Source organism: Pseudomonas sp. P7758 (assembly GCF_013386485.1).
Classification (GTDB): domain Bacteria; phylum Pseudomonadota; class Gammaproteobacteria; order Pseudomonadales; family Pseudomonadaceae; genus Aquipseudomonas.
This window is the reverse complement of record NZ_JACARS010000160.1, coordinates 1-49,890: the sequence shown is the minus strand read 5'-3', so window position 1 is coordinate 49,890 and position 49,890 is coordinate 1. Positions and strand designations below refer to the sequence as shown.

Below are 49,890 nucleotides of genomic sequence, written 5' to 3'. Positions count from 1 at the left end.
CCCCCCCGCAACTCCCTGGTGAAATAACGGCTCGGTACCTCACCCAACACACGCTTGAACACCGTGGCAAACGCACTCGGGCTGCTATACCCCAGATCCAGCGCCACCCTGGTCACCGGTTCCCCATTGCCCAGCCGCACAATCGCCGCCAGCAAACAGGCTTGCTGGCGCCATTGCAGGTAACTGATCCCCGTGGCCTGGCGGAACTGGCGGGTAAAAGTCCGGCGGCTCATACCCGCGCCGAGGGCCATGGCATCAATGCCGATTTCCAACGAAGGCCCGGCCAGGAACTCTTCGCAGGCCTTCGCCAATCGAGGCTCGGCCGGCAACGGCGCACACAGCGGCAGCACCGGCATCCGGGCGATCTCGTGCAGCAGCAAGCCCATCAAATAGCTGTCGCGGCCACCCATCGCGTAACGCGCAGGTACCTCGACGGCCTTCTCCAGCAACTGCCCAAGCAGCGGCGACACATCCAGCACCTGGCACTGTTGCGGCAACTCCAGCCGCCGCGCCGCCTGCGGGCGAATGTAGGTGTTGAGCATCGTCACCGGCCCGCGCATCAGCATGGCGTGGGACACATGCGGCGGCACCCAGATCGCGCGGCGAGGCGGCACCACCCAGTTACCGGTGGCGCTGTAGACGGTAATGACACCCTGGCTGGTATAGGCCAACTGGCCTCGCGGGTGCGCGTGGGCGGGGAACAGCTCGCCGTCGGCATAGTCGATGGCGGTCACGACCACGTCGCGCGGGGTGTTTTCGTAGGGATGAATATCGGGCATGGCCTGATTCTAGCCTTTATTGACCCACAATCGCAGGCGGGCCATCGCGGTTTACGAAAAAATCTATCGGATGCACGGCCTCCTGTCGTGCCACCGAGTCAATGGACCCGTCACGATGAAGCAAAAACACCTGTTACTGGCCGTCCTGGTGACGGCTGTGTGGGGACTCAATTTCCCCATTACCAAACTCGGCCTGGCCGAGATCAACCCGCTGTTGCTGACGGCCCTGCGGTTCACCCTGGCGGCGTTGCCCTGGGTGTTTCTGGTGCGCCGGCCCCAGGTCGCGGTGAAGTGGCTGGCGGCCTATGGCTTGATATTCGGGGTGGCGATGTGGGCCTTGATCAACCTCGGGATCGCCATGGGCGTGCCGCCCGGCAGCGCGTCGTTGCTGATCCAGTTCAGCGCATTTTTCACCATGGGCTGGGGCGTGCTGCTGTTTCGTGAAAGCCTGTCCGTGCCGCAATTGATCAGCGTGGCGCTGGCGGCCATGGGCCTGGTGGGCATGCTGTTGAGTGTGCAGGGCGCGGCCACGATGCTGGGGTTTGCCTTGGTGCTGTTCAGCGCGTTGGCCTGGAGCATCGGCAATATCATCATCAAGGTCTCCGGGGTGCGGGAGATCTTTGCCTTCGTAGTCTGGGCCAGCCTGTTTGCGCCGTTGCCGCTGGTGCTGTTGACGTGGCTGCTGGATGGCTCGCAAGCCTTTATCGCTTTGCCTGCTCAACTGAACGGCGTGGCGTTGTTCTCGCTGGCGTTCCAGGTGTATGGCGCGACGCACTTCTGTTACTGGGGCTGGAACCTGCTGTTGCGCGAGTACCCGGTTTCCCGGGTGGCGCCCCTGTCACTGCTGATCCCGGTGTTCGGCATCGTCAGCTCAATGCTGATCCTGGGTGAGCGCCCCGGGGTTTCGCAGTGGCAGGCCATGGGCTTGATCCTCTTGGCCCTGATCGTCGGCCTGAAGAAGGGGCGCCCGTTGTGGGTCAGGCAGGACGGTCACGCTTGAGCAGGCCATACAGCGCGCTGTCCGAGATCTCGTCGCCGACCACCCAGCGCTCGCGCAGCAAGCCTTCGCGGACGAAACCCAGGCGCTCAAGCAGCTTCGCGGAGCCCAGGTTGCGTGGGTCAATGTCGGCTTCAAGGCGGCGCAGCCCGGCGGTGTTGAACCCATGGTCGATCACGGCGCGGGCGGCTTCGCTCATGTAGCCCTTGCCCCAATACTGGCGGCCCAGGGTAAAGCCGATTTCAGCGCGGCGGCATTGCTCGTCGACATTGAACAGGTCGCAACTGCCGATCACCTCGCCGGTGGCCAGCAACTCCACCATGCACACCAGGTCTTCACCGGCAATCGATGCCTCCATCAATTGGCCGAAGCGTTCAACGGCTTGCTCGGCGCGGGTCATGGTGGGAAAGGAAAAGTAGCGCATGGCCTCGGGGTCGGACCAAATGGCAAACAGCGCGCGCCAGTCATCCTGATGGGGAGGGCGCAGGCCCAGGCGTTCGGTGGTGAGAAGTACGGGGGCGAAAAAGGGCAGGGTCATCATGTGCTCGTCCGTGAAGATCACGGGCGCAATCCTGCCGGGATTACGGGCGTTATACAAGCATCAGGAACAGGCCGTATCGTCCAGCGCCTGGGCCGGCAGCGCGCCGGTGGTCTTGATGGTTTTGGTGACGATATAGGTGAAGTAGCGCTCGATGGCCAGGTCTTCCATCAGCAGTTGATCGATGAAACGCTGGTACTGGTCGATGTCGGCTGCGCGGATCATTGCGATGTAGTCCACGCCGCCGCCGGTGGCGTAGCAGAACTCCACGTCGGGGGCGTCGCTCATGCGTTGTTCGAAGCGGCGCATGTCCTGGGCGGTGTGCCGGGCGAGGGTGATTTCCACCAGCAGTTGCTGACTCTTGAACACCTGATTCCAGTCGATCACCGCGCGGTAGCCCTTGACCAGGCCGGCACTTTCCAGCTTGCGCACGCGCTCCCAGGCGGGCGTTACCGAAAGGTTGATGGCCTCGGCCAGGCTCGATTTGGTGATGCGCCCGTCCTCGGAGAGGATACGCAGGATTTTCAGGTCGTAGCGGTCAAGCTTGTGCATCGGCAACGAACTCCAAAGGCGCACGGACCCTGTAGGAGCGAGCTTGCTCGCGATGAGCCTGAGGACGACGCGTTAATTCAGGATTAGCACGTTATCGTTCACGACCATCGCGAGCAAGCTTGCTCCTAAGGGAAACTCATCAGCCCAACACTTCCCCGGCCACCTGGTCGATCGCGCCTTTGGTGATGTCGACGATCAGGTCTGCCTCCGCCCTGGTCAAAATCAGCGGCGGCGCAAAGCCGAGGATGTCGCCGTGTGGCATGGCCCGGGCGATCATCCCGCGTTCCAGGCAGGCCGCCGAGACTTTGGGGCCGACCTTGAGCGCAGGATCAAACGGCGTGCGTTGCTCACGGTCGGCCATGAATTCCACGGCGGCGAGCAGGCCGTCGCCGCGTACTTCGCCCACCAGCGGGTGACCTTCGAGGGTTTCCCGCAGGCGACGGTTCAGGTACCCACCGACTTCGTCGGCGTTCGCCGTGAGGTTCTCCCGTTCCAGGATATCCAGGTTTGCCAGCGCCGCCGCGGCGCAGATCGGGTGCCCGGAGTAGGTCCAGCCGTGGCCCATGGCGCCTTCGTGGGTCGAGGCCTTTTCAATCACGTCCCACACCTTCTCACCGATGATCACCGCTGACAGCGGGGCATAGGCGCTGGTCAGCCCCTTGGCCGTGGTGATCAGGTCCGGGCGCATGCCGTAGCGCTGGCTGCCCATTTTCGAGCCCAGCCGGCCGAACGCGCAGACCACTTCGTCAGCGATCAACAACACATCGTACTTGTTCAGTACCGCCTGGATCGCCGCCCAGTAACCGGCCGGGGGCACCACGATGCCACCGGTGCCCATCACCGGTTCGCCAATGAACGCCGCGACCGTGTCCGGGCCTTCGGCGAGGATCATTTTTTCCAGCTCATCGGCGCAGTAACGCACGAACGCAGCCTCGTCCATGCCCGCCGGTGCCTTGCGGTACCAGTGCGGGCAAATGGTGTGCTGGATGCCTTTTTCCGGCAGGTCGAAATGCTGATGGAAGGCGGCGAGGCCCGTGAGGCTGCCGGTCATGATGCCTGAGCCGTGATAGCCGCGATCGCGGGAGATGATTTTCTTCTTCTGCGGACGGCCCAGTACGTTGTTGTAGTAACGCACCAGCTTGATCTGGGTTTCGTTGGCGTCTGAGCCGGACAGGCCGTAGTAGACCTTTTTCATGCCTTCGGGCGCCCAGTCCATGATGCGGCTCGACAGCTCGATGATTGCCTCGGTCGAGTGACCGACATAGGTGTGGTAGTAGGCCAGCTCCTTGGCTTGCTTGTAGATGGCGTCGGCAACTTCGGTGCGGCCATAGCCGATGTTCACACAGTACAGGCCGGCAAACGCATCGATGAATTCGCGGCCTTCGTGGTCGCGAATGCGGATGCCCGAGGCGCTCTTGATGATGCGGCCCTTGAGTGCGCCGCTGGCGTGATCATGGGCGTGGGTGGACGGGTGCATGAAGTGCGCGCGGTCTTGTTCGAACAGGCTGTTGAATGCTTGGCTCATGGTTGCTCTCCTTGGAATTGGCCTTGGTGATGCAGGCAAAAGTATTTGGTTTCGACAAAGGCTTCGAAGCCCTCGGCGGCGCCTTCACGGCCCAGGCCCGAGGCTTTCATGCCGCCGAAGGGAATCGGGTGACCGGTGAATTTCACCCCGTTGACCGCGATCATGGCGTGGTCGAGGCGGCGGATCAGCGGGTAGATCAGGTCCAGGCGGTTGGAACAAATGTAGGCGGCCAGGCCGTACTCGGTGTCGTTAGCCATTTCGATGGCCTGGTCAATCGAGTCGAACGGCAGCACCCCGGCAATCGGCGCGAAGTTTTCTTCGCGGTAGATGCGCATTTGTGGGGTCACGTCGGCGAGTACCGTTGGCTGGTAAAACAGCCCGCCCAGGGCGTGGCCTTCGCAGCCCACCAGGCGTTGCGCGCCCAGCTCCAGGGCGTCGGCCACGCGTTCGGCGGTGACGTCGAAGGCGGCCTGGTGCATCAACGGGCCGATGTCGACGCTTTGCTCTTGCCCGTCGACCAATGCCGGGCCGACCCGCAACTCACGCACGGCGGCAGCGAAGCGGCTGAGGAATTCGGCGTAGATCGAACGGTCGACCATGATCCGGTTGGCCGCGCAGCAGTCCTGGCCGGAGGTCTGGAACTTGGCCTCGACCGCGACTCTCACTGCCAGCTCAAGGTTGGCGTCGGCGCAGACAATAAATGGCGCATTGCCGCCCAGTTCCAGCGAGACCTTCTTCACGTCCTGGGCCGCCGCCTGCAGTACCAGCTTGCCGACCCGGGTCGAGCCGGTGAAGCTTACCGAGCGCACGCGGGTGTCCTGCACCAGGGTTTGCATGGCCATCTGTGGCTCGCCCAGCACCACGTTGAACACGCCCGGCGGGAAGCCGGCTTCTTCGGCCAGTTGCGCGAGGGCCAACGCCGAGTAGGGCGTTTCATGGGCCGGCTTGACCACCACCGTGCAACCGGCGGCGAGGGCGGCGGCGGCCTTGCGGGTGATCATGGCCGAGGGGAAGTTCCATGGGGTCAGCAGGGCGCAGACGCCTACGGGTTCCTTGACTGTGCCCAGGTGCGCACCGGGGATATGGCTGGGGATATTCTGGCCGTACAGGCGGCGGGCTTCTTCGGCGAACCACGGGATGAAGCTTGCGGCATAGGCGATTTCGCCGCGGGCTTCGGCCAGCGGTTTGCCTTGTTCCTGGCTGAGGATGCGGGCGAGGTCCTCCTGGTGTTCGAGGATCAGTGCCGCCCAGCGCCGCAGGATCGTGGCGCGGGCATCGAGGTTCTGTTCACGCCAGGCGGAAAACGCGCGGTGGGCGGCGTCGATTGCGGCGACAATTTGCGGTTTTTCCAGCATCGGCACGTGGCCGATCAACTGTTGGTTCGCCGGGTCATGTACGGCGATGGTGCTGGCACTGGCGCTGTGGACCCAATGGCCGTCGACGTAGCACAGGGCTTTGAACAGCAGCGGGTGTTTGTAGGTCATCGGGGTCACTCCGGATGGGCTGAGTGGGTGCAATGCTAGGGCAGGGGCAGGCGCGGGATTGGTGGTTTGGTGGGGGTGGGGCAGTGGGTTTTTTCTGATTGCGCCCGCCAAAATAGTTATTTTTGCGGCGGGTGAAAATCGACTGTGGGAGCTGGCTTGCCTGCGATGGCGACGGTGAATTCAACATCGCTATCGCAGGCAAGCCAGCTCCCACATTGAATCGGTGCTACTTGGCGGTTTTTGCGGTGGCCACCCAGCCGTCAAACGTCGCTTTGTTTTCCTTCATCCAGTCCTCCGCCAGCTTGCGAATGTTGCGTTCGCTGGAGCCGTCGGCGCTGATGGTTTTTTCCCAATAACTCCAGGTTGCCTGGGAAAACGTCATCTGCTCCACCAACTTCTTGATCGCCGGATTCGCCGCGATGAATTGCTTGTTGCCAATCGCATACCAGTTCCACGCCGCCATCGCCATGCGGCATGGATCAGCCCCGCCGGCGCACCCGGCAACCCCGGGCGTCAGTGCCGAAGTGGTGCTCGGCACATTGCCCGGCAACGCATCAAACGGCGTCGGCAGCCACACCACGTCCTTGCCCGGCACCATGGTGTTGGTCATCCACGACGGTGCCCACGCATAGAAAAACACCGGCTCGCCACGTTTCAGCCGGGCGACGTTTTCGAACATCAGTGCTTCGTATTTGCCGCGTACCGGGTTAACCGTGTCCTTGAGACCGAACTTGTCGAGCTGGTAATCCACCACATCGCCACAGCCCCAGCCCGGATCACAACTGATCAGGTTGGCCTTGCCGTCCTTGCCGAACAGCCCGGCGATTTTCGGGTCCTTCATTTGTTCCAGGCTGGTGATGCCGTACGCGTCGGCGGTTTTCTTGTCGATCATGTAGCCGTTATAGCCCGCGCCCGTAATGAAGCCCGAGCCCACCACTTCGGTACGGTCCTTCACCTTGTCAAAGCTCGGTTGCAGCATCGGCAAGGTCACGTCCATCGACAGGTCCAGGTCGCCCTGGGCCGCGGCGGGGAAGAACAGGGTGGTGTTGACGGTGCTCAACTTGCTCGCGTAGCCCAGGCGCTTGGTGGCCTCGATCGCGATTTTGGTCAGTACGTAGTTGCCGCCGGTGCTTTCCGATTGCACGAAGCGGATGGTCTTGCCGGTGCCCGGCAAATCCTCGGCCCACACCTGCGTACTTGCCAGGTACAACACTGCTGCAAATCCAAGCAAGGCTTTGAATGGATGCATCATGATTTCCTCTTTTTTTTCTCGTTATGGTTAGGGTTGGCAGTCAACAACGGGCATTCATGAGGTTCTTTTTGTTATGCGTTTACCGGGTTCGGATTGAGCAGTCGCTTGAACAGCGACTTGCGCTTGCGCATGGTCGGTTGCGCCAGGTTCTGGGTGATCCGGTCGAGCATCATCGCCAGCAGCACAATGGCAATCCCGCCCACCGCCGCGCGGCCCACGTCCATCCGGCCCAGGCCTTGCAGCACCACCAGGCCGAGGCCTTCGGCGCCGATCATCGCCACCACCACCGACATCACCATGGCCGTGAGCACGGTCTGGTTGAGGCCGCCGAGGATCGTCGGGATCGCCAGGGGCAGCTGGATTTCCCAGAGCAATTGGCGCTTGTCCGCACCAAAGGCGTGGCCGGCTTCCACCAGTTCGGTGTCGACCATGCGGATGCCCAGGTAGGTAAAGCGAATCAGCGGCGGGCAGGCGGAGATCACCACCGCCACTTCACCCGACACCGTGCCGACGCCAAACAGCATCACCACCGGCACCAGGTACACGAAGGTCGGGGTGGTTTGCATGATGTCGAGGATCGGCCGCATCACGCCCCACACCCGCTCGCTGCGGGCGCACCAGATGCCCACCGGAATGCCCACTACCATGCAGATCACAATCGCCGTGGTGATCAGAGACAAGGTGGTCATGGCCTCGTCCCACACCCCCAACGCGGCGATCACCACCAGGGCCACGGCGCTGAACACCGCCACCCCCAGGCTCGCCGCACGGTAGGCGATCAGGAACATCAGCAACACCATGACCGGGAACGGGATCGCGTGGATCACCGTGTCACTCAGCCCCAGCAAATGCTCCACCGGCCAGCGAATCGCCTGGAACATTGGCCGCAGGTGAATCCCCAGCCACTCCACACCCTGGCTGATCCACTGGTCTACGGGTAAAACCGCGAGGTCTTCTGAACTAAGCATGCTGTGCAACCTCCGCAGCGGCAGGGCGCGGGGCCGGGACGCTGGCTATGCAATCAAGAATGTGCGCGCTGTTGAGGGTGCCGACGAACTGCCCGTCGCCATCCACCACCGCCACCGGCAAACCCGGTTTGAGCAGGCGCGCGGCTTCCACCAGCTTGGCGCTGGCCGGCACGCAAACGAACTGGCTCGACAGCCGTTGCAGTGCGTCGGCGCCGCCGCCCACGGCCAGCAGCGCTGCCGAGTCCAGCACGCCGACCGCCTTGCCGCTGGTGTTCAGTACGAATGCAGCCGTGCCGTCATTGCCCACCACCCGGGTGTCACCCTGCACCAGCAGCGTGTGGGCTTTTTCCATGATCGAGCGCGCATCGAACAGCCGCGAACGGTCCACCTCCCGGGTGAACGCCGCGACGTAATCGCTGCCCGGGTCCATCACGATTTCCTGGGGCGTGCCCTCGCGCACCACTTGGCCGTCGGCCATGATCGCGATGCGTGTGCCCAGCTTCAGGGCTTCCTGGAAGTCGTGGGTGATGAACAGGATGGTTTTTTTCAGGGTGCGTTGCAGGCGCAGCAACTCGTCCTGCATCTCGGTGCGGATCAATGGGTCGAGGGCACTGAAGGCCTCGTCCATGATCAGCACGTCGGCGTCGGTGGCCAGTGCGCGGGCCAGGCCGACGCGCTGGCGCATGCCGCCGGACAGCTCGTGGGGATGGTGGTCGGCCCACTTGGCCAGGCCGACAATCGCCAGTACTTCCAGGGCCCGCTTGCGCCGCTCGGCCGCCGAGACACCGCGCAGCTTGAGGCCGAACTCGGTGTTCTCGATCACGGTTTTATTCGGCAGCAGCGCGAAGTGCTGGAACACCATGGAGATACGCGTGCGGCGCACTTCCCGCAGTTGGTTTTCGTCGAGGCTCACCAGGTCTTCGCCGTCCAGCAGGATCTTGCCCGCGGTCGGTTCATTCAGGCGGTTGATACAGCGCGCCAGGGTGGATTTGCCCGAGCCCGAGAGGCCCATGATCATGTAGATCGCCCCGCTGGGGATCGACAGCGATACGTTGTTGAGGCCGACCACGGTGGCGGTCTCGGCCAGGATCCGGTCTTTGCTGGCCCCGGCGGTCAAGAGCTGCATGGCCCTGTCCGGGGTTGAGGAAAAGACCTTGTAGAGGTTCTCAATCTTTAGTCGTTCGCTCACCAATTGCCTCCAATTGTTGTTTTGCAATCTGCGGAAAACTTCATCAATAGAAATTTTTGGGCTACTGGCAGTTAAAAATCTTCGAGCTAAGGCGACGCAAGGCGCAGGCGCAAAAATTTCTTGTTGTGGTGCCAAGGCACTTACAGCATGAGCGGTGTGGCGAGTGCAAGGGTTGGGCGTCAACCGGTCGTTGAATCCGATGGAGCCATGCTTTCCCGGGCTTTGCGGGCCACGCGAAACGCCTCGACACCCGCCGGCACGCCGCAGTACACCGCGATCTGCACGAGGGCGGCGCGCAGTTCGTCGTCGCTCAGTCCGTTGCGCAGGGCGCCGCAGAAATGCGTACCGAATTCGTCCATGCGCCCCAGCGCCGCGAGCATTCCCAGGTTGAGCAGACTGCGTTGCTTGAGGTCCAGGCTGTCGTCGGTCCAGACCATGCCCCAGCAGTACTCGTTGAGCACCTCCTGGAAGGGCCGGGAAAAGTCGTCGGCGCGGCCCAGGGCCTGGTCGACGTAGCTATCCCCGAGGACTTGGCGGCGAACGCTTTCGCCTTGGGCCTGCAATGATTTATCCATGGTGAGTCTCCGAAGGGGTTAGAAAATCGCGTATCAGGGCGGCCACCTGTTGCGGCGCCTCGATCAGGATGCAATGGCGCAGCCCAGGCAGAATCCGCAGTTGCGAACCCTCGATGCGATCGTGCATGAACGTCGCCATCCGTGGGTTGGAGCCGGCGTCTTCGGCACCGGTGGCAATCAGCGTGGGGCAGCGGATCCGTGACAGCTGTTCGCCGAAATCCGACTCGGCCAGGATGCGATACGCCGCGGCATAACAGCCCGGGTCGTTGTCGGCATTCAGTTGGCGCAGACGGGTAACGGCCTCGGGATTGCGCGCCTGAAAATCCTCGGTCAGCCAACGCGACAGCGATGCCTCGTAGTGAGCCTCCGGCTCCCCGGCCTGCAAGGCGGCGAGGCGCGCGTGTACCCGCTCGCGCTCCTCGGCGTTCCGCCCGGCGACGGTCGACAGCAGCACCAACCGGTGAACCCGCGACGGATGAGTCAGGGCCATGCGCTGGGCGATCAGCCCGCCCAACGAGAACCCGGCCAGGTCGAACTGCTTGAAACCTACGTGATCCGCCAGGGCCAACGCCTCACCCACCAAATGATCAATCTCATAACGACCGGGCGTGCGGGACGACTGGCCGTGGCCGCGCAGGTCGAAGGTCAGCACAGTGAATTGCTCCTGCAGACCCGCCACCGTTTCAGCCCACGCCTCAAGGCTGGAACCCACGCCATGGATGCACACCAGCGGGCGCGGTCCATGCCCGTCCAGGCGATAATTGAGCGTGACGTTGGCCACGCTGAAACGTTGTGCCTGGCCCATCACGCGCTGACCTGGTTGCGTTGTCTGGCGCGTTCGCGCTCGGCGAAGAATGGCATCACTTCATCGATGAACAGGCGCAGGGTCTGCTTCTGCAGTTCGAACGGCAAGTTGAAGGTCAGGCCCAGGCAATACTGGTCGACACCGGCGGCTTCGTAGTCGAGCAGCTTTTCGATGATTTCTTCCGGGGTGCCGAACATCAAGTTGCGCCGCAGGTTTTCCGGGTTGTAGTTGTCTTTGCCGCGCACGCTTTCAAACGGCACCGGCTCGGGGAAGCCGTTGTGCACGGTGCCGATGTTCTGCATCAGGTTCTCGAAGGCGCGGCCAAAATCCATGCTGTGCTTGACCGGCAGTTCCCAGTCGTTGGGGTTGGCGTACACGCAGGTGCGGCGCTGCATCATGAAGCGCGGGCGCGGCACGTGGGGGTTGTCGGCCACGGCCTTGTTGAATTTTTCGCCGAGCACCGCGATTTCGGCCGCTGGCAGCGAGAGCGGGGTGGACAGGATGTTGGCGCCAATGCTCACTGCCCAGTCGAAGGTGCCCGGGTCCCGTGCGGCGACCCAGATCGGCGGGTGGCCTTTTTGCAGCGGCTTCGGTACGGCGGCGGTCTGCGGGAATTTCCAGTAGTGGCCGTCGTGGGCGTAGTCGCCGGTCCAGAGCTTTTGCACCGCCGGCACCAGTTCCTTCATGTAGCCCACACCTTCCTGCTGTTGCAGGCCGGGGGTCATGCGGTCGAACTCGTACTGGTAGGAACCGCGGGCGATGCCGAATTCCAGGCGGCCGTGGGTCAGGTGATCACACAGCGCGGCTTCACCGGCAAGGCGGATCGGATGCCAATAGGCGGCAGCGAGGGTTGCGGTGCCCAGGCGGATACGCTCGGTGTGCTGGCCGAGCCAGGTCAGGGTCTGGAACGGGTTGGGCGCGATGGTGCATTCCAGGGTGTGGTGTTCGGAGGTCCACAGGGTTTCAAAGCCGCCGGCATCGGCGATCTTTGCCAGCTCCAGCAGGTTGGCCATGACGGTCTGCATCGGCACGTCTGGCGAGAAGCGTTCCATGCTCAGGGATACGGCGAATTTCATAAGATGCTCCTTGAATAATCAGCGCAGGCGAATGACGAAGGGGTCCTGCATTTCGCCGGAGTAATCGATGACCACGTTCTTGGCCCGGGAAAACTCGCGCATCACGTCAAAGCCGCCGCGACGGCCATATCCGCTGTGCTTGAACCCGCCGTTGGCGGACATGTAGGCCGAGCTGCGGTAGGTGTTGATCCACACCGTGCCGGCGTCGATGCGGTTGGCAAAGCGCATCGCGCGGTCGATGTTCTGGGTCCAGATTCCGGACGCCAGGCCGTAGTGGGTGTCGTTGGCCAGGCTGAGCATTTGCTCTTCGGTGGTGAAGGGCATCACACCCACTACCGGGCCGAACAATTCGTCGCGCATGAACGGCATGTCGTTGGTGGCGTTGGCCATCACCGTGGGCTCGAAGTACCAGCCTTCGGACAGGTGCGCGGCGCTGGGGCGTTTGCCGCCGACGGCGATCTGCGCGCCTTGTTGGGCGCCGCTGGCGATGTAGCCTTCGAGCTTTTGCAGTTGGGCTTGCAGAGCCAGCGGGCCGATGTCGGTGTGTTCTTCCATCGGGTGGCCGACGCTGATCTGTTGGGTGCGGGCCACCAGGGCCTCGACGAACTTGTCGTAGATCGGCGCTTCGACAAAGCAGCGCGAACCGGCCACGCAACTTTGCCCGGCGGCGGCGAAGATCCCGGAGACCACGCCGTTCACGGCCTTCTCGATATCCACATCGGCAAACACCACGTGGGGCGATTTGCCGCCCAGTTCCATCTGGCACGGCACCAGGTTATTGGCGGCGTTGCCAGCGATACGCCGACCGGTTTCGGTGCTGCCGGTGAACACGTATTTGGCGATGTCGGGATGGCGGGTCAGGGCCTCGCCGGTGACGGCGCCGTTGCCGGTGACTACGTTGACCACACCCGCCGGGAAGCCGGCTTCGATGATCAGTTCGGCCAGCGCCAGTGTGGAGGCGCTGGCGTGTTCCGAGGGCTTGATCACCACCGTGTTGCCGATGGCCAGGCACGGTGCGAGGGTGCCGGTGAGCAGCATCAGCGGCGAGTTCCACGGGGTGATCATGCCGACCACGCCCAACGGCTCGCGGCTGCTGTAGTTGAGCTGGTTGAGCTTGTTGACCGGGATCACCTCGCCTTGCAGCTTGTCGGCCATGCCGGCGAAGTAGACGTAGGCATCGGGCAGGGCGCTCATTTGCGCGCGCATTTCCCGCAGCAGCTTGCCGTTGTCGCGGGTTTCCAGCAGCGCCAGTTCTTCGGCGTGCTCGGCCACCAGCTGGGCCAGGCGATACAACAATTTGCCGCGTGCGGTGGGCGTCATGTTGCGCCACTGCCGGTCGTTGAAGGTCTTGTGGGCGGAAGCGACGGCGCGGGCCACGTCGCCGGCATCGGCCTGGGCGAACTGGTACCAGGACTGGCCGGTGGTGGGGTCGAAACTGTCGACATAGCTGCCGCTGTCGGGAGCGACAAAGCGACCGTCGATAAACAGGTTGAGGCGGTTGCCCTCAAGGGCGCTGACCGTGGTTTTCATGCAAGAGTCCTGTAGGTGCGTGTCAAAGGGGCGCGTTTTCGAGCATCGCGATGCGGCCGCTGGCGGCAGAGCCGGTGTAGATGCCGAACTGCTGGTTCTGGCGCTCGCGGGCATAGCGGCGCACCACCGAGCGCAGTTCGTTGACCGGCATCTGCTCGATGGGCAACGCGTCCAGCGGGAAGAAGCGCAGGGTGTCGGGCAGCTCGGCGTCGAACGGGCCGAGCTGGGCGCGGTAGATCAGGTAGCCGGGGTCGGTGTCGTCGACATCGAACGCCGAGTACAGGAAGGTCGATTCCAGTTCCACCGGCAGCGAGCTGTCGCCGGCGTCGATAAAACCCTTGCGCTTGCCGGCCACCGGCAGCGTCCAGCCGCCCTGGCCATCGGCGCGAAACAGGATCGCGTCGCCGGCTTCGATCAGGTAGCCGATGATCATCTTGTGGGAGTCCAGCCAACTGGCCGGCAGCGGGTCCTGGATGTTCGCGTAGCGGCCCCGGCAGAAGCACAGCGGCAGCTTGGGGCTGGTGCCGAAGGCGCGGACCTGGCCGATCAGCACCAGGTGGTCGCCGGCTTCGATGCGCTGGTGCACGCTGCAGTCGAACCAGGTCAGGCTGTCGGTGAGGATCGGTGCGCCGGTGTGCACGGTGTCGTGGTTGACGGTGTGGAATTTGTCTGGCGACTTGGAGGCGAAGGTCCCGGAGACGTCCACCTGGCCTTCGTGCAACAGGTTCACGGCAAACTGTTCGGTGCTGGCAAACGCGGTGTAGCTGGCGGCCGACTTGCCCACGCACACCAGCAGCAGCGGCGGGTCGAGGGACACCGAGGTAAACGAATTGGCGGTCATGCCGCGCGGGTTGCCATCGGTGTCATGGGTGGTGATGACGGTGACGCCGGTGACGAAGGTGCCGAAGGCCTGGCGCAAGGCGCCCGGATCGACGGCTGCAACGTTGGCGCTGATCGCGGTGCTCGGCATCGGGGTACTCCTTTGTTCTTGTGGTGTGAAGCAAGCCTACGAGCAAGGGAAACCGTGGGCTTGCGTCGAAAAATGGTAGCGAAGACGAAAGTTTTGCTTCGTTTCGCAGTGCTCCGGCATTTCTGTGGCAAACATCAACCCTGTGGCGAGGGAGCTTGCTCCCGCAGGGCTGCGAAGCAGCCCCACAACGGCAACCGGGTGCTTTCAGGCGGACCATGGCGGGGCTCATGGGGCCGCTCCGCGACCCAGCGGGAGCAAGCTGACTCGCCACAATTGAGCGTCGTTCTTCAGCCAGACGTCAGTCCTTGGGTTGTTCCGCTTCCATCTCGGCCATGTCCTGGTAGCGGTCGGCAATCCGTGGGTGGGCACGGGAGCCGTCGCTGGCGCCGATGGCGATCAGCACTTCGTCGGGGCCCGGGGCATCGGCGACCTGGAAGTTGGCGGTGAGAAAGTGCGAGCGCTTGCCGGTTTCGCTTTTGTGCACCATCGGCAGCGAAAGCAGGGCGCCCGGTGCATTGCGGGTGTTGGTGAAGCTCAAGTAGGCGGTGCCTTCCACGGCTTCGCGGAACAGGTTGCCGAAGCGCAGGGTGTGGATCAGGCCCGAGGCGTGTTCGATTTCGCCGTTGACCCCGACAGCCGCCGCCTTGCCGAAGGCTTCGACCTTGCCCCCGGGCATCAGGGCGATCAGGCGACGGGTCATCTCATGGCCCAGGCCGGGGGCCAGGCGCAGGATTTCCGGACGCAGGTTTTCGACGAAGCCCTGGCCGGCCCAAGGGTTTTTCAACACGGCTGCCACCACGATCAGGGTGATCGGTTTGCCGGCGTCCTTGCCGCCTTCGATAAAGGTTTCTTCGATAAAGGTGCAGTACTTCCTGACGCCCAGATTTTCCAGATTCATGATCACTCGTCGCCCTTTTGGCTGTTGGTTGTGGCCTTAGGCTAGGAGCGTTGGGCAGCAGCGTCTTCCGTGGTTACGCAGTGCAAATCCACTGGACATTGCTCTGAACCGGAGCAAGTATCAGGCGGGCCTGGCAGGCAACGTGGCTGCCGTGACCTCCATGTTCGGGTGAGCGCCTTGAATCGAGAAATGCAGATACTGTCGTTGCGCGATGTGGCCAGTCAGATCAACTCCGGCGGTGACCTGCAGTCGATGCTGCACCAGTTGGTGTACGCCAGTTGCCGCCACACCCACTGGACCATGAGTTCGATCATGGCCATCGACATGGACGCCGGCTTCGGCCACGTGATCGCCCGCCATGACCCGACCCTGGTGCAGCGCCCGCTGGTGGATTGCTGGGAGCTGTCTTCCAGCCCGGTGATGACCGCCCTGCAACGCAACGAGGCGGTGTTCATCCGCGACGTGCGCGAATGCGAGTACCCCGGCTACCGCCGCGAATCCCTGGAGCGCGATTACCGCACGGTGATGGTGATGCCGATGAACTGCACCGACTTCGACGGCCGGCCCATGGTGCTCAGTGTGATTTCCCGCACGCTGATGGACGTTTCGGAAGAAGACCGGGTGTTCCTCGGCATGATCATCCACCTGGGCGCCATTGCCGTGGAGCGCCAGCGCCAGCTGGAAGCCGAACGCCGCGCCGCCGAGCGCCTGCAGCAGGCGTTGCATGTGCATACCACGATGCTTGAACACGTATTGGGCGGCGGTTCGGTGACATCGTTGTCGCTGATGGTCGGCGACCAGTTGCCCAACCCGGTGATCGCCGTGGACTTCACCGCCAACCAAGTGGTGGCGGGGCGTTCCCCGGATCCCGCATTGTTTGACGACAATGCCTGGCAGGCCGCAGTCGCCGGGGTGCTCAGCGTGCAGATCACCAAGGCCGCCCAGGAAAGTTTGCGCAGCGCCCTGCGCAGTACGGTCAACCTGTTCCTCGACGATGGCCAGCGCCAGTTCACCCTGCGGGCGCAGATCGAACCGTTGATGGTCGACCACGAACTGGTGGGCGCGCTGGTGCTGTTCCCGGTGGCGGCGCCGGTCAACGAGCTGGACCTGCTGATGCTGGAAAGCGCCAAGTTCGCCTTGAGCGTGCAGATGATGCGCAGTTTTATCCGCTTTCGTTTTGAAACCCGGACCCAGACCGAGCTGCTGCTCGAAGTGCTCGAGGGCCGCTGGCGCGATGCCGATGACATCCAGCAGCGCGCCCAGCGGCTGGGCATCAGCTTCAGCACCGCGCAGCAGATGATCATCGTCGACTACGGCGCCAAGGCCCGGGAGGCGAAGAACCTGCACCACAACGTCGCGCGCATCCTGCAGCGTGCAGGGATGCAGGCCACGGTGATCATTGTCGACAACGGTTTGGTGTGCCTGGTGCCGGCGGAAGGCGAGCGCTTGAGCAAAATCAAACGGCAGATTACCGATGACCTGGCGCACTACCTGGGTGCCGAGCCGATCCTGCTGGCCAGCGGGGTGTGCCGGGCGCTGGCGGATTATCCTGCCGCGTGGGAGCGCTGCCGGCGGCTGATCGAGATTGCCCGCTCGTTCGGCCGCAGCGGGCCGATCTCCGATCAGGATTTCGGGCCGATCCCGATCTTCGTCGCGGCCGTGGGCGGAGAAGACATCCGCACCTTCGTCAACGACAGCGTTGGCGCCATGCTCGCCCATGACCGCAAGCACCAGACGCCGTACCTGGAAACCCTGACGGCGTATCTGCGGGAGAGCTGCCGCAGCCAGGCATGCGCGGACGCGATGGGAGTGCATGTGACGACGCTGCGCTACCGGCTGGCGCGGATCCAGGAGTTGTTCGGGATTGATGTGGAAACGCCGGAACGGCGGTTTGCCACGGAATTGGCGATTCATTTGCAGCGGGTGATTGATAGCTGACGGGTAGCATTGCTCCACTTAATAGGAAGCATTACTATTCACACCCCGCCTCCCCAGTGCTTCCTTGATGACTCCTCAGCCGCCCCGCAGAACAGGCTTTTTCGAGCACTACGAAGAGTTGATCGGGACCTGGACGCGCCGCCTGAGAAACCGTCAGCAGGCCGAAGACCTGGCCCACGACACTTTTGTGCGGGTGCTTGAGTCCAACGCCACCAAGGTTGAGCAACCTCGCGCCTATCTGCATCAAACGGCGCGCAATATCGCCGTTGACGCCTATCGCCGCGAGGACCGGCGGGAGGCGATGGCCCTGGAAGCCTTTGATCAGAGTTCGCCCCACAGTGGCGACCCGGAGCATTTCATGCACGCGATCCAGCTGGCGGATTCCATCGAGCGAGCCCTGGCCGAGCTGCCGCTCAATTGCCGCAAGATTTTCATCTGGCAGAAAATCGAGGGCCTGACCCAGCAGGAAATCGCCGAACGCCTGGGCCTGTCTAAAAACATGGTGGAAAAGTATATGATCCGCACCCTGCGGCATCTACGTGACCGCCTGGATGCGATGGCACCATGACCAATGCCCGCTTTGAAACAGGATCTTCCATGATGGATACCCGTGAGTGTGCCTGCGGCAGTGCGACGGCCCGCGACGAGGCGGCGCAATGGTTTGTGCGTGTGCAGGACAGCCCATTGAGCGCAGAAGAACGCGAGCGTTTTGATGCCTGGCGTGCAGAGCATGCCGAGCACCAGTACGAATTTGATGTGCTGCAAGGTTTGTGGAGTGCCACCGACCTGGTGCCCAAGGCGCGCTTGCAGGCGTTGTGCGATGCCCCGCAGCCGCGTGCGAAGCGCCGGCCCGTGCTGCGTTATACAGTGGCTGCAAGTGTGCTGGCGGTGGCCCTGGGCCTGGGGTTGTTCAGTGGCCTGGATCATCCGGCGACGTATAACGCCGAGTTCCGCACTGAATTGGGGGAGCACCGGCAGGTGGCGTTGCCCGACGGCTCGCTGATGGACTTGAACAGCCGCAGCGTGGTGGCCGTGCACTATGTAAAAGGCCAGCGCGGCATCGAGCTCAAGCAGGGCGAGGCCATGTTCAGCGTCGAGCACGACACCAGCCGGCCCTTCGTGGTGGACGCCGGGGCAGGGCAGGTGACGGTTACCGGTACGCGTTTCGACGTGCGCCGCGATGACGACCAGACCCGCGTGGTGGTCGAGGCCGGTACGGTCAAAGTGCAAGGGCGCTCATCCGATGACATCGTGATGCTCACGGCCGGTCGGGGCACCCATGTGGATACCCGGGGCCAGGTGGCGGCTGCCTACGCCGTCAACCCTGAAGAGCTCACGGCCTGGCGCACCGGCAAACTGGTGTTCAACAACGCCACTCTCGGCGAAGTGGCTCGGGAGGTCTCACGTTACCGCGAGCAACCTTTGCGGGTCAGCGCGCCCGCGGTGAGCAACCTGCGCTTGACCAGCGTGTTCAAATCCACCGACACCGACGCCTTGCTCAAGGCCTTGCCGCACATTCTTCCGGTGGCCTTGCGCACCTTGCCGGACGGTAGCCAGGAAATAATTTCGCGATAGATTCAGGTTTTTTTCGAGTTCTTCGTCTTCTTGTGCAACTGCAACTGGTTTGCATTAACAGCCGCACTCTCTTGCGATCACAGGACTACGTTCGACGTGAAAAAACTCGCCATGAAAAACAATAAATCATCGCGCTGGGCACCCCTCGCCCTGGCGCTGGCCGTCAGCGCCGCACTGCCGGCGGCCTATGCTGACGATGGCATTCATATCCAGGCCCAGTCCCTGGGTTCGGCCTTGAGCCAATTGGGTCAGCAGACGTCGCTGCAAGTGTTCTTCAGCCCCGACATGGTGGCCGGCAAACAAGCCCCGGCCGTCGACGGCAACCTGTCGCCCGAACAAGCGCTGCGCCAGTTGCTGCAGGGCAGCGGCCTGGATTACCAGATCGATGCGGGCTCCGTGACCCTGCGCCCGCTGGGCAAGGGCACCGGCGAAGCCGGTTCGCCGCTGGAGTTGGGTGCCACCGACATCAAGGTGGTTGGCGACTGGCTCGGCGACGCGAATGCCGAAGTGGTGCAGAACCACCCGGGCGCGCGCACCGTGGTGCGCCGTGAAGCCATGGTGGAGCAGGGCGCGATGAACGTCGGTGACGTGCTGCGGCGCATTCCCGGGGTGCAGGTACAGGAGGCCAACGGCACCGGTGGCAGTGATATTTCCCTCAACGTCGGGGTACGCGGCCTGACCTCGCGTCTGTCGCCACGCTCCACGGTATTGATCGACGGCGTACCGGCAGCGTTTGCACCCTACGGCCAGCCGCAGTTGTCGATGGCGCCGATTTCCTCCGGCAACCTCGACAGCATCGACGTGGTGCGTGGCGCAGGCTCCGTACGTTATGGACCACAGAACGTCGGCGGCGTGATCAACTTCGTCACCCGGGCCATCCCGGAAAAATTCTCCGGCGAAGTCGGCACCACCCTGGAAACCGCGGCCCACGGCGGCTGGAAACACATTGAAAACGCCTTCATCGGCGGCACCGCCGACAACGGTATCGGTGCTGCGTTGCTGTATTCCGGGACCAAGGGCGATGGTTACCGCGACCGCAACAACTCCAACGACATCGACGACGTGATCTTCAAGACCCACTGGGCGCCGACCGATCAAGACGATTTCTCGCTGAATTTCCACTACTACGACGCCAGCGCCGACATGCCCGGCGGCCTGACCCAGAAGCAGTACGACGCCAACCCGTATCAATCGGTACGTGACTGGGACAACTTCAATGGCCGGCGCAAGGATATGTCCTTCAAGTACATCCGGCAGATCGACGACCGCACCCAGGCTGAAGTGCTGACCTACTACTCCGACAGTTTCCGCGGCAGCAACATCGCCAACCGCGACCTGAAGACCCTGGGTTCCTACCCGCGCACCTACTACACCTTCGGCATCGAGCCGCGTGTGTCCCATGTATTTGACCTGGGGCCGAGCACCCAGGAAGTCAGCGTCGGTTATCGCTACCTCAAGGAAGGCATGCACGAGCAGGCCACCAGCCTGGCGCTGGTCAACAACGTGCCGACGCCCGTGGGCCAGAGTGACGGCCACGTGTACCAGGACCGTACCGGTGGCACCGAGGCCAACTCGTTCTATATCGACAACAAGATTGATATCGGCAAATGGACCGTCACCCCGGGCATTCGCTTTGAGCAGATTCGCACCGAATGGCACGACCGTCCGGTGGTAGGCCTCAATGGCGCCACGGTTCAGGAGAAGCGCCGCGAGATCCACAACAACGAACCGCTGCCGGCCCTGAGCGTGATGTACCACGTCTCCGATGCCTGGAAGCTGTTTGCCAACTACGAAACCTCCTTCGGCAGCCTGCAATACTTCCAGCTGGGCCAGGGCGGTAACGGCGACCAGACCGCGAACGGCCTGAACCCGGAAAAAGCCAAGACCTACGAAATCGGTACCCGCTACAACGACAACGTCTGGGGCGGCGAAGTGACGTTGTTCTACATCGACTTCTCGGACGAGTTGCAATACGTCAGCAACGATGTGGGCTGGACCAACCTCGGCGCTACCAAGCACGAGGGCATCGAAGCGTCGGCCCATTACGACCTGTCGAACCTCGACCCGCGCCTGGACGGCCTGACCGCCAACGCCGGCTTCACCTACACCAGGGCCACCTCCGAAGGCGACGTTGCCTTCAAGGGCCGCGACTTGCCGCTGTACTCCCGTGAAGTGGCCACCCTGGGGCTGCGTTACGACATCAACCACTGGACCCACAACCTGGACGTCTATGCCCAGTCCGGCCAGCGTGCGCCGGGCACCGGTACCACCTACATCACCCAGCCGACTGCTGATGGCCAGTACGGGGATATTCCCGGCTACGTCTCGGTCAACGTGCGCAGCGGTTATGACTTCGGTGCGCAACTGTCGAACCTGAAGCTGGGCGTCGGGGTAAAAAACGTGTTCAACCAGGAACACTACACCCGCTCCAGCGACAACAACTCCGGGATCTACCTGGGTGAACCGCGCACGTTCTTCGTGCAGGCCAGCGTCGGCTTCTGATGCGTGCCTGATCCCAGGTATCGACAGTGACGAGGGGGCGCAAGCCCCCTCGCCATAGCCCTTCTTCCTACTCTTTTTCTAACGATTTTCTGCGTCCGCAGGAACTGAATCCGACAGATCTACCACACAAGGAGGTGCCCACTTTCCATGGGATACCTTGTATCGCCGAGGTGTCTTTGAGCCGGGAGTGAATCGTGTCAATACGCCGAACTGGAGATGCCTATGTCGGTAACCTTATCCAACTCAACTGTTGCCAACCCCTCTGATAACGCCGCGCAGCCGCATACTGATGCCGCCACATCGACGCAGTCACGCTCACGCTCCGGGCAGGGGTCGATCCACATCAGCTTCAACGTGCCACAGAATGGAGTCGGCCCGGTGTATTCGAATGGGCCGACGACCCAGAGCACGATGGATCCCCATGGTGCTGCCAACAACTTATTCCGGGCGTCCTATGCAAACTCGTTCCTGGGCGGGCTGATCGGACAGCTTCAGGACTTTCTGCACAAGCTGTTCAATCCGTTCCGGCCTCACCCCGGTTATGGTCGTCCTGACCCTTCCATTCCACTCAGGCCTCTTCCCGGACACTGCCGTCCGACCCCCTGCAAGCCTGACCCGGGATACGGTCGCCCGGACCCACACTTTTCGAGGCAAACCCCCGATCAACTGGGGAACCTCCTCAAGAACAAATTTGATGCGTTCACGGTGCCGGGCCAGCCCTTCATCACAAAACAAAGCCTGGAAGAGATGGCGGGCAGACGGTTGACCAACGACCAGGACCGTAATGAGAACATTCTGTTGGCCCGGGAACTGCTGCGACGCCCAGACGTAATACAAGCCTTTGACCGAGCCGGCAGGACCGGTGATCTGGATGGTCGAATCTCCCGGCGGGACCTCAACGCCGTGCTCGACTCCGGCAACGCCTTGAAGTACAAGACCGACAAACAGCTCGCCGAACAGATGTTGAAGGACTTCGACGCCCTGAAGGGTATCTGGAGCCGCTCCATCAGTATCAAAGATTTGAAAAAATTGGCCGCATCGTCGTCGAGCGACCCAAAGCAACAGCGGCTCATCGAGTTGGCCAAGGAAGTCACTCAGCGCTCAAGCCTGTTAACGCTGATGGACTCTCTTGACCGGTATGACGGCAAGATCGGCAGAGCCGCCCTGCGCCACCTCTCTCTGAACCTGTTTTAGCTCGATCACGCCGCGACCCTCTCGCGGCGTGATGACCTGCCTTGATCAATCCGCTGCTTTCAAACTCTCAGCCAGGGCTCAGACATGGCTACACCTTCGTGTGGATCGCAAAATCCTGGCTATCAGCCAGCCTGTCTTGCGCCGACGGGCAGCGATATCCTGCAACCGCCCCCCGTTGCCGCACCGGGCAAACGGTGCGAAGAGGGCGCCGAAGCCCGGCGAGTGAAGAACTTCACCGGGCAGCACACGTTCCAGGCGCCGGCGGCTGACGACTTCATCAAAGGCATGTTGCCGCACGGGCAGTTGCCTGCCTCACACGCGCCTGGGTTACGCCCGTTGCGCGCGGTGATGGGCGCCATGGTCGCAGCGATCAAAGGCCTTTGGCAGGAGACGAAACCGACCTGGCCAGGGTCTCGAAAAGCCGACTGATTCTTCGGTTTTTACATGTTGTCATTGGAACGCTGCTCTATCTCGGAACCATTGCCACCGGCACACCACACACCTTTGGCCTGTTTTCACCTGAGCGATACGGCGATTGCCGGGATGATGACCAGGTCAATGTGGAACCGGAAAATGGTGGAGATGAATCATGACAATCAACGGCGGGTCGGTCTGCCAGCACCTCGGTGCTACACCCTGTATTGCCCCGGCACTGGACGGCGGTACACGGGCAATTCACGCCGCTTCAAGTGAACCCGGTGAGGCTGCGCGAAAGCACAGCCATCAATCCGGCGGGGCGCCTGTCCGTTCATCAGGCTATCGGCCTCCTTTGCGAGGGGAGAGTCACTGCAGGAGTCTGCTGCAACACCTGGGGCTTCAGAACGAAGTGGCCAGCCGCCTCCGCGGGCCCAATCCCTACATTCGTTTGCCGGACAGCGATTTGGTGAGCGCGGCGAACGCCCAATTTGCCATGCTGAAAAAACTCCATGAGAACTGACGGACTGAAGCTGTCTTCACTGCAACGAATCGCCAGTAAAAAGCTCGGTGCCAGCCGAGAGGCCGACAGCGCTATCCTGCTTGCCAAGGCGATCATCCAGCGTCCGCGCCTGATCGATGCGATCCTCGACCAGGACGGCTACATCACCCGCGAAAGCCTGGCACAGGCCGAGAACGTCGTGTTCGGCAACAGCGATCCCAGTGCCTTCAGCCCGGACCCTTTCCACACAAAAAACAATGCCGATCTCGTCCGCCTGTTCAAGGAAATGTTCACCGAGTTACGGGACCGGTCGCGGGACCGCATGGGGTTTTTCGAGCAGATCTGCTACGTCAATATCGAGGTGCTGGCGATGATGAGCAAAGACCCGGATGAGCTCGACAGCCATGGCCAAGTTGTACTGGACCCGGCCACGGGGCTACCGAAGAAGAAATACGACGAACAGCAGGTGTATATGGCGAAAAACCTTGTGGACCGGCCGGGCTTGTTGCGGTCGCTGGAAAACACCGCCGACAGCGGTCGGCGAATTTTCGGCAGCCATCACCAGGCGGGCTGGCTCAGCAACAAAACCCTTGATCGCTGGCTGGAACTCCAGAAAGCCAAATGACCCCGGGTTGACGCCTCAATGTACGAGGCGTGATGGGGCTGGGTGGTCAGACCCGCAGTATTTTCCCGCTGATCGCCACACCGATCAGCAGTACGGCAATCAGCACAAAGGCAGTGCTCAAGCTGCTGCCATGGGCGATGAAGCCGATCACCGCAGGGCCGGCGAGAATGCCGGTGTAGCCCAGGGTGGTGATGGCGGGCACCGCAATGTGTTCCGGCATGACGGTCTGCTTGCCGACGGCGGTGTACAGCACCGGTACGATGTTCGAACACCCGGCACCGACCAAAGCATACCCCAGCAGGGCGGTTTCCCACGCAGGTAATAGCGTCGCCAACAGCATGCCGCCGGCGGCGAGCGCGCCACCGAATACAATCACCCGGGTTGCGCCCAGGCGGCGAACTATCCTGTCGCCGGTAAGGCGCCCGACGGTCATGGTCAAGGCAAAGGCTGCGTAGCCAAGGCCCGCATAGGCTTCGTCAAGGCCGCGCTCGGCGCTCAGGAACACCGCGCTCCAGTCCAGCACGGCGCCTTCGGCAAGAAACACGATGCAGCACAGGCAGCCGATAAACAGCACCACGCCGTGGGGCACGGCAAAGGCCGGCCCGGAGCTTTCACTGCCGTAAGGCAGCAGGTGTGGCCCGGCCTTGAGCAAGGCCACTACGATGACGACGATCACGGCGAGGGTGGCCTGCAACGGCGACCAGCCCAACCCCAGCAGCCCGCTGACACCTGCCGCCCCGACGATCCCGCCCAGGCTGAACAGCCCGTGGAAGCCCGACATCATGGTCTTGCCGCTGGCTCGTTCGACCATCACCGCTTGCAGGTTGACCGTGGAGTCCACCGTGCCCAGGCCGGCACCAAACACAAACAGCGCGGCCATCAGCAACGGAATCGAGGTGACGGTGGCCAGCATCGGCAGGCCCAGGCAGATCAGGAGGGTGCCGCCGGTGGCCACTCGCCGGATACCGTAGCGCGACGCCAGGGCCCCGGCGACCGGCATCGCGATCATCGAGCCCACCCCCAGGCACAACAGCAAAAGGCCGAGGGTGCCCTCATTGAGTTGGGCGCGGGCCTTGGCATAAGGCACCAGTGGTGCCCAGGCGGCGATGCCGAAGCCGGCGATGAAAAACGCGATGCGGGTCGACATTTGTTCCAGCCGCCCGGGTACCACGGGCGCTGGGGTGCTGATGGCGGTCATGAAAAATCCTTGGTTTTGCGTTCAACGAACGATGTGCAGCGCAACATCCTTGCACATCAGGCCGTATCGAGCGAGCCGGGTTCCCTTGGCATGCCTGAACACAGGGCCAAACATTTTTTCCAGGATCATGGAACGCGACGGGCCTTTCCAACCACTATCAGTTCGTAGGACAAGTAACCACTTGAGGTGCGAGGTGGCCTGGAAGGTGCGTAATCCCCGCGAGAACTGGTGAACCCCGGGCTTCCAGCGACGGATTACCACCTTCCAGGCCGATCCTCTCACTTCAGCAGCCGCGCCAGTTTCGCATCCCGCACCTGCAACACTTCAAACAAGCCCAGGGCCTGCAGGGCGGGGAGGGCTTGCAGGATGTCCTGTTCGGCCAGCAAGCGCTGCTCGTCCGGGGTGGCCGGATCGCACCAGGTTCTGGCGTTGGCGAGGAATGCGCCCACCGTGCCCTTGCGCACGGTCACGCCATTGAATTGGCCTTGGTCGAGATGGTCGGGAAGCACGTCTTCTGCACGCATGGCGGAGCCCTCAATGAATGAATCCGCAGTCTGGGCGTGCGCAAATGGCTACACTGCCTTATCCAGGTCATTCAATACGGTAAAGCTGCCATATGCCGTCAACACTCGTTTCAGCCCAGCTCGCCAATGCGACCGGCGGTCCGTTGCTGGTGGCGACGTTGCGCAGCAGTCCGGTAGCACGCACCACGGCCCTTCATCAGCATGCCCGCGGGCAATTGCTCGGAGCCCAGCGCGGGTTGTTGTCGGTGCAGGCGGCGCACCAGCATTGGGTAGTACCGGCCACCCACGCGGTGTGGATTGCCCCCGATTGTTCCCACGCCTTGCGTTCCCACGGGCCGTTTGATGGCTGGAGTGTGTATGTCGAACCCCAGGCATGCGCAGGGCTGCCCCGACAGACGTGCGTTATCGCCACGTCGGCCTTGTTGCTGGAAGCCGTCAGGCGCGCGGCAACCTGGAGCCAGCCGCTGCTCGAGCCGCCTCAGTCACGGATCGCCCAGGTGATCCTTGATGAAATCGCCGGGTTGCCCCAGGAGCCATTCGGCTTGCCGCTGCCCCGGGACCCGCGCCTGTTGCGCATCGCCCAGGCGCTGGCCGACAGTCCCGACGACAACCGCCTGCTGGAACACTGGGCGCAGTGGGCCGGTGTCTCGCCGCGTACCCTGGCCCGGCGGTTTGTTGCCGAGACCGGGTTCACCTTCAGCCAGTGGCGCCAGCGCGCGCGATTGTTGCGCGCCCTGGAGTTGCTGGCGGCGCATGCACCCGTGACCCGGGTTGCGCTGGACCTGGGTTATGAAAACGTCAGTGCCTTTATTGCGATGTTCCGGCGTACGTTCGGGACGACGCCGGGGCGGTACTTCACGGATGGCGCAAGCGACTACGGGCATACACCGCCACAATCACGAAACACCCCATAGGCAACAGGTAAGCCAGCGCCACTGTGCTGTTGTCCGCCACCTTGCCCATCAAGTAGGGCATCAGGGCGCCGCCGACGATCGCCATGATCATGAACGAACTGCCGCGCTTGGTGTGCGGCCCGAGGTTCTTCACGCCCATGGCGAACAGCGTCGGGAACATGATCGACATGAAGAAGAACACCGCGATCAGCGCGATCACCGAGATACCTTCCAGGCCGATCACCACCAGGCCGCACAACGCGATATTGATCAGCGCATAAATCAGCAGCAGCTTCTGCGCGCTGACCCGGCCCATCAGCCAGGTACTGAAGAAGCGCCCGAACATGAAGGCCAGCATTGCGATCGACAGCAGGTAGGCGGCTTGCTGATTGCCCATCTGTGCCCAATGCTCGGTGACGTAGTTGATGAAAAATGCGCCGACTCCGACCTGGGCCGCCACATAGAAAAACTGCGTGATCACCCCACCGACGAACTCCCGGTGCTGCCACAGACCCTTGCCGGCCGTCGGTTGCAGTGCCTGTTCCTGCGCGCGCAAATCCGGCAGCGGCGTGCGGGCGATCAGCAGCGCCACCAGCAGTACCAGAACCGCGATCACCACGTAGGTGGTCTGCAACGAACTCATGTCCGAGGCCGGTGTGCTGCCGGCGCTGAAGAACATCGCGCCGCCAATCAGCGGGCCGAAGAACTGGCCAAGGCCATTGAATGATTGCGCCAGGTTCAACCGCCGCTCGGCGCCCTGGGGTTCGCCCAGCACGGTGGCATAGGGGTTGGCAGCGGTCTCCAGGCAGCCCAGGCCGCAGGCGATGACAAACAGCGCGAACAGGAAAAACGGAAAGCTCGCCGCCGCAGCCGCCGGCATGAACAGCAGCGCGCCCGTCGCATACAGGCACAGGCCCAGCAGGATCCCGGCCTTGTAGCCGTGGCGGTCCATCAACAACCCGGCCGGCAGGGCAATCAGGAAGTACGCGCCGAAATAGGCGCTTTGCAACAGCCCGGACTGGGCCTTGCTGACGTGCAGGACTTCCTGGAAGTGCTTGTTCAGTACGTCGAGCAAACCGTAGGACAAGCCCCAGAGGAAAAACAGACTGGTCACCAGCATCAGCGCCCAGCGATAGGTCGGCACGGCACGGGTGCCTGGCAGGTGTGTATCTTTGCTTAACATGACGCTTCTCCTGTTGTTTTTATGGGATCAAGGCGTGCGATGCAGCGGGTATCAGGGTTGGTCGGTAAGGCAGAAAATCTGCTCCAGGGGCTGCCATTTGCCGCCGGGGTCAGTCCACGGCGTGGGGGCCTGGAAGCGCCACATCAGGGTTTCCCAGGCTTGCACGTCGGGGTTGGCGCGTGCAGCGTGGTCCAGCCCTTCGAAGCTGAACCCGGCCGCGGTGTCCATGACCATGAACAGCCGCGTGCCCAGGCGCCAGATCTGCATTTCCAGGATTTGCTGGCTGCGCAGATGCTCTGCCACGGCAGGCCAGATGCGTCGATGCAACTGCTGGTACTCGGCGATCAATGCCGCATCGTCGATCAGGTCCAGCGCCAGGCAGTAACGTTGGCCGCTCATGTCAGCGCCCGGTCGAGGTGGGTGTAGCCTCCATCCACCACCAGCCACTGTCCGGTGGTGTGGGAGGCGCGGGGTGAGAGCAGGAACAGCACGCTGTCGGCAATTTCCTCGGGAGTGGTCATCCGTTTGCCCAAGGGGATTTTTTCGACGATGGCGGCGAGCTTGGCCTCGGGGTTGTCGAAGCCGTCGATCCAGCGTTGATACAGCGGCGTCAGCACCTCGGCGGGCACCACGGCATTGACCCGGATGCCGAACTCCAGCAAGGAGGCGGCCCATTCCCGGGTCAGTGACAGCTGCGCACCTTTTGCGGCGGTATAACCGCTGGTACCGCCCTGGCCGGTGAGGGCCGTCTTGGAGCTGATATTCACGATTGCCCCGCGGCTGGCCTTGAGGGCATCGAGGCACAAGTGGGTCATCAAGTAGTAATGAATCAGGTTCTTTTCCAGGGATTCGACGAACGCTGCACGGCCCGCATCCAGGCCCACGCCGTCGTTGACCCCGGCGTTGTTCACCAGGCCGTCGATGCGTCCGAAACGTTGCAACACTTCGTTGACGGCTGCGCGGCAGGCGTCCTCATCGCGCAACTCGACACGGATGAAGTGGCTTTGACCGTGCTGCTCAAGCTCGGCCGCGAAGGCCGGCGACAACGGTTGATGGCCGAAAATTACCGGGATTGCGCCTTCGGCAATCAATCCCAGGGAAATGGCGGCGCCAATCCCCGAGCCGCCGCCGGTGACGATGATCACGCGGTCCTGCAAATGCAGATTCATGGGCAGTTTCCTTCAAGGTGATAGACCCGCTGGGCCGTGCCGCCCCAGATGGCTTGCTGTTCATCGGGCGACAGTGGGCCGAGGGTCTGTTGCAGCAATTGGCAGGTGCCCTGGTATTCCCCGGCCAGCAGGCACACCGGCCAGTCCGAACCGAACATCAGGCGCTCGGCGCCGAACAATTCCAGCGCCAGTTCGATGTAGGGGCGCAGGGCTCGGGCGTTGCGTTGCTCGGGCCCGGCTTCGGTGAGCAGGCCCGACAGCTTGCAACTGACGTGGGGCAGGGCGGCCAGTGGCGCCAGGTGTTCGGCCCAACCGACGGGGCCGTTGGCGATGTCCGGTTTGCCCAGGTGGTCCAGCACCAGATGATGCCGGTCGTGGCGCTGGCACAGGGCTGTCGCGGCGTCGAGGTCGGCGCAGCGGATCAGCACCTCGTAGACGTAGCCTTGTTGCTGCAGGTGCTGCAGGCCACAGGAGAACCTGGCGTCGGCCATAAAGCTGGCAGGCGAAGGCTCATCCTGAATCTGATGCCGAAAGCCCTTGAGTCCCGGTGCGTCGCGCCACTGTTCCAGGTGCTGTTCCAGGCGTGGGTCGCACAGGTCGACCCAGCCGACGACGCCGAGTATCCATGGGTGCTGCCGCGCCATTTCCAGCAGCGCGTCGGTTTCCTGCTCACCGGCGCGGGCTTGCACGGCAATGCAGCCATCCAGGTCGGCAGCGTCGAGCAACGGCCGCAAGTCCTGTGGGAGAAAGTCCCGCCGCAGGTCAGCCTCAGCCGTACCGATCCACGGATAATCAGCGGCCCGGTAGCGCCAGAAATGCTGGTGCGCATCGAGCCTCAAAGGTGATGGGGACGACATTGTTATTGTGCTCCGTCCATTCAAATTGCGGTTCAGCTCACGGCCGGTGGCGGTATTGCTCCCGGGACGCGGCTTTCATCTGGATCGAAAAGCCCGGTGCCTTCGGCGGCAGATAGGCCGCACCGCGCACCACGCAAGGTTCCTCGAAATGCTCGTGCAAGTGGTCGACATACTCGATCACCCGGCCTTCGTGGGTGCCGGCAATGCACAGGTAGTCGATCATCGACAGGTGCTGCACGTACTCGCAAAGCCCGACACCGCCGGCATGCGGGCACACGGGCAGGCCATATTTGGCCGCCATCAGCATCACCGCCAGCACCTCGTTGACCCCGCCCAGGCGGCAGGCGTCAATCTGCACCACATCAATGGCTTCGCGCATGATCAATTGCTTGAAGATGATCCGGTTCTGGCACATTTCGCCGGTGGCGACCTTGACCGGCGCCACCCCCTGGCGGATCTTGCGATGGCCCTCGATATCGTCGGGGCTGGTGGGTTCCTCGATGAACCACGGCTTGGCAAACGCCAATTCGCGCACCCAATCGATGGCGGTGTCGACTTCCCACACCTGGTTGGCGTCAATCATCAATTGGCGGTCCGGGCCCAATACTTCGCGGGCGATGCGTACGCGCCGCAGGTCATCCTGCAAGTCGTGGCCGACCTTGAGCTTGACGTGGTTGAAGCCGGCATCCACCGCTTCCTGGCACAGCCTGCGCAGCTTCTCGTCGCCATAACCGAGCCAGCCGGCCGAGGTGGTGTAGCAGGGGTAGCCATTGGCTTGCAGGTCGGCCAGGCGTTCAGCCTTGCCTTCGGCGCGTTGGCGCAGCAAGGCCAGGGCTTCGCTGGAGGTGATGCAGTCGGTGATGTAGCGGAAATCGATGCAGCGCACCAGCTGTTCCGGACTCATGTCGGCCACCAGGCGCCACAGGGGCTTGCCTTCGGCCTTGGCCCACAAATCCCACGCGGCGTTGACGATCGCGCCGGTGGCCAGGTGGATGGCGCCCTTGTCCGGGCCGATCCAGCGCAACTGGCTGTCGCTGGTGACATGCCGCCAGAAACGGCCCATGTCTTCGGCGATCCATTCCAGGGTCAAGCCCACCAGCAGCGGTTGCATGGCCTGGATCGCCGCGCAGCAAATCTCGTTGCCACGGCCGATGGTGAAGGTCAGGCCATGGCCTTCAAGGGCCGGGTTGTCGGTCTGCAAAATCACATAGGCGGCCGAGTAGTCCGGGTCCGGGTTCATGGCATCGGAACCGTCCAGGGACTGGGACGTAGGAAAGCGGATATCTTCGACGCGAATCGCGGTAATGGTGGTCATGAACGGCTCCTTGGTTCTTGTCAGGCGTCGACCGTGGTCTGGTTCTGTTCGCCGAGGCCTTCGATACCCAGGCGGATTTTTTGCCCGGGCTTGAGGTAGACCGGCGTGGGCTTGATCCCCAGGCCGACACCGGGCGGGGTGCCGGTGGAAATCACATCCCCCGGTTGCAGGCTCATGAACTGGCTGAGGTAGCTGATCAGTTTGGGGATCTGGAAAATCATCGTGCGGGTGTTGCCGTTCTGGTAGCGGTGGCCGTCGACTTCCAGCCAGATCGACAGTTGGTGCGGGTCGGCGATCTCATCGCGGCTGACCAGCCAGGGGCCGAGCGGGCCGAAGGTGTCGCAGCCCTTGCCCTTGTCCCAGGTGCCGCCGCGTTCCAGCTGGAACTCGCGCTCGGAGACATCGTTGATCACGCAGTAGCCGGCCACGTGCTGCATGGCCTGGCTTTCCTCGATGTAGCGGCCACCCTGGCCGATCACCACGCCCAACTCCACTTCCCAGTCGGTCTTGGTGGAGTGGCGGGGGATTTCGATGGTGTCGTTGGGGCCGACGATGGCGCTGGTCCACTTGTTGAAGATGATCGGTTCGTCAGGGATGGGGGCGCCGGTTTCGGCAGCGTGATCGGCGTAGTTCAGGCCGATGCAGATGAATTTGCCTACCTGGCCGACACAGGCGCCCAAACGCGGATTGCCCGGTACCAGGGGCAGGCTCGCGGGGTCGAGTTCTTGCAGGCGAGCGAGGTTGTGCGGGAGCAGGGCGTCACCGGCGATATCACTGATGTGAGCGGACAAGTCACGCAGACGTCCATCAGCGTCCAGCAGGGCCGGGCGTTCCTGACCTTTTTCACCATAGCGCAGCAATTTCATGAGCAATCCTCTTATTGGAAGTGGGCGGTCAGTTGCTCCAGCCGCCGTCAATGATCTGGGTGGTGCCGGTGGTAAACGCGCTGGCATCGGAGCCAAGGTACAGCGCCAGCTGGGCAATTTCCTGGGGCGTGCCCAGGCGTCCCATCGGCTGGCGCGCGGTGAAGGCGGCGTACACCTCGTCCTGTTGACGGCCTTCATGGCGGGCTTGTTCGACGATGCGTTGCTGCAGCGAAGGCGACTCCACGGTGCCCGGGCAGATAGCGTTGCAGCGGATGCGCTGGGTAACAAAGTCGGCCGCGACGGATTTGGTCAGGCCGATGACGGCCGCCTTGCTGGCGCAATAGGCAAAGCGGTTGGGCACGCCCTTGAGGCTGGAGGCCACCGACGACATGTTGATGATCGAGCCGCCGCCCGCCGCCAGCATCCCCGGCAGAAACGCGCGGATCATGCGGTACATGGCGGTGACGTTCAGGTCGAGGGCAAACGTCCAGTCGCTTTCCGGGCATTCGAGGATATTGCCGGCATGCACCACGCCTGCGCAGTTGAACAGCACATCGAGCGGGCCGATCTCGGCAGCAAGGCGTTGAATAGCGCTGGCGTCGGTGACGTCGAGCAAGACCGTTTGCGCGCCCGACAAGTCAGCGAGCGCCTGTTGATTGATGTCGGCTGCAATCACTTCGGCCCCTGCCGCCAGATAGGCTTCGACGCTGGCGCGGCCAATGCCCTGGGCGGCGGCGGTGATCAGCACGCGTTTACCGGTGAGGTCCATGACAGACTCCCTTGATTATTGTTATTGGCTCAATGGTCAGGCCATTGAGGGCGTGAAACACCTGCATCTGCGGCATAGCGAACCCTGGTGGGTTTGCTATGATCAGCACACTGGAAACGATCCAATGGTCAGGCCATTGATCCAATTTTTAGCATGGGTCATCCCGGTCAACAAGCGGCTTTTTTGCGGGTTGATCGCTTTGACCGTGCTGTGCATGAATCGAGCTGAGCCTAGATGCCATTTCAAGTGATTGATAACCAACGTCTTTATCGACAGATTGCCGACCAGTTGCGGGCGTTGATCGACAGCGGAGAATTTCCGCCGGGCAGTCGACTTCCCGCTGAGCGTGAACTTGCCAAACTGCTGGGCGTGAGTCGCGCTTCCGTGCGTGAGGCGATGATTGCCCTGGAGGTGATCGGCCTGGTAGACGTGCGGGTGGGCAACGGCGTGCTGGTGTGTGAACCCGTGCAACCGACAGTCAGCCAGGAACCGGTGATGGCCCAGGCCACCCGGGATCAATGGAAAGAGTTCGATCCGGAACTCAACCTGCACGTCGACTTCAATGCCGAGATTCCACCGTTTTCCCTGCTCCAGGCCCGTCGCCTGATTGAGCCGGAAGCCGCCGCCCTGGCCGCCAAACATGCCACCGACGAAGAGCTGGCGGGGATCCGCGAGGCCTTCGAGCGTAATGTGCAGGACAACCGCGACGGCTCCCATACCCATCCGGGCGATCGCCTGTTTCACATTCGCATCGCCCAGGCCTCGGGCAATCCGGCGTATGCGTTGATGATTGCGCATTTGCTGGGGCATCGTTACGGCAGCATGTTCCAGCGGTTGCAGGCGCATTACACCTCGGACGACATGCCCCATCGCTCGGAAGACGAGCATCGCAAGATCCTCGATGCACTGGAACAGCGAGACGTGGAGGGTGCGCGACAGGCGATGCGCAAGCACCTGGAAGAGGTGGTACGAATCTTTATGCGGACTGCGCAATGACCCTGTTCTACGACGCCCGCGGGAATATCTACGGGGTGGTAAGCCCGGCGCAGTTACGCAGCAAGGGTATCGACGTGCCGGACCGTGCCGACTTGGCCGCTGGCACCCGAGGTGTTTGGGCATTGGCGGCGATTGCCGCCGAGTGCGGTTGGGAGGAGTTGCCGCGCCCGGCAGAGGCCAAGGCGCATCGTTGTGACGGTTTGTTGGTGGGGCCGTTCCAGGCCGCGCCGCCTTTTGACCTGTTGATCGTCAACACCGACGGTTCCCTGGCCGAACGCAGTGGCAATGGCCTGACGATCTTTGCCCAGTCGTTGACCGACCAGGGATTGATGGCGCAAGGCTGTGAGTTGCGGGTGCATCACGACAAGGCAGACGCACTGTCGCCGGTGGTTACGCGGGTTGAGCCGGCGGAGTACGAACAGGTGCAGGGCTTTTGGCTGGCGCTCGGGCGTCCCGAGTTCGGGCCTTTGGCGGTAGGGGCTGTTGGTGTGGGCGCGGTCTCGCTTGAGGGAACTGAGGTGAGCCATGTTTCGCCACTGGCTGCGCTCAACCCCGAGTGGAATCACAGCCAGTTTGTGCGTGTGGGCAACCCGCATTGTGTGACGCTGGTACAGGACGCGTCAGCGTTGCCGGACAACGCCCAGTTGCATCGATCAGCCTGGTTCGATCCGCTGAGGGCGATTGCTTTCGCACCACCTGCCGGGGCCGGCCAACCTTGTATTTCCGGGGTCAACCTGCAATGGGTCGCCCGGGATTCAGGCAATCGTGTGATCGCGCGGGTGTTTGAGCGTGGTGAGGGGCCCACGGCGTCCTCCGGGACCAGCGCCAGTGCGGTGGCATGCGCCGCCTGGTCTGTAGGATGGGTGACGGCGGGTCAGGTGGCGGTGGTGATGCCGGGCGGTACCGCACCCGTACGGTTGCAAGCAGAGCCGGGTGAGTTGCTGAGCGTTAGCCTGTTCGGGACTGCGCGGCTGCAGGAAGTTTGAAAAAGGCAGTGGCGGGCTTAATCATCTTTGTCAGCTGTTTCTCTATAAATAAGCAGCTCTGGTGAATGGTGGTGTAAGAGTATTCCCGTTAGTCAGTACTGGCTGTTTAACTGCATTTCTGTATTTATAAAAGACCCTTCCAATATCGGTGTGCGAATCTTCTTTTTTATTTTGAAGCGGCCGAATTTCGCCTGAAATCGCTAGTATTCCTGGGGTTCAGGCACTTTTTATCGGCTTCGAATTGAGTGGCTTTATCTGCGTTTTACGGGAGAAGTTATTTCAGCTCGACAATGAATGGCGGGTAACAACGGATGTTCAATACGCTTGTTTCGTCACGTTTCAAACTGGTCGTTGCAGGAATGAACCAGGCATTTCAGGTGCTGGCTTTTAAAGGCAGCGAAACGATTGACCAGCCTTTTTTCATTGAAGTGCAGTGGGTCAGTGAAAACCCCAGCCTGGATCTGGAGAAGTTACTTCACCAACCGGCCTATCTGGATTTTGGCGAGCCCGGTGAAGGCCTGCACGGGCAAATCTACAGCATTGGCCGGGAAGGCCCGGGGCAGCGGCTGACCCGCTACCACCTCACCCTTGCGCCGCGCGTGGCGTACCTGGCCCATCGTTGCGACCAGCGGATTTTCCAGCAGCGCAGCGTGCCGCAAATCATCGCGGCAGTGCTTGAGCAGCACGGCATCCTTGCTGATGCCTATACCTTCGAACTGGGGCCGGTGGTTTACCCACCGCGTACGTTCTGTGTGCAATACGCGGAAACCGACCTGCACTTTATCCAGCGGCTGTGCGAGGAAGAGGGCATTCACTACCACTTTCGCCACAGTGCAGACGCCCATGTACTGGTGCTGGGTGATGATCAGACGGTGTTTCGTCGTTTGCCGGCGCAACGCTACTGCCCGGCCGGAGGCCCGGCTGCCGAAACGCTGGTGATCCAGCGTTTCGATGTGCGCCTGGCCACGCGCAGTGCTCAGGTTGTTCGGCGTGACTACGACTTCGAACATCCGTCGCTGCGCTTGCAGGAGCAGGCCGGATCTTTCCCGGCACTTGAAGACTATCAATACCCCGCGGGATTCACGGGGCATCTGCGAGGTTCGCAGTTGGCCCGGCGTGGCCTGGAACGTCATCAACGCGACCGCCATCGGGCCCTGGGCCGCAGTGACCAGCCGGCTTTGCGCAGCGGGCATTTCCTGGAACTGCGCGGCCATCCGGACCGCACCTGTAATGACTTGTGGCTGATCACCGGCGTGCGTCACGAAGGCTATCAACCGCAGGTGCTGGAGGAGGCGGTGGTGGATGTCGAGGCATTCCACGGCTACCGCAATCGATTTACCGCAACGCCCTGGCGCGCCGCTTACCGCCCGCCGCTCAAGCACGTCAAACCGCGTATCAGTGGCAGCCAGACCGCAACCGTCACCGGGCCCGAGGGTGAAGACGTGCATTGCGACGCTCACGGCCGGGTGAAAATTCGCTTTCATTGGGACCGCCTGGACCAGCACGACGACAAGAGCAGCTGCTGGGTGCGTGTGGCGTCCGGATGGGCGGGTGACAGCTATGGCGCGGTGATGATCCCGCGTGTGGGCATGGAGGTACTGGTGACGTTCCTGGAAGGTGATCCAGATCGGCCAGTGATCAATGGTTGCCTGCCCAATACCTTGCAGCCTGTTGCCTATCCGTTGCCCCAACACAAGACCCGCAGTGTGCTACGCAGCCGCAGTTCGCCGGGCGGGGCGGGGGCCAACGAGCTGCACCTTGAGGACCGCAGCGGCCAGGAACTCATCTACCTGCGCGCCCAACGCGATCTGGAGCAGCAGGTCGGCCACGACAGTCGGCTGGAGGTGGGGGGCGAACGTCGGGAAACCATCCACGGCTTGAGTGCCACCACCCTGGGAGGCGAGGAACACCGCAGCATCGCCGGCGACCGCAAGGTTCGGCTTGGGGCTGATGATCACTTGCACGTGCAGGGCAACAGCCAGACCCTTGTCGGCCAGACCCTGGTGATCGAAGCGGGGCAACAGGTCCATCTGAAGGCGGGGGCCAACCTGGTTATCGATGCCGGTGCGCAGTTGAGCTTCAAGGCCGGTGGTGAGCATTTGCTGATTCAGGCCGGCGGGATTTTCAGCAGTCGGCCGATCACGTTGGGCGGTGCGCCTGCCGTGATTCGCACAGCCAACCCAGTTGGACCGGGTGACGTGGCTGCTTCGCCCGCATTTGCAGCGGATGGGCCGAAGGTTTCGGTTATCCAAGGCGCAGTCATGGAGCTGGCCAGAAGACTGGATGCGGACTTCTGTCCAGTGTGCGAGCGCTGCCGTGAAGGCCTGTGCGAATCCACGGGGAGGGCGGCTTGATGGAGATCGCGCCTGGCCAGTGGATGGCTGAACAGCAGCAGGCAGGGCGCCGGCTGTGCCTGGTTCTACAGGGTGAAAGCGATGCGCGTGGGGTACTGCTGGCGACACGCACGGTCGCTGAGTATCGCTGCCTCTTTGGTGAAACCGTCGCATCGGAAATGGCAGCGGATGGGCCGATGCTCCTGTTGCTCGACCATGTCAGCGAGCCCGCATTGGTGGGTTTGCTGCAAAACCCCCAGCGTAATTGGGGCTGGTTGGGCAGCCTGCCTGGTGATGATTTATCGGGTGTTACCCGGCACTGGCGCGACAGGTTGGTGGTGGGATCGGCGGGCAGTCAGGCGCTGTACCGCTTCCACGATAACCGCACCTTGGCGCGGGCCTTGGTTCACCTGCCTGCTCGGGACTGGCCTGTTTTTCTCGGGCCGCTGATCGGCGTGTGTTACTGGCAGGGTGAGCGTTGGAGTTGTGTCGATAACCCGGCTCCGGGGGGGTATCCGGTACCCGATCCTGCGCTGTGGCTGGAGGTGCCGAATCCCCAGGCGGGAGTGATTCTGCAAGCCAATATCCTGCGTTACCTGCTGGCCGAGTACAGCGAGGCGTTGAGCGCACTGGTTGAGTTTCAAGACCCGAGAATCTGGTTGGCGCAGGTGCTGGAGCAAGCGCGGGCCTGGCAATGGGACAGGCCGGAACAGCTGGAGTTTTTGGTCGTGCGGCGGTTGTTGGAAGCCACTGGGGACGTGCTTATTCGATGGCAGCCGATGCGTGGGGAAGTGGCGGAGGATCATTTTCAGCGGGTGGTTGGGGAGTGGCGTCGGGTGGAGCGGGAGCAGCAGGATGCGTAGGGGAATTATGTCGGGCGTGTGGCGAGGGGTATTCGTTTGCAGTGTGCTGGGTGTTTCCGGTTGTGTGATGAAGCCTGCTGATAGTTTCACTTTGGAGGTCGATTTGCCGGCGAATTACAGACTCAGAGGCGATGCAACTTACGTCCCCGGAACAGGTGAGACTTGCACTTTACGATGGCGTCCAGGTGATCTGCCAGAGATCAAGATATTCGACGCTCTTGAGAAGTCGGTGGCGAATCGGGCGAGCTTCGAGTTGCCTCTGACGGAGACGGTGAACGGGTGTCCGTTAGTGCTGCGTTACATGACGTTTGATGTCTATGCGAAGTCGGCTGAGCACTTGTCGGACAGTGGGGGGGATTTTGCGTTTATCGGTGTGCATGATTGGGTTGAACCCCATATGTCTCGAATGCCGGGGCCAGGTACCTTGGAGGTGCCGGGGGCCTGTCAGTGGTTACTCAGGCCGGCAGGGCCAACGCAGGCGACTGATAACGTATTTCAATGCAACCTGGTGGATGCAAGAGGACTGCCGCCAACGACTGCAACGGGTGGCCGTGTGCAGCGTGATGAGCTGAACGGTAAAACGGTGAGGCTCGTGTTTGGGGAAATCTGATGGGGAGCGTACTTATCTTTAACTTTTACTGAATAAGGAGATTCAGCGATGGCGCTTACAGAATGGAAACAACCCTTTTTCAGCGGAAAAATGCCTGCTTGTGCAGTGCGTGGATGTTGGCTGAGTTTTTGTCTGGTGGACGAATCAGGTGACGGAAACGCTTATGGGGGTCTTGCGTACAAGGTTTTTGACAGCACAGGTCAACAATATGCAGGTCGTTTGGATGGAAACGGTTTCGCAAAGTTGGACAACCCATATCGAGGGCCTGTGGTTCTGATCTTCGATGCGCCGTATGAAATGAGCGGGGATTACTACGCAACGTTGCAAACGCGTGGTTGTTACCCACTGCCTATCACCGAGCTTCAGGTGCGAGCCGAACAGACGCGGTTTTCACGTGTAGACGGGAAGCGCGTCGAGCGAAACCCGGCACGGCGGGAAACAGGCAAATTCTATCAAGTCGAAGTCAGTGACTTGGTCTTGCACACTGCTCACTTGCCTCCCTTGGCGCCCAGAACCCATCGACCACCGCGGCATGCGCTCCGCATGCTGGCTGAACTTGGGTTTGGCCCCCCTCAGCCCAAGCTGACAGGGCTGGTTTTATTTCCTGACCTGCACACTGTGCTGGAGGTAAGGCCGCTGCGTGCGTTACGCCCGTTGTTGTCGATTGAAGACCAGTTCTGTGCCTTGAACCTTTATCAGTTGGCACTTATGGCTACCTTGAGTTATTGCGATTTTGGGCAGGAACCATCGACTCCGCCGATGGACCAGGTCAGCTTTCCCATAGAGCCCAGTGTGGGCAATTTTTTTTCCGAACAACTGTCGGGCTATCAGGAGGCCTGGAAGTTCGATTCCGACCAGGTGGAACACTTTTATCCCGTGTATGAAGACGTGCCGTACTCGCAACGATTCGAGGTGTTGCCTTTTGATCCTGAGTTGTATGAGCAAAATCGATCGGGGCAAGGAGAGTCCCCGGCCCACCCAGCGAAGCTGCATTTTTTTGATGACGAGGAGAATGGCACTGATACTCAGGCGTTTATCAGCCATCACGACCATGTGATCCTGATCGCAGTGCGGGGCACTGCAAGCCGTTCCGATGGGCTGAGGGATGCCAATGCTCACCAGGTCGCTTTTGTCGAGGGTGCTGGTAAGGTTCATGAAGGCTTTTATGGCGCGTATCGGGCGATGCGTGATTTTGCGCTGCATTACCTCGACCGGTTCTACATAGACCAGCGCATCATAATTTGTGGCCATAGTCTCGGCGGCGCCATAGCACTGCTGCTGGCAGAGTCTCTTAGGCGAATTCCAGGTTACGACCGCAACATCCTTCTTTACACCTATGGCGCTCCCCGCGCTGCCGACTCTGAGTTCACTGACGGTGCTTCATCTTTGGTGCATCACCGCATCGTCAATCATAACGACCCGGTACCCAGCGTCCCGGCACCCTGGATGAACACAACTGCCAAACTCTGGATTCCCGGGCTTGTTACCCTGTTCAGCAATCCTGCACCTGCTGGCCTGCTGTTCGCACTTGGGTTGGTGCGGGTGGGCGGGAACGCCTATCAGCATCATGGCTCCCAGCAGCATTTCATGCCGATTGCCTTGCCCGACGGCACACAGTCTTCAATATTGTGGAACCCCGGGTGTGAGTCGATCGAAGAAGCTGCATGCAATCGCGCGATTCAACTCAGCGGTGATATGCCGGACCGGGCCAACCTGATCAAGCAGCTAGTCCAATACAAGCAGCACTTTATGACCGCAAGCTACATCCCGGCAGCCTGGGCGACGTTACGCCGCTGGCAGCAAACCGTGGACGCCGACGGAACACTGGTGACTGCGAGTGAATTTGAGCTGATCGAAAAAGCGCTGATCAGCATGCGGCAACAACTGCGGGAGAAAAAACGAGAACTGGACCGCTATCGACCGACCAATCAGCGTGGTTATGAAGATATCCAGGCCTTGAGCATCGAAGCTGATCGTCTGCAAAGTAGTCGCGACCGCCTGGCAACCCTCCGCTGGCGCCGCCTCCAGGCCCGCGACGTCTACGGCAGCCACGCTTCATCCCCAACCCTGCAATCCAGCCTGAAACGCTGGTTCGCTCACCCGCAAAACCGCGTACTCACCCAAGTGGCGAGCATCCCGCCACAATCGGATGATGGCTGGGGAAAGCCACAAACCCTCGATATAGATTCAATCGTATGAGCCTACAAAAACTCCACCTGCGCCGGCCGGCGTTTCATCAACACTTTGCCCGCGCGAATCGAATACAACGGCAAGCCCTGGCTGCGAATCACTTCATAGTCGCTGTCTGCAGACAGGATCAACAGGTTCGCCGGGCGTCCCGGTTCCAGGCCATAACGATCCCCCAGGGCCATCGCCCGGGCGCTGTTGTCGGTGACCAGGTCGAGGGCACTTTGCAGGTTGCGGTAGCCAAGCATGTGGCAGATATGCAACCCGGCTTCCAGCACCCGCAAAATGTTGCCGTTACCCAAGGGATACCAAGGGTCGACGATGGAGTCCTGGCCGAAGCAGACGTTCATGCCAGCCTCCAGCAGTTCGTTGACCCGGGTCACGCCGCGGCGTTTGGGGAAGGTGTCGAAGCGGCCCTGCAAGTGGATGCTTTCGGTAGGGCAGGAGACAAAGCTGATGCCCGAATGTCCCAGCAGGCGGAAGAGTTTGGCGCAGTAAGCATTGTCGTAGGAGCCCATGGCCGTGGTGTGGCTGGCGGTCACGCGGGCGCCCATGTCACGGCTGCGGGCTTCTTCGGCCAGCACTTCAAGAAAGCGCGAGTGTGGGTCGTCGGTTTCGTCGCAGTGCACATCGACCAGGCAACCGGTGCGTTCGGCCAGGTCCATCAGGAACTTCACCGAACTCACCCCTTGGTCACGGGTGTATTCAAAGTGCGGGATGCCGCCGATCACGTCGGCGCCCAGGCGAATGGCCTCTTCCATCAGCTCGCGGCCATTGCGGTACGACTCGATGCCTTCCTGGGGGAACGCGACGATTTGCAGGTCGATCAGGTGGCCGCTTTCCTCGCGTACTTCAAGCATGGCCTTGAGCGCGGTGAGGTCCGGGTCGGTGACGTCGACATGGGTGCGCACATGCTGGATGCCATGGGCGGCCAGGGTCTGGATGGTTTTTTTGGAGCGGGTCTTGGTGTCTTCCAGGGTGATGGTGGCCTTGCGCTCGCCCCAGCACTCGATGCCTTCAAACAGGGTGCCGCTCATGTTCCAGCGCGGCTCGCCGGCGGTCAGGGTGGCATCGAGGTGAATGTGCGGCTCGACGAAAGGCGGGACCACCAGGTTGCCGGCGGCGTCCAGGTCGTCGGGGCCTGCCAGGGGGGCAGCGCCTTGTTGGGTGATGCTGGCGATCCGGCCGTGTTCCAGGTGCAGATCATGCAGGCCTTCACGGTTGCGCAGGCGGGCGTTGATGATGTGCATGGGCAAGTTCCTCTTGGCAAAAAACAGTCAGGCAGACAGCCGCCAGATCATCAGCGCGATGCCGATGTCCAGGCGGTCATAAGCATTGTCCAGCGTCAGCCCGCACAGGGCTTCGATACGCTGGACGCGATGCGTCAGGGTGTTGCGGTGAACCGCCAGCCGTTGGGCTGCGGCCACAAGGTTACCATTCTCGTGGAACCAGGCCTCCAGGGTCGGCATCAGGCTTGGGCCATGGTGCAGGTCGTGGCGCAGCAGCGGCCCCAGGCGTTCGTTGAGGAACTGATCGAGCAGGGCGCGATCACGTACGCCACTGAGCAGCTTGAGCACGCCCAACTCATCGTAGACACACAGCCCGGCGCGTTCACTGAACCGTCGCGCAGCGGCCAATGCCTGGCGCGCCTCATCCAGGGCCTGGGCCAGGCGCGCGGGTGGGTGCGCGGCAGCACTCAGGCCGATAAACAGTTTCAACGGTGCCAGGCGCAGATTCAGTGCCTTCAACCAACCCGCCAACAACTGACGGTTGGCCAATGCCGCACCCGCGTCTATCGCAGGCAGCAGCAACGTCCATTGTCCGGCACGCCCCAGCACGGGCAGGCGCGACGGATGCTGCGCAGAAAACTGGCGCAGACGGCGGGTAATCGCATCGTGTTGTCGGGCAAGCTGCGCCTCGACCACTGGCGCCTCACCCTGGGCAAACAGCGCGTCGCTGCCGTCCAGTTGCAACTGGACGAGTTGCCAATGGCCGGCCAGCGGCATGTCCAACTGCGCAGCGCGGTGCAGCAGCAAATCCAGGGATTGGTAATCACCGGCCAGCAGGCGCTCCAGCACATCGTGTCGCGAGCGCCCCAACTGCTGCGACTGGATCAACGCCGAACCGATGGCCTGGGTCACCAGTACCATCTTCAACGAGTAAGGCTGTTCGATCAGCGGCATGCCCGCCGCTTGCGCCGCTTCCAGCAAACGCTGGGGAATCGCCTGGATATAGTCCGGCCCCGTGAGGATCACCAGGCCGGCGACCTGGCGCTGACAGGCTTCGTCCAGCAGCACCAACAGATTGGCCTCGTCCCGTGGGTGATTGATACCGGTGACGAACACCAGTTCGCCCCCCAGCACCCATTCGGCAATGCCGCTGTTTTCTGCGACATAGGGCCAGCGCACCGTGTTCTCCAGGCCGGCTTCCCCGGCCCGCAGGCACATCGATTCAAGGCCGGGCAAGGCCAACACGTCGGCGATTGTCAGGCTCATGCCTGGACGTCAGCCAAAGGTGCCCGCACCCGCAATACGCTGGTCAGCACGATGTAGGTCAGGGACGCCGCCACGATCCCCACCAATGGCGCCACCCAGGGTGAATGAAAGGCCAGCACCGTACCCACGGCATAGGCGATCAGCCCTGGCCAGTTGAAGGCCGGCAGGCGTGTATCGGCCAGGCGCGGATAGTGGCCGCGGTAGCGATAGAAGAAATCCGCCATGATCACCCCGCCAATCGGTGGGATCACCGTGCCCAGCAGGATCAGGTAGGGCACCAGCATGTCGTACATGCCCAGCAACGCCAGCAGGGTGCCGATTACCGCACCGGCCAGGGTCACCGTTTTGCGGCGCTTGGTGCGCAGCAGGTTGCAGCCGGCGACGGCGAAGTTGTAGATGGTGTTGTCCTGGGTGCTCCAGATATTCAGCAACAGCATCGCCATGGCCGCCATGGCGAAGCCTTGCAGCAGCAACACTTCGACCACGTCGGGCTGCTGGTAGACGATGGCGCCATAGGCACCGATCAACACCATCAAGCCGTTGCCGATAAAGAAGCCGATCAGGCTGGCCAGCACCGCGACCCTGGCCGAGCGTGAGAACCGCGTCCAGTTGGTAGCCTGGGTCGCGCCGCTGACAAAGGTGCCGAACACCAGCGTGATAGCCGTGGACATGTCCAGCTCACCGGTCGGCACCACCGCCAGCAGTCCATCGAGCCCGCCGACCTTGACGGTGGCGACCCACATCGACAGAAACAACAAAATACCCATGGCCGGCACGGCGATGTAGGACAGAATCTCCAACCCGCGATAGCCCACGTAGGCCGTCGCGCAGAACACCATGCCAAACAGCACCATCAGCCCGAGTACGCTGCCCTGGCTCAACTCGAAATACTTGCCCAGTACTACGGCTGCGGTGGCGGTGCCCCAGGCGTACCAGCCGATCTGGGTAAAACCGAGAATCAAGTCGCTGAGTTTGCTGCCCACTTCACCGAAGCAGAAGCGCCCCATCAATACTGAATTCAAACCGCTCTTGAACGCGATGTAACCCAGGCCTGCGGCGTAGATACCCAACAGCAGGTTACCCAGGGCCACGACGCCGAGCATCTGGGTAAAGCTGAAGGCCACCCCCAGCTTGCCGCCGGCGAACATGGTCGCGGTAAAAAAGGTAAAGCCCAGCAGCACCATGGCGGTGGAGGCCAGGCCTTTGCGGGCATGCATGGGCACCTCGCTGAGAGGGTAGTCATTGCCCGGTTCGTTCTGCGTCATGTGCCGTTCTCCCTGAATGAGTGACGCAGGCCTATTGCACCCGTCGTGCCAAGTGCGAGGCAGTGACGGGCGCACGGTCAGGACTGTGCAGGTTGCACAGTATTTATAGCCAAACAGGGGAAACACGCAGGCGGGATTGGTCTTTCTGCCCACTCAGGCGCGAAAGCGGTGCAGGGTGATACAAATTGGATCACCCGTGATTCAATCGAACAGGGTGTGAGTGGTCTGCCCGCGATGAAAGGCAAAAGCGGCCTCAAGGTCGCTTTCAATGGTGCGGCCACGGGACAGCGGCGGCAGATCGTCCAGGCTGAAGAAGCCAACTTCAGTGGTTTCGAAACCGGCCGCCGGCGCCAGTTGATCAACCCGTTCGCACAGAAAGTAGAGTTTGTAGAAGTCCCGGATATCCGGCCGGTACAAGCCTTTGGCCTTGTGGGTGACGCTGTACAGCGCCTTGGCCGTGACCGTCAGCCCGGCCTCTTCGCGAATTTCCTTGACGATGTTTTCAGCCGCCGACAAACCAATATCCGCATAACCGCCGGGCAATGCCCAGCAGCCATCCGTGAGCTCGCGGACCAACAGGATCCGGTCACCGTCAATCACTGCGCCCCGCACATCAATCATGGGCGTCGAATAACGTTTGGCAAAATCCGGCACCAGCCCGGTGATGCGCTCCAGCGGTACTTCGCCCAATTGCGCCAGCATGCTGTGGGCAATCTGGGCGATTTCCTCAAGGCGCTCGCGCTCGAAGTCATCGGTGCAGAAGTGCAGCCCCGTGGAGGCCAATGCTTGCAGGCGCTTGGCCTGGGCCAGCCAGGTGTTTTCCATGGGAGCTCCTTCAGTGCGAGGCGGTGAGGTCTTTTTGCATGTAGACCCGACGCAAGCCGTTTTCCTCGGCCCGGTGGGTTTCCACATAGCCTTTGCGGGTGTACAGCGCGATATTTTCGGTCATCGCTTCATTGGTGTAGAGACGGATGGAGCCATGCCTGGCCTGGCCTTCCGCGAAGCCCAGCAACAGGCGCCCGTAACCCAAGCCCTGGGCACCGGGGTCGACGGCCAGGTTATCCAGCAGCAGGTACTCATCGTGATGAATCAGTACGACAAAGCCGTGGACCTGGCCCGCACTCTCCAGCACATGCACCCGTTCTGCAGCGACCTGCTGGCGATAGTCATCCAGCATCGGCCCTGGCTTGCGCCCGATTCGCTGGATGTAAGGGGAGTAGGCGGCGTGGACGATCGCTTCAATTGCGGCGATATCGTCGCCGGTAGCGGGGCGGATATGGGTTGGCATCGCAGCGCTTCCTGTACAAGAGGCCACGACTGTAAGGGAGTCACCGGCATAAAAAAACCACCGCAAGGGTGGTTTTTTACATCGCCGGCTTATTCGCCGCGATAGATGCAGCCGCTGGTGCAGGTCTCATGGATGCGAATCGCGCTGAGTTCCGGCAACAGCGGTTTCAGTTCATTCCAGATCCACTTGGCCAGCACTTCGCTGGTGGGGTTTTCGAGGCCCGGGATGTCGTTGAGGTAGTTGTGGTCGAGGCGTTCGTAGAGCGGCTTGAAAATCGCCTTGATCTCCGAGAAGTCACGGATCCAGCCGGTGTGCGGGTCGAGGTCGCCGCTGAGGTGGATCGCCACCTTGAACGAATGGCCATGCAGGCGCCCGCATTTGTGGCCTTCCGGAACGTGGGGCAGGCGGTGGGCGGACTCGAAGGTAAACTCTTTGAAAATTTCCACAGGGTTTTTCAGCTCGGTGAGGTGTCTGGCAGGCGGCGAGTTTAACAGTTTGTCGCGGCCGCGCGCATACCGCGTAGCAGCTGTCGAGCCATGGCGAGGCTGCGTTTGCGATTTGTCTGACAAACCGAGGTGCTGCCGACGCAGCCTCGCTTGGGCTCGACAGCTGCTACGTAGAGGGCGCTAGAGAGCCAGCAGGCGTTCGCCCAATTGGCCATTGTCGGCCAGTTGCAGAAACTCATTCCCCAGCCGCTGGCTTTCGCTCATTGCGGTTTGCCAGTACTTGTTGCGGCCCGGGTCATCCCCCATGAAGCGCTTGAAGTCACTGCGGTCCGGCAGTTTGCCGTGGGGCAGTCGCGCCAGGTATTCCTTCGACGGCGCCAGCAGCAGGACATCCTGCAAACCCTGTTGATTGGCGCGACGCCACGGCAAGCCTTTGTCGAACCAGCCGGGAATGACCCGGTCGGTGAAGTGCGGGTACAGCACGATATCATCGCCGTGGTAGGGCAGGTCGAGGTGATAGTCCAGCAGGCCGCCATCGCGGTAAGTGCCTTGGCCTGCACCCGGCAGGTCGCGTACGCCTTGCATCACCATGGGGATCGAGCCCGACGCCAGCAAGGCCTGGCGCAGGTTGCCCAGTTCCAGATCAAGGAAGCGCGACGGGAAATCCTTGAGCGCATGCAGCGGTGGCGCCTGGCGTGGGTCGTGGACGATCAGCCGTTCGAAGTGCCGGGACAACCGCGCGCGGCCCCTCAGGTTGTCGGCGATCACCGAGGACAACCCCAAACCAAGCCGACCGCGATGATCGTCGGCGAGCAGGCCATGGCTTTTGACCACCATGATGTTCAGCCGGTAGTGCGGGTTGTCGAGCACGCGGGCATCGCGGCCGGCCAGCAAGTCATCGAGCATGCGCACGCAGCTCTGGCTGACTTCGGCCATGGTCACGCCTTTGGCAAAGCTTTGTGCGTTGTACAGCCGGCCCAGGTCGAGCAGGCCTTGCACCGGGTCGGGCAGGCACGCACTGGCAAACCGCCAGGAGCCTATCGAGGCGCCGATCAGCGCACGCTCGCGGGGCGCCCGGGGCAGCCAGTCACCAAACAGCGCCAGGTCCAGACCCTGGATGCCCAGCGCCTTGGGCCCGCCGGCAGCGCCGGGAAGGATGCCGACGTCCGCAGGCGCAAGCCCCTGCTCACGAATGCGTGCAAAAGCGCGTTTACCGGCCTTGAGGGTCAAGGCGGGGAACTTCATATGGATAGCAGTCATACCGGTCTCATTTACCGCGAGCAGGGCAGTATAGAAAATCTTGCCCGGTTGCAGGCAAAGGTCTCGCAGAGAATTGCCATGGTGGCAATTCAGTTTCAGTTAAGTTGGATCCAGTACCGTGAGTCCCGTAGGCAAAATATCCCGAAACGGAGACTCACCATGAAAACCCTCACAGCCTTGATCGCCAGCAGTATCATCGCCCTCACCGCAGGCGTCGCCCAGGCTCGCGACCTGGGGCCGGACGAAGCACTGAAGTTGCGCGACGCTGGTACCATTGTGTCTTTCGAGAAGCTCAACGCCACGGCGTTGGCCAAACATCCCGGCGCCACCGTGCATGAAACCGAGCTTGAAGAGGAATACGGCAAATACCTTTATCAGGTTGAACTGCGCGACGCCCAGGGCGTCGAGTGGGACCTGGAATTGGACGCTGTCACCGGCGCCGTCCTCAAGGATCATCAGGATACGTAATGAAGGTAAATCTACGCACCAGCGTTCAAGTGGCGCTGGTGCTCCTGGCATTTTGCTCAGGCCTGGCCGCTCGGGACCTGGGCCAGGATGAAGCGCTGCGCCTGCGCCAGAAGGGCGTGATCGCGCCGCTTGAGCATCTGCTGGGCCCGGCTTTCGAGCGCTACCCGGGCGCCAAGCTGCTGGACGCCGAGCTTGAAGAGCACAAGGATCGCCCTGTGCGCTATATCTATGAAATCGAACTGTTGACGGTGGAAGGCGTGGTGCGCGAGATCGAACTCGACGCCAACACCGGTCAACTGCTCAAAGACAAGGAAGACGACTGATGCGCCTGCTGCTGGTGGAAGACCACGTACCCCTGGCCGATGAGTTGATGGCTGGGCTCAATCGCCAGGGCTATGCCGTCGACTGGCTGGCGGACGGGCGCGATGCGGTGTATCAGGGGCGCAGCGAACCCTACGATCTGATCATCCTTGACCTCGGCCTGCCGGGTTTGCCCGGGCTTGAGGTGTTGACGCAATGGCGTGCCGCCGGCCTGGCCACGCCGGTGCTGATCCTCACTGCCCGCGACTCCTGGGCCGAGCGCATCGAAGGGCTCAAGGCCGGGGCCGACGACTACCTCAGCAAACCGTTCCATCCCGAAGAGCTGCACCTGCGTATCCAGGCCTTGCTGCGTCGTTCCCATGGCCACGCCAATCAGCCCACCTTGCAGGCTGCCGGCTTGCACCTGGATGAGGGTCGCCAGTGTGTGATGCGTGATGGCGAGGAGATCCAGCTGACCGCGGCCGAGTTTCGGCTGCTGCGTTACTTCATGCTGCACCCCGAGCAAATCCTTTCAAAAAGTCACCTGGCCGAACATTTGTACGATGGCGAGACCGAGCGTGACTCCAATGTGTTGGAGGTCCACGTCAACCACCTGCGCCGCAAGTTGGGCCGCAGCGTGATCGAGACCCGGCGCGGCCAGGGTTACCGGTTTGGTGTCAGCCCGGCATGAAGTCGATCCAGCGGCGCCTGAGCCTGGGGCTGATCAGTGTGATGGTGATCGTCGGCCTGGTGCTGGCGCAGACCAGCCTGTGGCTGTTCGAAATGGGCCTGCAACGTTACCTGGAGTCCGGCTTGCGCAACGACAGCGAGAACCTGCTGGTGGCGCTGGTGCGCGGGCCGGCGGGTGTGCAACTGGATGAGCAGCGGTTGTCTCCTGCGTACCAGCGTCCGTTTTCCGGGCACTATTTCCGTATCGATTTTGCCGACACCCATTGGCGTTCCCGCTCGCTGTGGGACCAGGAACTGCCGCAGTTGCCCCACGCCGGGCTGAAGGGCAACCTGCAGTTGGGGCCGGAAGGCCAGCAGTTGCTGGTACTGCGTTCGGACTACAAACGGTTTGGCCAGTCGATTTCCATCAGCGTGGCCCAGGACTACACGCCCGTCAGAGAAAGCTTTCGGCTGATGCGCCAGATCGGCTTGGTGCTGGGGCTGGCGGCGCTGTTGCTGATCCTGATTCTGCAACGGGTCACCGTGCGCCGCGCCTTGCGCCCGCTGGAGACCGCGCGCAACCAGATCGCCCAACTGCAGCAGGGCCAGCGCTCGCAACTGGATACCCAGGTGCCGGTGGAGCTGGAGCCGCTGGTGGCGCAGATCAACCATCTGCTGGCCCACACCGAAGACAGCCTCAAGCGCTCGCGCAATGCCCTGGGCAATCTCGGCCATGCCTTGAAAACCCCGTTGGCGGTGTTGCTGAGCGTGGCATCCAGCGAACAGCTCAAGGACCATCCGCAACTGAGCAAGCTGCTGCGGGAACAGTTGGAGCAGGTGCAGCAACGGCTTAATCGTGAACTCAATCGTGCCCGCCTGGCCGGAGAGACACTGCCGGGTGCCTTGTTCGATTGCGACGGCGAATTACCGGGGTTGCTCGCGACCCTGAACATGATCCATGGCGAACACCTGGATTTGAGTTACCGCGTGCCGCCCGGTTTGCAATTGCCGTGGGACCGCGAAGACCTGCTGGAACTGTTGGGCAACCTGCTGGACAACGCG

General features: G+C 62.1%; 49 protein-coding genes. 19 read left to right on the top strand and 30 right to left on the bottom strand.

The window, feature by feature from the left end; translation table 11 throughout:
• The coding region (locus HX873_RS28325; RefSeq protein ID WP_177123529.1) for a helix-turn-helix transcriptional regulator at window positions 1-779 on the bottom strand (779 nt) is incomplete at its 3' end.
• A 115-nt stretch (window positions 780-894) separates the two neighbouring features.
• Here HX873_RS28325 and HX873_RS28320 point away from each other — a divergent pair.
• Entirely contained in the window at window positions 895-1,779 is an 885-nt protein-coding gene (locus tag HX873_RS28320; RefSeq protein ID WP_177009183.1) for an EamA family transporter, read from the top strand.
• Here the strand turns inward: HX873_RS28320 and HX873_RS28315 are convergent.
• The 13 genes from HX873_RS28315 to HX873_RS28255 form a co-directional block, all read right to left on the bottom strand.
• Complete coding sequence (locus HX873_RS28315; protein ID WP_256580017.1) at window positions 1,757-2,338, bottom strand: GNAT family N-acetyltransferase; 582 nt, start codon at window positions 2,336-2,338, stop codon at window positions 1,757-1,759. The two genes, HX873_RS28320 and HX873_RS28315, sit on opposite strands and share 23 nt — an antisense overlap.
• Before the next feature lie 39 nt (window positions 2,339-2,377).
• Window positions 2,378-2,866 carry an Lrp/AsnC family transcriptional regulator gene (locus HX873_RS28310; protein ID WP_003219468.1) on the bottom strand — a complete coding sequence of 163 codons (489 nt, stop codon included), beginning with the start codon at window positions 2,864-2,866 and terminating at the stop codon, window positions 2,378-2,380.
• A 139-nt stretch (window positions 2,867-3,005) separates the two neighbouring features.
• Window positions 3,006-4,391, bottom strand: coding sequence for an aspartate aminotransferase family protein (locus HX873_RS28305; RefSeq protein ID WP_177123528.1), 1,386 nt, complete (start codon window positions 4,389-4,391; stop codon window positions 3,006-3,008).
• Complete coding sequence (locus HX873_RS28300) at window positions 4,388-5,875, bottom strand: NAD-dependent succinate-semialdehyde dehydrogenase (protein WP_003219471.1); 1,488 nt, start codon at window positions 5,873-5,875, stop codon at window positions 4,388-4,390. The genes HX873_RS28305 and HX873_RS28300 overlap by 4 nt, the downstream gene beginning before the upstream one ends.
• A gap of 226 nt (window positions 5,876-6,101) precedes the next feature.
• A complete protein-coding gene (proX, locus tag HX873_RS28295; protein WP_023842851.1) occupies window positions 6,102-7,127 on the bottom strand; it encodes a glycine betaine/L-proline ABC transporter substrate-binding protein ProX in 1,026 nt (341 codons plus the stop codon).
• A 71-nt stretch (window positions 7,128-7,198) separates the two neighbouring features.
• The gene (locus HX873_RS28290; RefSeq protein WP_023658964.1) at window positions 7,199-8,095 is read right to left on the bottom strand and encodes a proline/glycine betaine ABC transporter permease; all 897 of its coding nucleotides are present in this window, start codon (window positions 8,093-8,095) and stop codon (window positions 7,199-7,201) included.
• Complete coding sequence (locus HX873_RS28285) at window positions 8,088-9,221, bottom strand: glycine betaine/L-proline ABC transporter ATP-binding protein (protein ID WP_003219477.1); 1,134 nt, start codon at window positions 9,219-9,221, stop codon at window positions 8,088-8,090. The genes HX873_RS28290 and HX873_RS28285 overlap by 8 nt, the downstream gene beginning before the upstream one ends.
• A gap of 242 nt (window positions 9,222-9,463) precedes the next feature.
• Complete coding sequence (locus HX873_RS28280; RefSeq protein WP_177068408.1) at window positions 9,464-9,859, bottom strand: carboxymuconolactone decarboxylase family protein; 396 nt, start codon at window positions 9,857-9,859, stop codon at window positions 9,464-9,466.
• Window positions 9,852-10,664 carry an alpha/beta fold hydrolase gene (locus HX873_RS28275; protein WP_087693081.1) on the bottom strand — a complete coding sequence of 271 codons (813 nt, stop codon included), beginning with the start codon at window positions 10,662-10,664 and terminating at the stop codon, window positions 9,852-9,854. Before HX873_RS28275 ends, HX873_RS28280 begins: the two co-directional genes overlap by 8 nt.
• Complete coding sequence (locus HX873_RS28270) at window positions 10,664-11,740, bottom strand: LLM class flavin-dependent oxidoreductase (RefSeq protein ID WP_177123527.1); 1,077 nt, start codon at window positions 11,738-11,740, stop codon at window positions 10,664-10,666. Before HX873_RS28270 ends, HX873_RS28275 begins: the two co-directional genes overlap by 1 nt.
• An 18-nt stretch (window positions 11,741-11,758) precedes the next feature.
• A complete protein-coding gene (locus tag HX873_RS28265) occupies window positions 11,759-13,270 on the bottom strand; it encodes an aldehyde dehydrogenase (protein ID WP_177123526.1) in 1,512 nt (503 codons plus the stop codon).
• A gap of 22 nt (window positions 13,271-13,292) precedes the next feature.
• Window positions 13,293-14,240, bottom strand: coding sequence for a flavin reductase family protein (locus HX873_RS28260; RefSeq protein WP_003219486.1), 948 nt, complete (start codon window positions 14,238-14,240; stop codon window positions 13,293-13,295).
• A gap of 298 nt (window positions 14,241-14,538) precedes the next feature.
• Window positions 14,539-15,138: an amino acid synthesis family protein gene (locus tag HX873_RS28255; RefSeq protein WP_003219487.1), complete on the bottom strand. Its 600-nt coding sequence runs from the start codon at window positions 15,136-15,138 to the stop codon at window positions 14,539-14,541.
• A gap of 189 nt (window positions 15,139-15,327) precedes the next feature.
• Between HX873_RS28255 and HX873_RS28250 the strand changes: the two genes are divergently transcribed.
• The 7 genes from HX873_RS28250 (at window position 15,328) to HX873_RS28220 (ending at window position 23,888) form a co-directional block, all read left to right on the top strand.
• Window positions 15,328-17,076: a helix-turn-helix domain-containing protein gene (locus HX873_RS28250; protein WP_003219488.1), complete on the top strand. Its 1,749-nt coding sequence runs from the start codon at window positions 15,328-15,330 to the stop codon at window positions 17,074-17,076.
• Window positions 17,077-17,143: 67 nt separating this feature from the next.
• Complete coding sequence (locus HX873_RS28245) at window positions 17,144-17,644, top strand: sigma-70 family RNA polymerase sigma factor (protein ID WP_087693078.1); 501 nt, start codon at window positions 17,144-17,146, stop codon at window positions 17,642-17,644.
• 32 nt (window positions 17,645-17,676) lie between these two features.
• Window positions 17,677-18,651 carry a FecR family protein gene (locus HX873_RS28240; RefSeq protein ID WP_177123530.1) on the top strand — a complete coding sequence of 325 codons (975 nt, stop codon included), beginning with the start codon at window positions 17,677-17,679 and terminating at the stop codon, window positions 18,649-18,651.
• 96 nt (window positions 18,652-18,747) lie between these two features.
• A complete protein-coding gene (locus HX873_RS28235) occupies window positions 18,748-21,153 on the top strand; it encodes a TonB-dependent receptor (RefSeq protein WP_177048446.1) in 2,406 nt (801 codons plus the stop codon).
• Window positions 21,154-21,375: 222 nt separating this feature from the next.
• On the top strand, window positions 21,376-22,347 hold the full coding sequence (locus tag HX873_RS28230; protein ID WP_177123525.1) for a type III secretion protein: 972 nt from the start codon (window positions 21,376-21,378) through the stop codon (window positions 22,345-22,347).
• Window positions 22,348-22,431: 84 nt separating this feature from the next.
• Window positions 22,432-22,776: a hypothetical protein gene (locus HX873_RS28225; protein WP_256349675.1), complete on the top strand. Its 345-nt coding sequence runs from the start codon at window positions 22,432-22,434 to the stop codon at window positions 22,774-22,776.
• 497 nt (window positions 22,777-23,273) lie between these two features.
• Window positions 23,274-23,888, top strand: a complete 615-nt coding sequence (locus tag HX873_RS28220; protein WP_008432744.1) for a hypothetical protein — start codon at window positions 23,274-23,276, stop codon at window positions 23,886-23,888.
• A gap of 46 nt (window positions 23,889-23,934) precedes the next feature.
• Here the strand turns inward: HX873_RS28220 and HX873_RS28215 are convergent, their stop codons facing one another.
• On the bottom strand, window positions 23,935-25,086 hold the full coding sequence (locus HX873_RS28215; protein ID WP_008432746.1) for an MFS transporter: 1,152 nt from the start codon (window positions 25,084-25,086) through the stop codon (window positions 23,935-23,937).
• A 278-nt stretch (window positions 25,087-25,364) separates the two neighbouring features.
• Entirely contained in the window at window positions 25,365-25,610 is a 246-nt protein-coding gene (locus tag HX873_RS28210) for a hypothetical protein (RefSeq protein ID WP_102369456.1), read from the bottom strand.
• A gap of 92 nt (window positions 25,611-25,702) precedes the next feature.
• On the opposite strand from HX873_RS28210, the gene HX873_RS28205 reads away from it, so the two are divergent.
• A complete protein-coding gene (locus HX873_RS28205) occupies window positions 25,703-26,524 on the top strand; it encodes a helix-turn-helix domain-containing protein (protein WP_168197514.1) in 822 nt (273 codons plus the stop codon).
• On the opposite strand, the gene HX873_RS28200 is transcribed toward HX873_RS28205, so the two are convergent.
• Genes HX873_RS28200 through HX873_RS28170 form a run of 7 tightly spaced genes read right to left on the bottom strand, consistent with a single transcriptional unit; the run spans window position 26,466 to window position 32,662 of the window.
• Window positions 26,466-27,686 (bottom strand): sugar MFS transporter, encoded by a 1,221-nt coding sequence (locus tag HX873_RS28200; RefSeq protein ID WP_008432753.1) that lies wholly within the window; start codon window positions 27,684-27,686, stop codon window positions 26,466-26,468. The genes HX873_RS28205 and HX873_RS28200 overlap by 59 nt on opposite strands.
• Before the next feature lie 51 nt (window positions 27,687-27,737).
• Window positions 27,738-28,085 carry an L-rhamnose mutarotase gene (locus HX873_RS28195; RefSeq protein WP_003219515.1) on the bottom strand — a complete coding sequence of 116 codons (348 nt, stop codon included), beginning with the start codon at window positions 28,083-28,085 and terminating at the stop codon, window positions 27,738-27,740.
• On the bottom strand, window positions 28,082-28,855 hold the full coding sequence (locus tag HX873_RS28190) for an SDR family oxidoreductase (protein WP_177029068.1): 774 nt from the start codon (window positions 28,853-28,855) through the stop codon (window positions 28,082-28,084). Before HX873_RS28190 ends, HX873_RS28195 begins: the two co-directional genes overlap by 4 nt.
• Complete coding sequence (locus HX873_RS28185; RefSeq protein ID WP_032899036.1) at window positions 28,852-29,712, bottom strand: amidohydrolase; 861 nt, start codon at window positions 29,710-29,712, stop codon at window positions 28,852-28,854. The genes HX873_RS28190 and HX873_RS28185 overlap by 4 nt, the downstream gene beginning before the upstream one ends.
• Window positions 29,713-29,749: 37 nt before the next feature.
• Window positions 29,750-31,027, bottom strand: a complete 1,278-nt coding sequence (locus HX873_RS28180) for an L-fuconate dehydratase (protein ID WP_003219522.1) — start codon at window positions 31,025-31,027, stop codon at window positions 29,750-29,752.
• A gap of 20 nt (window positions 31,028-31,047) precedes the next feature.
• Window positions 31,048-31,893: an ureidoglycolate lyase gene (locus HX873_RS28175; protein ID WP_008432763.1), complete on the bottom strand. Its 846-nt coding sequence runs from the start codon at window positions 31,891-31,893 to the stop codon at window positions 31,048-31,050.
• Between the two features lie 28 nt (window positions 31,894-31,921).
• Window positions 31,922-32,662: an SDR family oxidoreductase gene (locus tag HX873_RS28170; protein ID WP_008432765.1), complete on the bottom strand. Its 741-nt coding sequence runs from the start codon at window positions 32,660-32,662 to the stop codon at window positions 31,922-31,924.
• A 234-nt stretch (window positions 32,663-32,896) separates the two neighbouring features.
• Between HX873_RS28170 and HX873_RS28165 the strand changes: the two genes are divergently transcribed.
• The 6 genes from HX873_RS28165 (at window position 32,897) to HX873_RS28140 (ending at window position 40,649) form a co-directional block, all read left to right on the top strand.
• The gene (locus HX873_RS28165; protein ID WP_087693068.1) at window positions 32,897-33,658 is read left to right on the top strand and encodes a FadR/GntR family transcriptional regulator; all 762 of its coding nucleotides are present in this window, start codon (window positions 32,897-32,899) and stop codon (window positions 33,656-33,658) included.
• Complete coding sequence (locus tag HX873_RS28160; protein ID WP_177123524.1) at window positions 33,655-34,644, top strand: diaminopimelate epimerase; 990 nt, start codon at window positions 33,655-33,657, stop codon at window positions 34,642-34,644. Before HX873_RS28165 ends, HX873_RS28160 begins: the two co-directional genes overlap by 4 nt.
• A 311-nt stretch (window positions 34,645-34,955) precedes the next feature.
• Window positions 34,956-36,998, top strand: a complete 2,043-nt coding sequence (locus HX873_RS28155) for a type VI secretion system tip protein VgrG (RefSeq protein ID WP_177123523.1) — start codon at window positions 34,956-34,958, stop codon at window positions 36,996-36,998.
• Complete coding sequence (locus HX873_RS28150; RefSeq protein WP_177123522.1) at window positions 36,998-37,840, top strand: DUF4123 domain-containing protein; 843 nt, start codon at window positions 36,998-37,000, stop codon at window positions 37,838-37,840. The genes HX873_RS28155 and HX873_RS28150 overlap by 1 nt, the downstream gene beginning before the upstream one ends.
• Before the next feature lie 67 nt (window positions 37,841-37,907).
• Window positions 37,908-38,450 carry a hypothetical protein gene (locus HX873_RS28145; RefSeq protein WP_143495382.1) on the top strand — a complete coding sequence of 181 codons (543 nt, stop codon included), beginning with the start codon at window positions 37,908-37,910 and terminating at the stop codon, window positions 38,448-38,450.
• Between the two features lie 48 nt (window positions 38,451-38,498).
• Window positions 38,499-40,649 (top strand): lipase family protein, encoded by a 2,151-nt coding sequence (locus HX873_RS28140; protein WP_177123521.1) that lies wholly within the window; start codon window positions 38,499-38,501, stop codon window positions 40,647-40,649.
• Window positions 40,650-40,651: 2 nt separating this feature from the next.
• Here HX873_RS28140 and codA read toward each other — a convergent pair whose 3' ends face one another.
• From codA to HX873_RS28105, 7 genes are all read right to left on the bottom strand, one after another.
• The gene (gene codA / locus HX873_RS28135; protein WP_003219538.1) at window positions 40,652-41,887 is read right to left on the bottom strand and encodes a cytosine deaminase; all 1,236 of its coding nucleotides are present in this window, start codon (window positions 41,885-41,887) and stop codon (window positions 40,652-40,654) included.
• A 27-nt stretch (window positions 41,888-41,914) separates the two neighbouring features.
• A complete protein-coding gene (locus tag HX873_RS28130) occupies window positions 41,915-43,132 on the bottom strand; it encodes a PucR family transcriptional regulator ligand-binding domain-containing protein (RefSeq protein WP_177050810.1) in 1,218 nt (405 codons plus the stop codon).
• Entirely contained in the window at window positions 43,129-44,397 is a 1,269-nt protein-coding gene (codB, locus tag HX873_RS28125) for a cytosine permease (RefSeq protein ID WP_003219542.1), read from the bottom strand. Before codB ends, HX873_RS28130 begins: the two co-directional genes overlap by 4 nt.
• A 201-nt stretch (window positions 44,398-44,598) precedes the next feature.
• On the bottom strand, window positions 44,599-45,222 hold the full coding sequence (locus HX873_RS28120; protein WP_008432778.1) for an NUDIX hydrolase: 624 nt from the start codon (window positions 45,220-45,222) through the stop codon (window positions 44,599-44,601).
• Between the two features lie 10 nt (window positions 45,223-45,232).
• Complete coding sequence (locus tag HX873_RS28115) at window positions 45,233-45,685, bottom strand: GNAT family N-acetyltransferase (protein ID WP_087693060.1); 453 nt, start codon at window positions 45,683-45,685, stop codon at window positions 45,233-45,235.
• 89 nt (window positions 45,686-45,774) lie between these two features.
• A complete protein-coding gene (gene queD, locus HX873_RS28110; RefSeq protein WP_003190259.1) occupies window positions 45,775-46,131 on the bottom strand; it encodes a 6-carboxytetrahydropterin synthase QueD in 357 nt (118 codons plus the stop codon).
• Between the two features lie 180 nt (window positions 46,132-46,311).
• Complete coding sequence (locus HX873_RS28105; protein ID WP_177123520.1) at window positions 46,312-47,391, bottom strand: patatin-like phospholipase family protein; 1,080 nt, start codon at window positions 47,389-47,391, stop codon at window positions 46,312-46,314.
• A gap of 159 nt (window positions 47,392-47,550) precedes the next feature.
• On the opposite strand from HX873_RS28105, the gene HX873_RS28100 reads away from it, so the two are divergent.
• The 4 genes from HX873_RS28100 to HX873_RS28085 all read left to right on the top strand — a co-directional run.
• Complete coding sequence (locus tag HX873_RS28100) at window positions 47,551-47,859, top strand: PepSY domain-containing protein (protein WP_003219548.1); 309 nt, start codon at window positions 47,551-47,553, stop codon at window positions 47,857-47,859.
• The gene (locus HX873_RS28095; protein ID WP_102369441.1) at window positions 47,859-48,182 is read left to right on the top strand and encodes a PepSY domain-containing protein; all 324 of its coding nucleotides are present in this window, start codon (window positions 47,859-47,861) and stop codon (window positions 48,180-48,182) included. Before HX873_RS28100 ends, HX873_RS28095 begins: the two co-directional genes overlap by 1 nt.
• The gene (locus HX873_RS28090; RefSeq protein WP_177123519.1) at window positions 48,182-48,850 is read left to right on the top strand and encodes a response regulator transcription factor; all 669 of its coding nucleotides are present in this window, start codon (window positions 48,182-48,184) and stop codon (window positions 48,848-48,850) included. The genes HX873_RS28095 and HX873_RS28090 overlap by 1 nt, the downstream gene beginning before the upstream one ends.
• Window positions 48,847-49,890 (top strand): ATP-binding protein (locus HX873_RS28085; protein WP_177123518.1); only part of this gene is annotated, 1,044 nt, incomplete at its 3' end. The genes HX873_RS28090 and HX873_RS28085, both read left to right, overlap by 4 nt.

What these genes read in the sequence shown, in the direction of transcription:
- HX873_RS28320 (WP_177009183.1), top strand. Translation starts at nt 895, where the DNA reads ATGAAGCAAAAACACCTGTTACTGGCCGTCCTGGTGACGGCTGTGTGG.
- HX873_RS28310 (WP_003219468.1), bottom strand. Translation starts at nt 2,866, where the DNA reads ATGCACAAGCTTGACCGCTACGACCTGAAAATCCTGCGTATCCTCTCC.
- HX873_RS28305 (WP_177123528.1), bottom strand. Translation starts at nt 4,391, where the DNA reads ATGAGCCAAGCATTCAACAGCCTGTTCGAACAAGACCGCGCGCACTTC.
- HX873_RS28300 (WP_003219471.1), bottom strand. Translation starts at nt 5,875, where the DNA reads ATGACCTACAAACACCCGCTGCTGTTCAAAGCCCTGTGCTACGTCGAC.
- proX (WP_023842851.1), bottom strand. Translation starts at nt 7,127, where the DNA reads ATGATGCATCCATTCAAAGCCTTGCTTGGATTTGCAGCAGTGTTGTAC.
- HX873_RS28290 (WP_023658964.1), bottom strand. Translation starts at nt 8,095, where the DNA reads ATGCTTAGTTCAGAAGACCTCGCGGTTTTACCCGTAGACCAGTGGATC.
- HX873_RS28285 (WP_003219477.1), bottom strand. Translation starts at nt 9,221, where the DNA reads ATGCAGCTCTTGACCGCCGGGGCCAGCAAAGACCGGATCCTGGCCGAG.
- HX873_RS28280 (WP_177068408.1), bottom strand. Translation starts at nt 9,859, where the DNA reads ATGGATAAATCATTGCAGGCCCAAGGCGAAAGCGTTCGCCGCCAAGTC.
- HX873_RS28275 (WP_087693081.1), bottom strand. Translation starts at nt 10,664, where the DNA reads ATGGGCCAGGCACAACGTTTCAGCGTGGCCAACGTCACGCTCAATTAT.
- HX873_RS28270 (WP_177123527.1), bottom strand. Translation starts at nt 11,740, where the DNA reads ATGAAATTCGCCGTATCCCTGAGCATGGAACGCTTCTCGCCAGACGTG.
- HX873_RS28265 (WP_177123526.1), bottom strand. Translation starts at nt 13,270, where the DNA reads ATGAAAACCACGGTCAGCGCCCTTGAGGGCAACCGCCTCAACCTGTTT.
- HX873_RS28260 (WP_003219486.1), bottom strand. Translation starts at nt 14,240, where the DNA reads ATGCCGAGCACCGCGATCAGCGCCAACGTTGCAGCCGTCGATCCGGGC.
- HX873_RS28255 (WP_003219487.1), bottom strand. Translation starts at nt 15,138, where the DNA reads ATGAATCTGGAAAATCTGGGCGTCAGGAAGTACTGCACCTTTATCGAA.
- HX873_RS28250 (WP_003219488.1), top strand. Translation starts at nt 15,328, where the DNA reads ATGCAGATACTGTCGTTGCGCGATGTGGCCAGTCAGATCAACTCCGGC.
- HX873_RS28245 (WP_087693078.1), top strand. Translation starts at nt 17,144, where the DNA reads ATGACTCCTCAGCCGCCCCGCAGAACAGGCTTTTTCGAGCACTACGAA.
- HX873_RS28240 (WP_177123530.1), top strand. Translation starts at nt 17,677, where the DNA reads ATGGATACCCGTGAGTGTGCCTGCGGCAGTGCGACGGCCCGCGACGAG.
- HX873_RS28230 (WP_177123525.1), top strand. Translation starts at nt 21,376, where the DNA reads ATGTCGGTAACCTTATCCAACTCAACTGTTGCCAACCCCTCTGATAAC.
- HX873_RS28225 (WP_256349675.1), top strand. Translation starts at nt 22,432, where the DNA reads ATGGCTACACCTTCGTGTGGATCGCAAAATCCTGGCTATCAGCCAGCC.
- HX873_RS28220 (WP_008432744.1), top strand. Translation starts at nt 23,274, where the DNA reads ATGAGAACTGACGGACTGAAGCTGTCTTCACTGCAACGAATCGCCAGT.
- HX873_RS28215 (WP_008432746.1), bottom strand. Translation starts at nt 25,086, where the DNA reads ATGACCGCCATCAGCACCCCAGCGCCCGTGGTACCCGGGCGGCTGGAA.
- HX873_RS28210 (WP_102369456.1), bottom strand. Translation starts at nt 25,610, where the DNA reads ATGCGTGCAGAAGACGTGCTTCCCGACCATCTCGACCAAGGCCAATTC.
- HX873_RS28205 (WP_168197514.1), top strand. Translation starts at nt 25,703, where the DNA reads ATGCCGTCAACACTCGTTTCAGCCCAGCTCGCCAATGCGACCGGCGGT.
- HX873_RS28200 (WP_008432753.1), bottom strand. Translation starts at nt 27,686, where the DNA reads ATGTTAAGCAAAGATACACACCTGCCAGGCACCCGTGCCGTGCCGACC.
- HX873_RS28195 (WP_003219515.1), bottom strand. Translation starts at nt 28,085, where the DNA reads ATGAGCGGCCAACGTTACTGCCTGGCGCTGGACCTGATCGACGATGCG.
- HX873_RS28190 (WP_177029068.1), bottom strand. Translation starts at nt 28,855, where the DNA reads ATGAATCTGCATTTGCAGGACCGCGTGATCATCGTCACCGGCGGCGGC.
- HX873_RS28185 (WP_032899036.1), bottom strand. Translation starts at nt 29,712, where the DNA reads ATGTCGTCCCCATCACCTTTGAGGCTCGATGCGCACCAGCATTTCTGG.
- HX873_RS28180 (WP_003219522.1), bottom strand. Translation starts at nt 31,027, where the DNA reads ATGACCACCATTACCGCGATTCGCGTCGAAGATATCCGCTTTCCTACG.
- HX873_RS28175 (WP_008432763.1), bottom strand. Translation starts at nt 31,893, where the DNA reads ATGAAATTGCTGCGCTATGGTGAAAAAGGTCAGGAACGCCCGGCCCTG.
- HX873_RS28170 (WP_008432765.1), bottom strand. Translation starts at nt 32,662, where the DNA reads ATGGACCTCACCGGTAAACGCGTGCTGATCACCGCCGCCGCCCAGGGC.
- HX873_RS28165 (WP_087693068.1), top strand. Translation starts at nt 32,897, where the DNA reads ATGCCATTTCAAGTGATTGATAACCAACGTCTTTATCGACAGATTGCC.
- HX873_RS28160 (WP_177123524.1), top strand. Translation starts at nt 33,655, where the DNA reads ATGACCCTGTTCTACGACGCCCGCGGGAATATCTACGGGGTGGTAAGC.
- HX873_RS28155 (WP_177123523.1), top strand. Translation starts at nt 34,956, where the DNA reads ATGTTCAATACGCTTGTTTCGTCACGTTTCAAACTGGTCGTTGCAGGA.
- HX873_RS28150 (WP_177123522.1), top strand. Translation starts at nt 36,998, where the DNA reads ATGGAGATCGCGCCTGGCCAGTGGATGGCTGAACAGCAGCAGGCAGGG.
- HX873_RS28145 (WP_143495382.1), top strand. Translation starts at nt 37,908, where the DNA reads ATGAAGCCTGCTGATAGTTTCACTTTGGAGGTCGATTTGCCGGCGAAT.
- HX873_RS28140 (WP_177123521.1), top strand. Translation starts at nt 38,499, where the DNA reads ATGGCGCTTACAGAATGGAAACAACCCTTTTTCAGCGGAAAAATGCCT.
- codA (WP_003219538.1), bottom strand. Translation starts at nt 41,887, where the DNA reads ATGCACATCATCAACGCCCGCCTGCGCAACCGTGAAGGCCTGCATGAT.
- HX873_RS28130 (WP_177050810.1), bottom strand. Translation starts at nt 43,132, where the DNA reads ATGAGCCTGACAATCGCCGACGTGTTGGCCTTGCCCGGCCTTGAATCG.
- codB (WP_003219542.1), bottom strand. Translation starts at nt 44,397, where the DNA reads ATGACGCAGAACGAACCGGGCAATGACTACCCTCTCAGCGAGGTGCCC.
- HX873_RS28120 (WP_008432778.1), bottom strand. Translation starts at nt 45,222, where the DNA reads ATGGAAAACACCTGGCTGGCCCAGGCCAAGCGCCTGCAAGCATTGGCC.
- HX873_RS28115 (WP_087693060.1), bottom strand. Translation starts at nt 45,685, where the DNA reads ATGCCAACCCATATCCGCCCCGCTACCGGCGACGATATCGCCGCAATT.
- HX873_RS28105 (WP_177123520.1), bottom strand. Translation starts at nt 47,391, where the DNA reads ATGACTGCTATCCATATGAAGTTCCCCGCCTTGACCCTCAAGGCCGGT.
- HX873_RS28100 (WP_003219548.1), top strand. Translation starts at nt 47,551, where the DNA reads ATGAAAACCCTCACAGCCTTGATCGCCAGCAGTATCATCGCCCTCACC.
- HX873_RS28095 (WP_102369441.1), top strand. Translation starts at nt 47,859, where the DNA reads ATGAAGGTAAATCTACGCACCAGCGTTCAAGTGGCGCTGGTGCTCCTG.
- HX873_RS28090 (WP_177123519.1), top strand. Translation starts at nt 48,182, where the DNA reads ATGCGCCTGCTGCTGGTGGAAGACCACGTACCCCTGGCCGATGAGTTG.